Genomic DNA, 57,671 nt, shown 5'->3' with positions numbered 1-57,671 from the left:
CTGGTGATTTCGTTGTATCCGCTGCTGTTTGTAGAATCGTCGTTTTCCTAGTTCGATGAGTGCGGTACACGATGCAGCTGATTCCCTGGTCCCATGATTGCTCGGAAGGTTTCACGCTACGGGGTTGGCATTCCGAGCCGAGCGGCAAACCGTTGCTGCATTTTCTGCACGGCAACGGTTTCTGCTGCCTGGCATACGAGCCCATGCTGATGCGCCTGGGGGAACACTTCGACCTGTGGTTGTGCGACGTCCAGGGGCACGGCGACAGCGATCACGGCGGCGCCTTTCGTGGCTGGAACCGCACTGCGGAGTTGGTCCTGGAAGCATTCGAGGCGGGACGCCAGGTGTTTGGCGATGTGCCGCGCCATGCGCTCGGACACAGTTTTGGTGGGGTGCTGACCGGGCTGATCCTCGCCAGCAGGCCTGGGTTGTTCGAGCGTGCAGTACTGCTCGATCCGGTGTTGTTCAGCCGACGCATGATCGGGGTGATGGGCGCGGCGGCACTGGTGGGCCTGCACCGGCGTCATGCCCTGGCGCGCAAGGCCGCAACCCGGCGCAGCCATTGGCCGGACCGCGAGGCGGCGCTGGCGTCGCTGCAGGGGCGGGGGATCTTCAAGGGTTGGAGCGACGCGGCGCTGCACGCGTATATCGGGCATGCCATCGGCGATTGCGGCGAAGGCGTGGTGCTCAAGTGCCGACCCGGCCGTGAGGTTGAGATTTTCAGCACCTTCCCGGCGCGCATGTGGCCAAGTCTGCAGCGCATCACCACGCCGACGCTGATCCTGCATGGTGAAACCACCTACCCATTCGTGCCGCATTCGGTGCGGCGCCTGGTGGCGCTCAATGCCAATGTCAGCGAGCGACAGGTGGCGGGTGGTCATTGCTTCATGCAGGAAGATCCGGTGAGCGCCGCGCAGGCGGTCGAGGCGTTCCTGCGCGGTTGAGTCCGATGGCCTGCGCCGTCAGGCCAGTTCCAGCCAGATGGGGGCGTGGTCCGAGGGCTTCTCCATCGCCCGCAGTTCATAGTCGACGCCCGCCGCCTTCAGGCGTGGAAGCAGTGCCTGCGACGCCATGATCAGGTCGATGCGCAGGCCACGCTTGGGTTCGTCCTCGAAACCGCGGCTGCGGTAGTCGAACCAGCTGAAGCGGTCCGCTACCTCCGGGTGCAGGTGACGGAAGCTGTCCACCAGGCCCCAGCCTTTGAGGCGCTCCATCCATTCACGTTCTTCGGGCAGGAAGCTGCATTTGCCGGTCTTGAGCCAGCGCTTGGCGTTATCGGCACCGATGCCGATGTCGCAGTCCTGGGGCGAGATGTTCACATCGCCCATCACCACCAATGGCTGGTCATTGCGGAACTGACCTTCGAGCAGGGTCTGCAGGTCGCTGTAGAAGCGTTGCTTGGCCGGGAACTTGGTGGGGTGGTCGCGGCTTTCGCCCTGGGGGAAGTAGCCGTTCATGATGGTGATCGGGGTGCCGTCGGCATCGGCGAAGGTGCCCCAGATGAAGCGGCGTTGAGCGTCCTCTTCATCGGTGCTGAAGCCCTTGACCAGCGACAATGGCGCCTGGCGCGAGAGCAGGGCAACCCCGTAGTGGCCCTTCTGGCCATGGAAATGCACGTGATAGCCCAATGCTTGTACTTCGGCCAGCGGGAACTGATCGTCACTGACCTTGGTTTCCTGCAGGCCGATGACGTCTGGCTGGTGCTTCTCGATCAGCGCAGCCAGCTGGTGCGGGCGGGCGCGCAGGCCATTGATGTTGAACGAGACGATCTTCATGGAAAGACGATCCTGGTAAAAGCCTCGGATGCTAGCCGACATCGGCCGTCATCACCAGCGTGGCAGCGTCGCTGGGGCGCTGCTAACGTGCTGGAGGGGGAACGATGTGCGACACGACGCCTCCAAGGCTCTGCTACGTACATTCCAGGAGGATCATCGCAATGTCCGACGCCCCGGCGCATATCAGCCTGCTCGACGATGGCTACAGCCGCGAAGTGCGTTCGCTGCTCTACCATGCGTATCGCCACGAGCCGACCTTCGCCTATCTGTTCGATGCACAGCGGCGGGGTTATGAGCGGCGCCTGCGGGTGATGGTGCGCGAATGGGTGCGCCAGCACTTCTACCTGCAGTTGCCGGCAATCGGTGTGCTGGTCAACGACCGCCTGGTCGGTGCCGCGCTGATCGTGCCGCCGCAACGTCGCCTTGGCGTGGCCGACAGTTGGGCCTGGCGCCTGCGCATGCTGCTGGGGACAGGCCGGCGCTGCACGCGTCGATACCTCGAGTATCAAGCGGCACTGGCGGCGTGCCTGCCCAGTCAGCAAGTCCATGTGTTGCCTCTGCTGGGGGTGCACCCGCAGTTTCAGGGGCAACACTATGGTGAGCAATTGTTACAGGCGGTGCACGACTGGTGCGCCGACGATCCTGATACCCAAGGCGTGATCCTCGACACCGGCAATGCCCATTACCTGGCCTTCTACGAGCGCCAGGGCTATCAGGAGATTGGTGAGGTCGCGGTCGGGCCAATCCGAGAGAGAGTGTTCTTTCATCCGAATCCGCTGTCCTCCAACCCGGCAATTGCTTGATCGCAACCTCCTGCGGCTTACGCTGCCGCTTCGCTCTGGTAGCATGCCCCGCATGACGTATTCAGGAAGACTTGGTTGGGGCGTGCTGTTGCTCGCCGCCAGCTGCACAGCATGGGGCCAGAGCGAACTGTTGGTACGGGTCAAACCGTCCAACAAGACGTTGCAGGCCAATATCGAAGGCTACATCGGCAGCCTGGGTGATCGCGACGAGGAGGCCTTGCTGCGGTTCAGCCGCGGGGCTGAGGAGCAGGCGCGCAAGGCGGCCCAGGCGCTGGGCTACTACCAGGCGCAGATCGATACCGAGGTCAAAGCGCCGAGCAAGGCCGATCAACCCGTACAACTGATCATTCGGGTCGACCCGGGCGAGCCGGTGCGCCTGCGCAATGTGACCGTGCGCATCGAAGGCCCGGCGAGCGAGATGAAGGCCTTTCGCATTCCGGACAGCAAGGCATTGCGCCCAGGCGAGCAGCTCAATCATGGCGTCTACGAGGACGCCAAGCGGCTGATCCAGAACCAGGCTTCGCGCTATGGCTTCTTCGACGGGCGCTTTTCCCGTCAGCGCCTTGCGGTAGACCCGCAAGCAGGCGTTGCGGATATCGAACTGGTGTACCAGAGTGGCCCGCGTTATCGCCTGGGCAAGGTGACCTTCGGCGGCGACGCACCGCTGGACGACGACCTGCTGCAACGCATGGTCGGCTTCAAGCCGGGAACACCCTACGATTCCGAACTGGTGGCCGAACTCAATAACGACCTGCAGTCCAGTGGCTATTTCGAAGGAGTACGTGTCGATGCGGCGCCGACGGCGGCGGTCGATGACGTGGTGCCGGTGGACGTGCGCCTGGATACCCGTAAACCGCGAACGCTTGGGCTGGGCCTGGGGTTTTCGACCGACGTGGGGCCACGGGGCAAGGCCAACTGGACACGGCACTGGGTCAATCCCCAGGGCCACAGTTATGGCTGGGAGACCGAGCTCTCGGCGCCCCGGCAGAACGTCGGCCTGTGGTATGACATCCCGCTGGACCCTCCACTGACCGACAAGCTGCGCTTTGCCGGTGGTTACCAGAACGAAGAGATCGCCGGCACCGACACCCTCAGCAAGCTGCTGACTGTCGGCCCCGAATGGCACAGCAAACTGCCCAGCGGCTGGCAGCGGGTGATCTCGCTGAAGTACCAGCGCGAGGAATACCGCCTGGGCGACGACTCCGGGCTGAGCAACCTGCTGATGCCTGGGGTGAGCTTTTCCTATTTGCGCAGTGACAACCGCATCGACCCGCACAATGGCTATCGCCTGCAGTTCGACCTGCAGGCGGCCAAGGAAGGGCTGGGCTCCGACACCAACCTGGTGCATGGCAATGTCCTGCTCAAGGGCCTCACCACCCTGGGGCAGAACCATCGCTTCCTCGGGCGCGTGCAGTTCGGTGGCAGCGCTACCAACGGCTACCAGCAGAACGTCCCGCCCTCACTACGCTTCTTCGCCGGTGGCGACCAGAGCGTAAGGGGCTATGACTACCAGACGCTGTCGCCGAAGAACAACAAGGGCGACCGTATCGGTGGCCGCTACCTGGTGGCCGGCAGTGCCGAGTACCAATATTCGGTCACGGAGAAATGGCGCGTGGCGACCTTCATCGACCAGGGCAATTCGTTCAATTCGCTGGAACTGCCCAGCCTCAAGACCGGGGTCGGCATCGGCGTGCGCTGGGTCTCGCCAGTCGGGCCGCTGCGTCTGGACCTGGCGCGCGCGCTGGACGACGACGGTGGTATCCGGCTGCATTTCTCCATGGGGCCTGAACTGTGATGCGCCTGCTCAAACCTGTGTTGTCGATCGTATTGGGCTTGCTGGTGCTGGTGGGACTTTGCGCAACTTTGGTACTGGGAACGCAAGCGGGCAGCCGCTGGGCCCTGAGCCGGGTGCCGGGGCTTGAGGTCGAAGACTTCCAAGGCCATCTGGGAGGCCAATGGCAGGCCGCCCGTGTGGTCTGGGCCCAGGATGGCAGCCGGGTCGAGCTGCAGGCACCGCAACTGCAATGGTCACCATCGTGCCTGTTGCGCGCCACGCTGTGCGTGCAGCGGTTGCAAGCCGAGCGCATCGACATGGCGTTCGCTGCGAGTGAGTCGCAGCCAGAAACTGGGCCGTTGCAACTGCCCGAACTGCGTTTGCCGATCGCAATCGAGCTGGGTGAGGTCAAGATCGGTCAGTTACGCCTGGATGGCAGTGACCTGCTCGGCGACCTGCAACTGGCCGCCCACTGGACCACCGAGGGCCTCCGTATCGACGCCCTGCAATTGCAGCGTGACGACCTGCACCTGAGCCTGCAGGGCAATCTGCAGCCCCAGGGGGATTGGCCGCTTCAGGCCGATGCCACCCTACAACTGCCGGCAGTGGATGGGCAGGCCTGGCAATTGGTGCTCAATGCCAAGGGCGACCTGCAGAAGACCTTGGCCCTCGAGGGCACCAGCACGGGTTATCTCGAGGCGAAGCTCAAGGGTGAGCTGCAAGCGCTGGCCGATCACCTGCCCGCGACATTGCAGATCCGCGCCGAGACGTTCCGGCCCTCTGCCTCGTTACCCGACCCACTGCAACTGAATCAGCTCAACCTTCAGGCCAAGGGTGACTTGCTCAAGGGATACCTGCTCAAGGGTACGGCCAGCCTTCCGGCCGAGCAGGGGCCAGTGGCCCTGGCCCTGAATGGCAAGGTCGATGCCAAGGGAGCCCGGCTCGAGACACTGGACCTCAGCGCCAGTGAGACCCAGCGCCTCACGTTGCAGGCCAGTGCCGACTGGCAGCAAGGGCTGACGGCCGATGCCCGGATCGACTGGCTCGATTTTCCCTGGCTGCGTCTGTACCCGATGGACGAAGCACCGCAAGTCACGCTCAAACGCTTCAACGCCCAGGTGCACTATCGCGACGGTACCTACACCGGTGATTTCAAAGGAGACCTCGATGGCCCGGCCGGTGCGTTCAGCCTGGCCAGCCCGTTCGATGGCGACCTGACCCAGGTGCGCCTGCCACAGTTGGTACTCGTGGCCGGGCAGGGCAGCGCATCGGGTGCCGTGGCGCTGGGCTTTGCTGACGCGATTACCTGGGATGTCGATCTGCAACTGTCGGCGCTCGACCCCGCCTATTGGCTGGCGGAGCTGCCGGGCACCCTGGCAGGGCCGCTGCGCAGCAAGGGTGAATTGAAGAACGAGCGTCTGCAGCTCGATGCCCAACTTGACCTCAAAGGGCGCCTGCGTGGTCAGCCGGCGGTGCTCAAGGCGGATGCCAAGGGTGCAGGTGAGGCCTGGACGCTCGGTGCGCTGGCGATCCAGTTGGGTGACAACCGGATCAATGGCAGTGGCAGCCTTCAGCAGCGCCTTGCCGGTCGCCTCGATCTCGACTTGCCGCGCCTTGGCCAGCTCTGGCCGCGCTTGCAGGGGCAGGTCAAAGGTCGCCTCGATCTGGCTGGCACGCTAGCTGCGCCGCAGGGTGCCTTTAGTCTTCAGGGGCAACAGCTGGCCCAGGCCGACAACCGCATACAGCGCCTGGATCTCGACGCACGCCTGGACAGCGCCCAGCGTGGACTGATCACCCTCAAGGCCGGCAATATCCGCCTGGGCGAAACGGCCTTGGGCAATCTTGATGCCACGGGCAAAGGTGATATCCGTCAGCAGGCGCTGACAGTGGCGCTGAATGGCCCCCAGCTCAAGCTCGACCTTGCATTGGACGGCACGCTCGGCAAGGGTGATTGGCGTGGCCGCCTGGCCAGCGGGCGCATCCAGGCGGGCGGTCAGGACTGGCAATTGCAAGCCCCCGCCCGCCTGCAGCGCCTGGCCAACGGCCAGCTCGACTTCGGTGCACATTGCTGGCGCTCCGGCGCTGCCAGCCTGTGTGGCGAGGATCAGCGCCTGGCGCCGGATCCACGTTTGCGCTACCACCTCAAGCAGTTCCCCATCGACAGTCTGGCCCAGTGGCTGCCGAAGGATTTCGCCTGGCAAGGCATGCTCAATGCCGACATCAACCTGGATATGCCGGCCAGCGGCCCCAAAGGCACGGTGCGCATCGATGCCAGCGGCGGCACGCTGCGGGTCCGCGATAACGGGCGCTGGATCGACTTCCCCTACCAGACGCTCCGCCTGGACAGTACCTTGGCACCGCGGCGGGTAGACACGTCGCTGGCGTTTCGTGGCGACCGGTTGGGAGAGTTGAACCTGTCGACACGCATCGATCCCCTGGGCCGGGACAAACCGCTTTCCGGTGAATTTCGCCTTTCCGGGCTGGACCTGTCGATCGCCCGGCCTTTCGTGCCGATGGTCGAGCGCCTGGCCGGGCAGCTCAACGGCGACGGGCGTTTGTCGGGTACCTTGCTGACGCCCCGGGTCAACGGCAACCTGACGCTTAGCGGCGGGCATGTCAGTGGCGCCGAGTTGCCGGTCAGCCTGGAAGACTTGTCGTTGCGAGCGCTCGTCGCCGGGGAGCAGATCCGGATCAGCGGTGACTGGCGAAGTGGCGAGGCCGGTCGCGGGCAATTGGCCGGCGAGCTGGCTTGGGGGCAGGCGTTGGCTGTCGACTTGCGTTTGCAAGGCCAGCAGCTTCCAGTGAACGTCGAGCCCTATGCCGCGCTGGAGGTCGCGCCGGATCTCAATATCCGCCTGTCCGGCGACAAGCTGGCGGTGACGGGCAAAGTTCAGGTACCCAAGGGCAAGATCACCGTGCGCGAGCTGCCGCCTTCGACGGTGAAGGTCTCCGACGACACGGTGATTGTCGGCCACCAAACCGAAGAGGGTACGCCGCCGATGGCGGTCGCGATGGACATCGATGTCGAAGTCGGTCGTGACAAGTTGTCCTTCAGCGGCTTTGGCCTGACCGCCAATCTGCTGGGTCATGTGCACATAGGTGACAACCTGGACACGCGTGGTGAGTTGAGCCTGGCTGACGGTCGTTATCGAGCCTACGGCCAGCGCCTGACCATCCGTCGTGCGCGGCTGTTGTTCGCAGGCCCCCTCGACCAGCCATACCTGGATATCGAAGCGATCCGCAAGGTCGATGACGTGATTGCGGGTATTCGCCTGAGCGGCAGTGCCGAGCAGCCGACTACCCAAGTGTTCTCGGAGCCGGCCATGAGCCAGGAGCAGGCGTTGTCGTATCTCGTGTTGGGACGTCCCCTGGGCAATTCTGGCGAGGATAACAACATGCTGGCTGAAGCGGCCTTGGGCCTGGGCCTTGCCGGTAGCGCCGGGATTACCGGGAGCCTGGCCTCGAGCCTGGGAATCGATGATTTTCAGCTCGACACCGAAGGTTCGGGCAACAAGACCAACGTGGTGGCCAGCGGCAACCTGACCGAACGCCTCAGCCTGCGTTATGGGGTCGGTGTGTTCGAGCCAGCCAACACCATTGCCTTGCGCTACAAACTGAGCAAGAAGGTCTATCTGGAGGCCGCCAGCGGGCTGGCGAGCTCGCTGGACATCTTCTACAAACGCGACTTCTGATCTGATCGGCGGACAGTGGCGGCTTCGATGAACTCGTTGCCGTCTGCGCCTGGCTCCGGGGCGGGCATGGGCGGTGTGCGCACAGGCATGATCAGGTTGGTGTACTCCTCGATCAGCCGGTTGATCGCTTCGGGCGGCTCGCAGGCCTGGAACTGCATGCGGATCTGTACTTCGTCGGGGTCGCGTCCTTCGCCACGGCGCGTTTGGGCGCCGACGGTGACCTTGAAGTGCGAGCACGAGGTGGTGTCGTTGGCCTGCTGCAGCAAATCCTGTCGGGCCTGAGCGTTCTTCACGTGAACCGACAGGTCGACCTGCATGCGCTCCAGGGCCAGGCCCTTGGTGGACACCAGGGCAATCAGCGGGATGCGCAAGGTGTGCGTGTCGTCCATCGCCACTTCTACCATCTTGGCGCGCATCGGCATGCCGGGCTGCTCGGCGTCCACGTCGAAGAACTGATCGAAGAGTCTCAGGTATTGCTGGGCAATCAGGGTATTGGTTGCCGCGGCGGCTTCCTGGAGCCCGCGTGTGATGTCGCGCAGGTCGGTGGATGTCATGGGCGTTGGTTGAGCGTGTTCGCAGGGCTGATCCAATCAACGGTCTCCGGTGCGGATGCCGCAGGTGCCCGGGTGGAGACCTGCGGCAGGTGGGCGCGAGCTAGGCTATAGCGCATCAAGGTGTTGCTGTGGATTTTTCGGCGGCGGGCAGGGTGTCCTCATTCGAGATGCTGTCGCTGCTGCGCAGCTGTTCACTGGCGAGCACGGTAGGTTTGGTTGCGGCATCAGTGAGGAAATCCATCACGCGCATGAGGGCTTCCGGTGGTTGCTGACGGCGCACGGTAGTGTTGAAGGCGTAGCGCGCGCGGGTATCGGTCTTGCGGGTCTGTTCCGACTTGTGGCTTACACTGCCTTTCACATTCAGCTTGAAAGGTCCCCAGCCGAGCGAGGCCTCCATGCTGCCTTCCGCCTCCTTGGAGGATCGGTCCTCGGCCATCTGGTTGATGGTCATCTCGAACTCGATCTTGCCTTCGTCGATGGCAATGTTCGGGTGGGTGATGGCCGCCAGCAGTGGCACCTTCATGCTCTTGGCGACGATACCTTTGTATTCGCCATCCTCACCGACGATGGTCTCGTCGTAGTCGAACTGGATGGCGACTGCCTTGCCGTCCTGGATGCAGACATTCATGAGGAAGTCGGCGTACGACTTGCTCGCGGTGACCTGCGCCTGGACCATGGCCTGCAAGGGGCCGGCAATCATTCGGTCCATGGGTAGAGAGTTGATGACGGAACCGATCAGGCTGTTGTCAATGGACATGGGTGATACTCCTTCGGGGGCGGTGAAAGCTCAGGCCCGGTTTTCAGTGGGGGTGGTTGTCCTGGCGCCGGATGTTGCCGATCTGACGCAGGCTCAGTCCGTACTTGTCCGCGAGCAGGCTGCGCGACAGCCCGCTGGCACTTTCTTTCTGGATTTGCAGGTTGCGCAACTGGCGCTGGAAGTGGTCGGCCTTGGGAATCTCCAGGGCAATGCCGGCATAGCGCTTGATCAGTGCGTCCAGCGCGTCGGCTGGCAGAAGATCGGCCAGCCGTGTGCGGTCACGGTGTTTGGGGATGTACTTGGGGCGGCCGCCGTAGGCGCAGGTCAGCCGGTACGCATTTTCAAGGCCGATGCACTCGATCAGCGATTGCAGTGAATGAGGTAGCTGGGCGACATCGATTGCAGTCAGATCTGGCAGTTCCATATTCGATTTCCCTGTGTCTTAGAGGCCAGCACGATGGGTGCCCAGGGATTCTCAGTCACCTCTCCCGATCATTCCTAGGCGCCAAGTGGCCCATGCTCTGTAGTTCCTGTAGAGCGTTTGTTGCAGGCAGACGAGAGCTCTTGCGTAGGAAGTTGAACCGTGATTTTGCAGCAGGTCTTGTTCTTTATCGGTCGACTTCTTAGGTGTGTTCCAAGGGTGTCGGTACCCATTTCAATCGCAGGGGTAGGCTTTGCGCAGGCTTGCCAAGCCTAGGTAGCTTTGAGGGCTGGACACCGCTGCGGCGGGCAATGCGCGCCAGTCCACGTCCACGCACAGTGCTTCGAGCGCTTGGCTACCGCGATAGCCGATGACTTGCGGGCTGAATACCCGGCGGTAGCGCGCGTGGGTAATGGAGAAGGGTTCTACATGCTGCGCCTGTGCCAGGGTCAATCTGACCATGGCCGGCAGTTTCGAGGGGGGAGGGACGAAGCGCAACTGGCCTGGCTGGGCCTGTAACAAGCCGTTGCCACGAACCTGTTGCCACAACTGCTGCCATTGGTTGCTGCCGCTGGAGGCTTCGAGGCGGGTGCCGAGCTCGAGCAGTTGTTCGCGGGGCAGGGTGCTGGTATCGATGGCGTGGGCGCAGGTGAGCGGGAGAAACAGCAAGGTGCAAAGCACGAGGGGTTTTGGCATGGTCGCTCCGGGGCACGAGTCGGGCGTCCATGTTTTCAATCTTGAGCGGCGAAGCTCAGCAGGAAATGCATCGCGTGTGGATCTGGCCATGTATCATGTGGCCGGCTCGTGACGAGCTTCTTTTGTCCCTGATGCTCCAAGGAATTGCCGATGACACACATGCAGCGCTTCAAATATTCGATCCTCATCATCGTGGTGATGATGGGTGTGATGTTCGGCCTGAGCTACCTGCAGAAACAGGGCACGATCAGCGAGCAGACCTTCCAGTACCTGGCCATCGGTATCGCCGTGGTCGTCGTGGTGATCAACGGCATCCTGCGGCGCAAGGTCAAGTCCTGACGCAGGCCAGCCGGCCATCCTGGCCGGCCGGGGAATCAGCGCAGGGCGTTCTGCTCCAGTACGGCGCGGGCTGCGGGCTGAAGGCTGTAGCACTTGTCATCGCCCAGGCTGATGACGCCCTCGGTGCAGAGTCGCTTGAGCACTTCGCGCACGCTCAGGAATGACAGCGGGATGTCCAGTTGCTCCAGCTGCGCATGCACGCCGCGTACGCCGATGCTACGGCCACTGCGATCGGCCGAATGCAGCGCATCGATGACTTTCAGGCGAATCAGGCTGGTGCGCAGACCGTAGGCGCGCAACAGTTCGCGGATCTGTTCGTTGCCGATCCGTTCCTGCGCGCCAGTGCTGTCTTGCGGCGATGTGCGCTCAGCGGTGCGCTGGTGCTGCGCCTGCAGTTGCGGGTTGTACATGTGAATGCTCCTTTTCGTGGACTGTCCCGAAATCATGAGTGCCTAACTATTAGGACGAATGAGCGCGGGAAAACTGCAGTTCTGACTGAAAAAAAACTGCCACGTCCTTTTCAAGACGTTCCCGCGTAGCGCAATACGTAAAATTTTCATCCGGCCGCTCGTCTGATCGGGATGACCTCTCATACCCCAGGAGTGCCCGTGATCCCACTATCGCGACCCTTATCCTGCCTTGGCCTGGCCATCGTGCTTGCCACCGTTGCTGCCGGCGCGCAGGCGCTGGAAGCCGCCGGCGATGCTTCGGCGCAGATTCGCCGTACCAGCTTCGGTGTGCCGCACATCCTGGCCAGCAATGAGCGTGGCCTGGGCTATGGCATCGGCTACGCCTATGCCCAGGACAACCTGTGCCTGCTGGCTGACGAAGTGCTCACGGTCAATGGTGAGCGGTCGAAATATTTGGGTGCCGAAGGCAAGACGGTCGAGCAGCGCGACAACCTCGACAGCGATCTGTTCTTTACCTGGCTGAACGACAATGCGGCAGTCAACGGATTCCTCCAGGCGCAGTCGGCACCCATTCGCGATCGCCTGGAGGGCTACGCTGCCGGCTACAACCGAGCGCTTGCCGAACGCAAGGCCCAGGGGCTGCCGGTGGAGTGCGGGGCGGGCGACTGGGTCCGGCCAGTCACCAGCCTGGACCTGGTGAAGCTGACCCGCCGACTGCTGGCTGAAGGGGGCATCGGCCAGTTCGCCGAAGCGGTGGTCGCAGCGACGCCACCGGGGCTGGCCATGCACAGGCCAAAGGCCGACTACAGCGTGGCCCTGGCACGCCAGCAGGCGTTCGCCAGCGAGCGTGGCAGCAACGCCGTGGCCGTCGGTGCGCAGCGCTCGGCCAATGGGCGTGGTTTGTTGCTCGCCAACCCGCACTTCCCCTGGATTGGCGGTCTGCGGTTCTATCAGATGCAGTTGACCATTCCCGGGCAACTGGATGTGATGGGGGCGGCGCTGCCGGGGTTGCCAGTGATCAACATCGGTTTCAACCGTGATCTGGCCTGGACCCATACCGTCGACACCTCCAAGCACTTCACCCTGTACCGTCTGCAGCTCGACCCGAAGGATCCCACCCGTTACCTGCTGGATGGCCAGTCGCTGCCGCTCCAACAGCAGGCAATCACTGTTGCGGTGAAGGGGGCAGACGGAACGCTCAGCCAGGTGCAGCGCCAGATCCACGTCTCCAGGTTCGGCCCTGTGGTGCAGTGGCCGGGGCGTCTGGACTGGGATGGCAAATATGCCTACAGCCTGCGCGATGCCAATCTCGACAACACGCGAGTGCTTGAGCAGTGGTACGGGATCAATCGCGCCAAGGACATCGATGCTGTCAAGACCTCGGTGGCCAAGCTTCAGGGCATTCCTTGGGTCAACACCCTGGCGGTGGATGCCGGTGGCCGCGCGCTGTACCTGAATCAGTCGGTGGTGCCGTATGTCGACAAGGCCATGCTTGCCCAGTGCAGCGATCCATCGCTGGTCGGGCCGTTGGTCGTACTGGACGGTTCGCGCAGCGCCTGCCAGTGGAAGGTCGACCCCGACGCTGCGCAACCTGGAATCTTCCCCGCGCGCCTGCAGCCAAGCCTTGAGCGTGCGGACTTCGTGCAGAACTCCAATGACTCGGCCTGGCAGGTCAACCCGGCCCAGCCGCTGACAGGCTTCTCGCCGCTGATCAGCCGTGAAGACCAACCCTTGGGGATGCGTACCCGCTTTGCCTTGCAGCGCCTGCAAGGTCGCGCCAAGCTCGGCGTAGCTGAGCTGCAGCACATGGTGCTGGACGACGAGGTGTATCTGGCCAGCCAACTGCTGCCAGAGCTGCTGGACTGGTGCAAAGGCACCGAACGCGATCTGCAGGCTGTTTGCGCCAGCCTCGAGGCCTGGAACGGCAAGGCCGGCACCGACAGCGGCATGGGGCTTGTGCATTTTGCCAACATCATGGAAGCGCTGGGCGACCAGCCGCAAATCTGGCGTGTGGCGTTCGATCCGGCAGATCCGCAGCACACGCCGCGTGGTCTTGCAGTAGAGCAAGCAGCAGTACGCGCGCTGCTGCGTGAGGCGGCGCTGGCTTCTTTGGCGCAGGTGCAGGAAGGCGGCATGGCGCAAGAACAGCAGTGGGGGCAGGTACAGCAAGCGCTGGACGGCACGCCGGTGCCGGGTGGCCCGCAGGAGTTGGGGGTCTACAACGCCATGGTCAGTGTGCCCAATGGGGCAGGGAAGCGTCTGGTAGTCAGCGGTACCAGCTACCTGCAGTTGGTCAGCTTCACCGAGCAGGGGCCTCAGGCCAAGGGGTTGCTGGCGTTTTCACTGTCCAGCGAGTCGGCCTCGGTACACGCATTTGACCAGACGCGTGCCTTTGCGGTCGGACAATTGGCGCCCATTCCGTTTACCGAAGCGCAGATCACCTCCGATCCTCAGTATCGCCAGTATGTGGTGAGCGAGCGGGATAAGCAGCCACTGGTCAGCGCGGGGAAATAGTCGAAATCAGTGGCCCTGTGGTGGCACGAGCCACCTCAGGGCCTGCGCGTCAGGAAAATTCGAACGGCGCCAGGTGCATGCCCTGGTCGTCCACCTGCAGCGCCCAGCCTCGGCGATCCCAGTCCCCCAGTACGATGCGCCGAGCCGGCTGGCCCTCGACCACCAGCTTGTGCAGGGCAGGGCGGTGAGTATGGCCATGGATCAGCGTGCGCACACTGTGCTCGCTCATCACCTTGGGCACTTCGTCGGGGGTGACATCGACGATTTCAGTGTTCTTCATCCGCACCTGCGCCTGGCTTTCACTGCGCAGCTTGCGCGCCAGTTTCTGGCGCGTGGATCGCGGCAAGTGACGCAGAATCCAGAGGCTCAGCGGGTTGCGCAGGTAGCGGCGCAGCTTCATGTAGGCCACGTCGCGGGTGCACAGGGTGTCGCCATGCATCAGCAGTACCGGCTCGCCACCCAGCTCAACCACGCTAGGGTCGGTCAGCAGGGTGCAGCCAGCGGCCTTGCAGAAGTCCTGGCCGATGAGAAAGTCGCGGTTGCCGTGCATCAGGTAGATCGCCGTGCCGCTGTCGGACAGCGTGCGCAACGCCTGGCAGATCGATTGCTGGAACGGCGTCATGGCATCGTCGCCGATCCAGGCATCGAAGAAGTCGCCAAGAATGTACAGCGCCTTGGCGTGTCGCGCCCGCCCATCGAGCAGATCAAGAAACGCCCGGGTAATGTCCGGGCGTTCTTCTTGCAGGTGCAGATCGGAGATCAGCAGGATCACTCAATGATCTCGGCTTTCTCGATGATCACGTCGTCCTTCGGCACGTCCTGGTGGCCAGCCTTGGAACCGGTGGCGACTTTCTCGATGGCATCGACCACTTCACGGCCTTCGGTCACTTCGCCGAATACCGCGTAGCCCCAGCCCTGCACGTTCTTGCCGCTGTGGTTGAGGAAGTCGTTGTCGGAAGCGTTGATGAAGAACTGCGCCGAGGCGGAGTGCGGCTCCATGGTGCGGGCCATGGCGATGCTGTACTTGGTGTTCTTCAGGCCGTTGTCGGCTTCGTTCTGGATGCTGGCGCGGGTTTTCTTCTGGTTCATGCCAGGCTCGAAGCCGCCGCCCTGGATCATGAAGCCCTTGATCACACGGTGGAACACGGTGCCGTCGAAGTGGCCGTCCTTGACGTATTGAACGAAGTTCTCGACGGTTTGCGGGGCTTTTTCGGCGTTCAGTTGCAGAACGATGTCGCCGTGGTTGGTGCTCAGTTTGACTTTGGACATGCTGAAATTCGCTCTTTCAAGGCATTCGGAAATAGGGTGCACAGGTCGCGTACTGTACCTGACGCAGGATCTGGCGGCGGCGACACAAGGCGCGCGGCGGCCATTTTGCCAGCTGGCGACAAAACGCTGCGAGAAATCGCGCCAGTTTGTCGGTGCCCGGCTGTCAGCAGCTTGACTGCTTCGGCTATGATAGGCCCTTTGATTCAATCGGCCTACCCGGACCGGACATCTGCATTCAAGGATCCTATGAGCAAGCCCACCGACAACGCGACCAACGCCGCTGCCAAAGGCGCCCCCGCCGTCCCTGCGAACTTCCTGCGACCGATCGTCCAGGCTGACCTGGACTCGGGCAAGCACAGCAGTATCGTCACCCGCTTCCCGCCGGAACCGAACGGTTATCTGCACATCGGCCACGCCAAGTCGATCTGCGTCAACTTCGGTCTGGCCCAGGAGTTCGGTGGCGCCTGCCACTTGCGTTTCGACGACACCAACCCGGCCAAGGAGGACCAGGAGTACATCGACGCCATCCAGCGTGATGTCAAGTGGCTGGGCTTCGAGTGGACCGGTCCGGTGCGCTTTGCTTCCGATTATTTCGACCAGTTGCACGACTGGGCGGTCGAGCTGATCAAGCGCGGCAAGGCCTACGTCTGCGACCTGACCCCCGAGCAGGCCAAGGAGTATCGCGGCACCCTGACCCAGCCCGGCAAGAACAGCCCGTTCCGCGAGCGCAGCGTCGAGGAGAACCTCGACCTGTTCGCCCGCATGAAGGCTGGCGAGTTCAAGGACGGTGAGCGTGTGCTGCGTGCCAAGATCGACATGGCTTCGCCCAACATGAACCTGCGCGACCCCATTCTTTACCGCATCCGCCATGCCCACCACCACCAGACCGGTGACAAGTGGTGCATCTACCCCAACTACGACTTCACCCACGGCCAGTCGGACGCCATCGAGGGCATTACCCACTCGATCTGCACCCTGGAGTTCGAGGGCCATCGTCCACTGTACGACTGGTTCCTCGACAACCTGCCGGTCCCGGCGCATCCGCGCCAGTACGAGTTCAGCCGCCTGAACCTGAACTACACCATCACCTCCAAGCGCAAGCTCAAGCAGTTGGTGGACGAGCAGCACGTCGAGGGCTGGGACGATCCGCGCATGTCCACGCTCTCGGGCTACCGCCGTCGTGGCTACACCCCGGCCTCGATCCGCAACTTCTGCGACATGGTCGGCACCAACCGCTCCGATGGCGTGGTCGACATGTCGATGCTCGAGTTCAGCATTCGGGACGACCTCGACCGCACCGCGCCGCGCGCCATGTGCGTACTGCGTCCGCTGAAGGTGGTGATCACCAACTACCCTGAAGGCCAGGTCGAGCAGCTCGAACTGCCGCGCCACCCGAAGGAAGACATGGGCGTGCGCGTCCTGCCGTTCGCCCGTGAGCTGTACATCGACCGCGATGACTTCATGGAAGAGCCGCCCAAGGGATACAAGCGCCTGGAGCCAGCCGGTGAAGTGCGCCTGCGCGGCAGCTATGTAATTCGTGCCGACGAGGCGATCAAGGATGCCGAGGGCAATATCGTCGAGCTGCGCTGCTCGTACGATCCGGACACGCTGGGCAAGAACCCCGAGGGTCGCAAGGTCAAGGGCGTGATCCACTGGGTGCCGGCCGCCGCCAGCATCGAGTGCGAGGTGCGCCTGTACGACCGCCTGTTCCGCTCGCCCAATCCGGAGAAAACCGATGAGGGCGGCAGCTTCCTTGAAAATATCAATCCGCAATCGCTGCAGGTGCTGACGGGTTGTCGTGCCGAACCTTCGCTGGGCCAGGCCCAGCCAGAAGATCGCTTCCAGTTCGAGCGTGAAGGCTACTTCTGCGCCGACCTGAAAGACAGCCAGCCGGGTCGCCCGGTGTTCAACCGCACCGTGACCCTGCGCGATTCGTGGGGCAGCTAAGGAATCCTCGTGCTTAACATCTACAACACCCTGAGCAAGACCAAGGAAGTCTTCAAACCCCTGGATGGCAACAACGTGCGCATGTACGTCTGCGGCATGACCGTGTACGACTACTGCCACCTGGGCCATGGTCGCAGCATGGTGGCGTTCGACCTGATCACCCGTTGGCTGCGCAAGAGTGGCTACGCGCTCACGTACGTGCGCAACATCACCGACATCGACGACAAGATCATCAACCGCGCCAACGAAAACGGCGAGCGCTTCGATGAGCTGACTGCGCGCATGATCGATGCCATGCATGAGGATGAGCGTCGTCTCAACATCCTCAAGCCGGACCTGGAACCGCGCGCCACCGATCACATCCCCGGCATGCACGCGATGATCCAGACCCTGATCGACAAGGGCTATGCCTACGCGCCGGGCAATGGCGACGTGTACTACCGCGTCGGCAAGTTCGTCGGCTACGGCAAGCTGTCGCGACGCAAGATCGAAGACCTGCGTATCGGCGCGCGGATCGAGGTCGACGAGGCCAAGCAGGATCCGCTGGACTTCGTCCTGTGGAAGGGCGCCAAGCCGGGCGAGCCGAGCTGGGATTCGCCCTGGGGCCCAGGTCGTCCGGGCTGGCACATCGAGTGCTCGGTGATGTCCACCTGCTGCCTGGGCGAGAGCTTCGACATCCACGGTGGTGGCAGCGACCTCGAGTTCCCGCACCACGAGAACGAGATCGCCCAGAGCGAGGCAGCCACCGGCAAGCCTTATGCGGCGGCCTGGATGCACTGCGGCATGATCCGTATCAATGGCGAGAAGATGTCGAAGTCGCTGAACAACTTCTTCACCATTCGCGACGTGCTCGAGAAGTACCACCCGGAGGTGGTGCGTTATCTGCTGGTGGCCAGCCACTACCGCAGCGCCATCAATTACTCCGAAGACAGCTTGCGCGATGCCAAGGGCGCCCTGGAGCGTTTCTATCACGCACTGCGTGGCCTGCCGCGCGTCGCCGCCAAGGGTGGCGAGGCGTTCGTCGAACGGTTCAGCGTGGCGATGAACGACGACTTCGGCACCCCTGAAGCCTGCGCCGTGCTGTTCGACCTGGTCCGCGAGATCAACCGCCTGCGCGACAGCGACGCTGACGCAGCGGCAGGCCTTGCCGGTCGCCTGCGTGAGCTGGGTGATGTGCTGGGTGTGCTGCAGCTTGATGCCGACGACTTTTTGCGTGCCGGTGCTGAAGGCAAGGTCGATGCTGCCGAGGTCGAAGCCTTGATCCAGGCGCGCTTGCAGGCGCGTACGGACAAGAACTGGGCAGAGTCCGATCGCATTCGCGATCAACTGGCTGCCATGGGCGTGGTGCTTGAAGACAGCAAAGGCACCACCACCTGGCGTCTGGCTGACTGATACGACTCGAGGGCTGCCCAGCAGCCCTATTGCGGGACAAGTCGGGGTGCCGAACCGACTAGGCTCTGTCTGAAAAGCCTTGATACTCGGTGATGCTGCGTTGAAAACAGCCTCGGAATGCTCATTTACAAGCCGTAAACTCCGCTTCCTCGGCTGTTTTCGCCTTGCCTGACCTTCGTCTCAAGACTTTTCAGACAGAGCCTAGTCCCGTGATGCTTTTCAGGCCGTCGAGCAGTGCAGCACCAGCTTCGCTCCACCCAGCTCGCTACTGCCCACTTCCAGTCTGAACCCATGCAGGTCGACGATCGCTGCGACGATCGACAAGCCTAGCCCGAACCCTGGGTGACGATGTCCTTCCTCGCTGCGATAGAAGCGCTTGAGCACCGCAGCACGCTCCTGTTCAGGAATCCCCGGTCCGCTGTCCTCGATGGCGATATGCACGCCATCGTCGTCGTGCAGTGCCTGGATCCGTACCTGCCCACCCTCCGGGGTGAACTTGATGCCGTTGCCGACCAGGTTGGCCAAAGCCTCGAATAGCAGTTCGCGGTCGCCGTGCAGCGCGGGCAGCTGCGCAGGCTGCTCCAGTTGCAGGCGAATGCTGCCATCCTCTGCGAGCGGCAGGTAGAAGTCGTGCAACTCCACCAGCAAATTGTGCGGATCAAGCTCGACAAATCCTGCGCGGCGTTGGCGGTCTTCCAGCTCGCTGATGCGCAGCAGGCCGCGGAAACGTGCCATCAGGGTGTCGGTCTCGCTAATGGCTTGATCCAGCGCTTCGGCTTCCGGCGAGTTCGCTCCGCTCTGCTGGCGAATGCGGTAGAGCTGGGCGCGCAGGCGGGTCAGCGGTGTACGCAGGTCGTGGGCAATGTTGTCGCAGACACCCTTGACCTCGTGCATCAGCCGTTCGATGCGGTCGAGCATGGCGTTGACGATCGCGGCCAGCATGTCCAGCTCGTCTCGTCGTGCCGACAGCGGCAAGCGGTGGGTGAGATCGCCGGCAACGATCAGCTCGGCGCTCGCCTGTACGGCGCGGATACGCTTGAGCGGGCGCCTGCGTAGCAGGTACCAGCCGGCGAAACCGGGAATCAGCGTCAGCGAAATGCCCCAGAGCAGCGCGTGCAGAATGATTCGGGTCACCACGAACAGCGAGCCGTTGTCGCGCACCAGCACCAGCCAGCGCCCATCGGGGATGCGGATCGCCACCGCATCACAGCTGTCGCGCGGCAGGTGCGGATCGTCGGCATCCAGGCAACGCTTGAGTTCGTGAACCTTGCCGTCAAGGCCCAATTCCGACGGAATCGAGCGGATACGACCGCCGATAGGGTTGAGTTGCGGGTCGAACAGGCCGTAGGCGTCGAAGCTGCGTTCCTCGAAGGCTTGGCTGGCGATCAACGCATCATCCAGCTGCTTGCCGGTCATGTGCGCGAAGAGGTGCTGACGTTGCAGCATGGAGTGGCGGGTCAGCTTGTTGAGGTAGCTGGTGACCTCGAAGTACAGCACCCCCATGAGGATGCTGCTCCAGGCCACGAACAGGAAGCTGTACAGCGCCAGCAGGCGGCTGGTCGAGGAGCTCCAGCCCTTAGATGGGTTCAGCAATGGCATAACCGGAGCCCCGTACGGTTCGGATCAGCGGTGTCTGGCCGGGTGGGTCGATCTTCTTGCGCAGACGACCGATGTGGACGTCGATCAGGTTGGTGCCGGGATCGAAGTGATAACCCCACACTTCCTCGAAGATCATCATGCGAGTGATGACCTGCCCGGAGTGACGCATCAGGTATTCGAGCAGTTTGTATTCGGTTGGCAGCAGGTTCAGGCTGCTCTCGCCGCGTCGGGCCTCATGGCTGATCAAGTCCAGCTCCAGGTCGGCGACCTGGAGGCGGGTCTGGGTCATGGGCACGCTGTTGCGCCGCAGCAGCACCTCGACGCGGGCCGCCATCTCGTCGGAGGCGAAAGGCTTGGTGAGGTAGTCGTCGCCGCCTGCACGCAGACCGCGCACGCGCTCGTCGACATCCGACAGGGCACTGATCATCAGGATGGGCGTGGCGATCTTCAGACTGCGCAGGGTGGTGACGATGGTCAGGCCGTCGACTTCCGGGAGCATCCGGTCCACGGTGATCAGGTCGTAGCCGCCGGCAATGGCCTTGGCCAGGCCTTCGCGGCCATTGTCTGCCCAGTCGACCTCCAGCCCGTGGCTGGAAAGTTCGGCGACGATTTCCTGGGCGGTGACGGCGTCGTCTTCGATAGTCAGTACGCGGGGCATGCTAATACCTGGGCGGCGATTGGATGGCTGATTGTGCCAAAGAATAGACAAACGGCGATTTAAGAAAAATTCATCTATCAGAGGCAGGGTGCCAGTATCGGTGTTTTCACGCGTTTGGCGTTCAGCGCGACTCCGTTCGGGAGCAGGCTCGCCTGCAAAGAAACCGGCCCTGACAGCAATGAAAACGGGGCGTGCCATTGCTGGCACGCCCCGTTTTCATTGCAAGGCGATGCCTCAGGCGACCTTGATGATCCAGCCCGCCGGTGCTTCGACGTCACCGCTCTGGATGCCGGTCAGCTCGTTGTAGAGCTTCTGGGTGACCGGGCCGACCTTTTCCAGGTCGTGGAACACGTGCAGTTTGCCGTTGTACTCGATGCCGCCGATCGGGGTGATCACTGCGGCGGTACCGCAAGCGCCCGCTTCGATGAAGCGGTCAAGCTTGCTGATTTCGACGTCGCCTTCGATCACGGTCAGGCCCAGGCGCGATTGCGCCAGTTCCATCAGCGACAGGCGAGTGATACCGGGCAGGACCGAGGCCGATTTCGGCGTGACGAACTCGTTGTTGGCGGTAATACCGAAGAAGTTCGCCGACCCGACCTCCTCGATCTTGGTGTGGGTCAGCGGATCCAGGTAGATGGCGTCGGCGAAGTTGGCTTTCTTCGCTTCGGAACCCGGTTGCAGGCTGGCGGCATAGTTGCCCCCGACCTTGGCTGCACCGGTGCCCTGCGGGGCGGCGCGGTCGAAGCTGGAGATCTGGAAGTTGTGCGGCTTCATGCCGCCCTTGAAGTACGAGCCAACCGGGATAGCGAACACCGAGAAGATGAACTCTGGCGCGGTGCGCACGCCGATGTTGTCACCGGTGCCGATCACGAACGGACGCAGGTACAGGGCACCCTTGCCATGCGGCGGGACGAACTTCTCGTTGGCCTTGACCACCTGCTTGCACGCCTCGATGAACACATCGGTCGGCACGTGCGGCATCAGCAGGCGGGCGCAGCTGCGCTGCATGCGTGCGGCGTTCTGGTCCGGGCGGAACAGGTTGATCGAGCCGTCCTTGCAGCGATAGGCCTTCAGGCCCTCGAAGCATTGCTGGCCGTAGTGCAGGGCAGTCGAGCCTTCGCTGATGTGCAGCACGTTGTCGTCGGTCAGGGTGCCTTTGTCCCACTCGCCGTTGCGCCACACGGACAGGTAGCGCTTGTCGGTCTTGATGTAGTCGAAGCCCAGCTTGTCCCAGTTGATCTCGTTGCTCATGACACCCTCTATTGTCTTGCAGAGGCCCGATCGCTCGGGCTGCTTTTAAATGCGCACCTCGCCACGATAATACATCCGCAGAGGATGGGGAACGGCCAGTCATGAATTGGTTGACTGGCTGTCGGATGATCTGCAGTACAGTGCTGGTGGGGGCTCTGGTCGGGTGTGAGGTATTTTGCGTAGCCGTGTGGCCTGTCCGCAACGCTCGCTATGTGCCGCTGCGCTCCGAGCCCTTTCCCTGATCGGCATCGGAACAATGTTTCGTCTGATTGGCAAGCAAGTGGATTCCTGTGGCGGCCAGAAATATCGGCCATAGGAAATTTGGGGTGCCCAACAATGTTCCATGTCCAAGAAAGAAAAGACTTGCAATGGCACATGACATTAGCGCGATGCCCGTCCACTTGCGCATGTTTGGGTGACGAAGGATTCGGTCTGCTAAGAACGCAATCAGTGACAAGCAGGCGATGCTGGTCAGGTCGTTCATCATGCTGCTCGGCTGTTGATGATCAGGCTCTTGATGGTGCGCTCGTGATGACTGACGACTCGATATCTACTTGTAACCTGCAAGCGAAGTTCCTTATTGGTGTCGAATCCATTTCAGGTTCGCGCACAATGCAGAACTTTCGCTGCTGAGCCTATTCACTTGCTTCTAAGTAGTGTGTAGGAGATTTCAGTAATGCTATGCATCTCCTATCTGCTGACAAAACCGCAGCAAATTGCCGAACGGATCACGGATCTGCATTTGCAGCCCCCAGTCCACCCGCTCGGCTTCGGGGCGTGAATAACCGTACTTTTTGGCCTGCAGTTCGCTTTCGAGCGCCTTCAGATCTTCGACTCGGGCAAACACGGTAGAGCCTGGCGTGGCGTCGCCATAGTGTTCGGACAGGTGCAGGATCAGCCCGTCGCGGTGAATCTGCGCATACAGCGGCAGGTCCGGGGCGAAGCGGTGTTCCCAGTCGAGGCTGAAGCCCAGGAAGTCGAGGTAGAACTCCTTGGCCTTGTCGACCGAGAAGATGCGCAGCACGGGAATGGCGGGGGCGAATTGCATGGAGGCATCCTTACCGGGTGAGAGGTCGCCACTCTAGCGCATCGCGGTGGGCCATGGCGATTGGCTGGCTCACAGCCCCACGCTGGCGCGAACCATGGCATAGGCCTGGCGCACCAGCGGGTTGACCGTGTTGGCCCGCACCCACAGGTGGTAGGTGACGTCCGGCAGTGGCGGCAGGCCGTCGCTCTGGCCGAGCACGCGCATGTCCGGGCCGACCATCTCCTGGCTGCGCGCAGTGATGCCCAATCCTGCGCGGACTGCAGCCTTGATGCCGATCAGGTTGGACGCCAGGTAGGCCTGGCGCCACGGGATGCCGGCCTGTTCCAGGGCGTCCAGGGCCAGTCGGCGGTACAGGCTGGGTTCGTCCACCAGCACCAACGGTAGCGGTTCGCCGGGGATGTGCTGGTACTGCGCGGCACAGATCCACCACACCGGCGAGGTGCGCAAGGCGAAACCCTCCACGCCGGGGGCGGTGACGGTGGAAATGACCATGTCGACCTTGCCACGCTGCAGGTCGTCCATCAGGAACGGGCTGCGGCCGACGTTTATCTCCAGGCGCAGGTTCGGCGCCGAACGGGCGATATGGCCGAGCAGAGGTGGCAGGATGGTGTCGGCGATGTCATGCGGCGAACCGATCCGCAGCACGCCGCTCAGGCCGTCCTGACGCAGGCCGGCGAGGGCTTCGTCATTGAGTGCGAGCATCTGCCGGGCATGGCGCAACAACTGGCGTCCGGCATCGGTGAGGGCTTTGTGTCGGCCCTGCTTGCGCAGCAGCGCCACGCCCACCTGCTGTTCCAGCCGTTGCATGTGCTGGGTGACCGAGGCCTGGGTGCGGGCCAGGTGGCGACCGGCTTCGGCGAAGCTTGTGTGATCGACGATGGCGACGAAGGTGCGTAGCAGATCGAGGTCCAGGGCGGGTGCGGTCATCGGCGGGCCTGCGGTTGGAGTGGGGGAGGCGGATCGCCCGTTTTTACATTACTGTCAGTCAATAAACGATAAAGAAACATTATGTTTTGTTGGCCTGGATTTGCAACGCCTTGATGCAAAACCCATAGTTTACGCTGCTTATGCCAAATCAAGCTCCTACTCATTCGATCCAAGTTATAACGATAGTCAATATTTGCATTTCCCCTGATCCCACCAAGTTTCTAGGATGCGCCCTCATTGGCCGGGTGTTCCGGCTGCCGGGATGAGGAGCCCCACCATGTCGCTGTCCACCGTTGCCCGTCGCGGCCTGTTTGCCGCGTTGCTCGCCACCACCGGCCTTGCCGCCAGCGGCCTTGCCCAGGCCGATGCCACCCTGGACAAGATCCAGCAGCGCCACAAGCTGGCGGTGGGGGTGGTGCTTTCCGGCGGCCCCTTCGGTGCTATCGACCCGAACACCCGCGAGCCGATCGGTTTCAGCGTCGATCTGGCCCGCGACCTGGCGCGCCAGTTGGGTGTCGAGGTCGATCTGGTCGCGGTACAGCCGGCCAACCGCGTGCAGTTTTTGCAGCAAGGCAAGGTCGATCTGCTGATCGCCAACATGGAATGGACACCTGAGCGCGACAAGCTGCTGGGCCATGTGCCCACGCCGTTCTACCGGGTTGGCGGCACCGCCGCGCTGGCCAAGGACAGCCCGGTCAAGACCTGGGCCGACCTCAAGGGCCAGCCGGTGTGCACCTCCCAGGGCAGCAGCTACACCCAGGCACTGATCGACCTGGGCGCCGACCTCAAGGCCTTCAAGACCTCCGCCGAATCCCTGCTGGCCCTGCGCGGTAACAACTGCGTGGCCGCCGTGCATGACGCCACGCTGATCAATCCGCTGTTGGCCAAGGGGGGAGAGTGGAGCGGCTATCGTGCCCTGACCCCGGAGCTGAACCCCGCGCCCTCGGTGATCTGGACCCGCCTGGGCGAAACCGACACCCAGCAGCGCCTGGACCCCTTCGTCAAGCAATGGCACCGCAGTGGCTGGCTGATCGAACGTGAGCAGGCCAACCACATCACCCCGGCCTCGCCGGCGCTGGTGGAGTTGCGTGCCAAGCTGCAGGGCGAAGGCGCCTGATGAGCGACAGCCTGCACTGGCTGGTGGGGCAGCTTGCCCATCTCGGCCTGAACTATGCGTTCCTGCTCGACGCCTACGCCAGCGGCAAGCTGCTCGACGGTGCGCTGACCACGCTCGGTCTGTGCCTGTTCAGCATCCTCGGCAGCTTGCTGGTGGGTGTGCTGCTGGCTGCTGCGGTCACGTCCGGGCAGCGCTGGCTGGCCTGGCCGGCGCGGGCCTTCATCGAGGTGACGCGTAACACGCCGACCCTGGTGCAGCTGTACTGCGCCTTCCTGGTGTTGAACATGCTGATCAACCAGAGCCTGGGCAGTGCCAACCCCATGACCCCCTTCGCCTGGGTGGTGCTGGTGATCTCCCTGCACAAGGGCGCCTTTCACGCCGAAGCCCTGCGCGCAGGGATCGAGGCGGTGCCGGCAGTGACCCTCGAAGCGGCCAGCTCGCTGGCCTTCAGCCGTCGCCAGCAACTGCTGCAGGTGCAGTTGCCACTGGCCGTGCGCTTCGCCTTGCCGGCGCTGGTCAACAACCTGATCGACCTGGTGAAGATGACCGCCGTGGCCTCGGCCATCGCCGTCAACGACATTACCTATGCATCGATCATGATCTGGACCCAGGGCGACAACGTCATCGAACTGATGCTGCTGATCCTGGCCTTTTTCGGACTGCTCAGCTTTGCAGTCAACTGTATCGGCCGCGCCCTGGAAGCGCGCCTGAGGATGCCCGGTTATGGCCATTGAGCATTTCGCCACGCTCTGGCAGTGGTCGCCCACCCTGGGCGCGGGCCTGTTGCAGAACATCCAGATCAGCGTCGGAGCCATCGCCCTGGGTACGCTGCTGGGCCTGTTGGTGGGGATTCTGCTGCTGTCGCCGCTGCGCCCCCTGCGCGGCGTGGCGCGGTTGTGGGTGCAGGTGTTTCGTAATGCGCCCTGGTTGGTGCTGATCTACTTTACCTCCTATGTATTCCCGTTCGATGTGCAGATTGCCGGTACCTGGGTGGCCTTTCCCGACTGGCTCAAGGTCACTGTGGGCCTTGCACTGCCAGCCAGCGCCAACGTTGCCGAGATCTTCCGCGGCGCGGTCGCTTCGATTCCGGCGACTCAGTGGGAGGCTGCGCGTTCGCTGGCCTTCAGCCGTGGTCAGATTTTCTGCTCGATCATTCTGCCGCAGTGCCTGCGGCGCATGTTGCCGCCGTGGATGAACCTGTACGCGGTGGTGACCATGGGCACCGCACTGGCTTCGCTGGTGGGCGTGCACGACCTGATCGACAGCGCGCAAATCGCTGCCAACACCGTCAACCGTAGCGGTTTCACGGTGCTGGTGTATTTCAGTGTGCTGGCGCTGTTCTTCGTCTACTGCTACCCGATTGCCCGCCTGACCCAACGCCTGGAGCGTCGCTATGCCTTCTGAACCTTTGATCCAGCTTCGCGATGTGCACCTGGCCTTTGGCGACAATCCGGTGCTGCGCGGTATCGACCTGGACGTGCAGGCCGGGCAGGCGGTGTCGATCATCGGCCCGTCCGGCTCAGGCAAATCGACCATCCTGCGTTGCATGACCGGGCTGTTGCGCCCGCAGCGCGGCAGCATCCGCATAGGCGATACCGCGGTGGAGCAACTGCAGGGCGAAGCCGGGCTGATCGCCCTGCGCAAGCAGGTCGGTTTCGTCTTCCAGCAGTACAACCTGTTTCCCCACCTGAGTGTGCTCGACAACCTGCTGATCGCCCCGACCAAGGTCCTTGGCCGCCCGCGTCAGGAGGTCCGTGACGAGGCCCTGGCACTGCTCGACAAGGTTCGCCTGGGCCACAAGGCCACGGCATTTCCCGGTGAGCTCTCCGGCGGCCAGCAGCAGCGCGTGGCGATTGCCCGAGCCCTGGCCATGCGGCCCAAGCTGATCCTGTTCGATGAGGTGACCTCGGCGCTCGACCCCGAGATGGTCGGCGAGGTGCTGGCGGTGATCCGCGAGTTGACCGAGGAGGGCATGACCTGCGTGCTGGTCACCCACGAGATGCGCTTTGCCGAAGAGATCAGCGACCAGGTGTACTTCACCGAGCATGGCCGCATCGTCGAGCACGGCAGCGCCGAGCAGGTGTTCCGTGCCCCGACCCATGCACGCACCCAGGCCTTCCTCCAGCACGCGCTGGGCGAGGGCAGTCAGCGCCCGAGCCGCCCGGCGCCCGATGTATTGACCAACCTGGGGCGCTACAGCCTCAGCGTGTGATTTCAGCCTCCAGCCAAGAGAGACCGACCATGTCCCGTGATTCCGTGATCCAGCCGTTCCTTGCGCAAGTGCGCGCCATCCATGCGCGCGGCGTCGACCGTGCAGCTCTGCAGCAGATCGTCAAGCTGCTCGAGGGCCTGGCCGAGCGCCGCGAATTGTTCAACTTCGAGCGTTTTCCGGCCCCGGATGCCGCCACCGGCGAAACCCAGTTTCGCTATCGCCTGAATGACGACGGCGAGTCGCCGACCCTGTACGTCAATTCGCTGTTGCCGGGCAAGGCGACCCTGCCGCACAACCATGAGACCTGGGCGATCATCGTCGCCGTCGAGGGCCAGGAGCTCAACCGCGTGTACCGCCGCGAAGACGACGGCAGCGATCCGGCCCGTGCCACCCTGGCGCTGGAGCGCGAGATCGTGGTGCAGCCGGGAACCTCGGTGGCCTTCCTGGGCGAGGACCTGCATGGCATCCGCGTCGAGGGCGATAGCCCGACGCTGCACTTCCACCTCTATGGCCGCCCGCTGGAGTCTCTGGAACACCGCTACGGCGTCAAGGATGACGGCAGCGTGGTGAACTACAACAAATCACAGATGGCGCCTTCGATCGAGGCTTACGGGCTTTGAGATCGGTGTCGCGCTTTTCGCGGGCAAGCCCGCTCCTACATCCTGAATGCCCAGTAAGGCACCTGTAGGAGCGGGCTTGCCCGCAAACAGCGCGACACGATCTGCCAGCCCTGCACCCCACCAACGACCACGGACTGCGTCCCATGATCCCCAGCATCACCCCCGAGCTCCTGCACACCTGGCTGTTCGACGGCCAGGAAATCGCCCTGTTCGACCTGCGCGAGCACGGTCAATACGGCGAGGCCCACCTGTTCTACGCCGTCAATCTGCCCTACAGCCGCCTTGAGCTCGAAGCGCAGCGCCTGGCGCCCAATCCTGCGGTACGCGTGGTGGTCTACGACGAGGACGGCGGTGCGTTGGCCCAACGCGGGGCCCAGCGTCTGCAAGCGTTGGGCTACACCTGCGTGCAGTGCCTGGAGGGCGGCAGCCTGGGCTGGCAGCGCGCCGGTTTCGAGCTGTTCGCCGGTGTGCACTTGCCCTCGAAGGCCTTCGGCGAGCTGGTCGAGCATGCCTGCCACACCCCGCGCATCAGTGCCCAGGAGCTGGCCGAGTGGCAGCGCCAAGGCAAGCCGTTGGTGCTGCTCGATGGTCGCCCGCTGGAGGAGTTCGCCAAGATGAGCATCCCCGGCGCCACCTGCTGCCCGAATGGCGAGCTGGGCTATCGTCTGGAAGACCTGGTGAGCGACCCGCACACCCCCGTGGTGATCAATTGCGCCGGCCGCACCCGCAGCATCATCGGTGCGCAGACGCTGATCAACCTGGGCATAGACAACCCGGTCTATGCCTTGGAGAACGGCACCCAAGGCTGGTACCTGGTGGACCTGCCGCTGGATCACGGCAGCCAGCGCGGGTATCCCGAACACAGCGGCGCCGCACTGGCCAGACAGCGTGCGCGAGCGCGGCAGCTGGCCCAGCAGGCGGGGGTTGCCTGGGTGGACGCACAGCAGGTCCGGCAGTGGGCCGCCGACGCCGGGCGCAGCCTGTTTCTCTGCGACGTGCGCACCCCTGAAGAATTCGCCGCCGGCAGCCTGCCGGGCGCACAGCATTGCCCAGGCGGCCAGCTGATTCAGGGTACCGACCTGTATATCGGTGTGCGCAAGGCCCGCGTGGTGCTGTTCGACACCGATGGCGTGCGTGCGCCGGTGGTCGCCAGTTGGCTGCGCCAGATGGGCCACGAGGCCCATGTGCTCGAAGGCGGCCTGGACAGCGGCCTGGCTCTGGACGTTGCTGCGCCATTGCCGGTGACCCTCGCCGAAGCCCGCGCCGATGAGCTTGCAGAGGCGTTGCTGATCGACCTGCGCTCGAGCACCGCCTACCGCAAGCGCCACCTGCAAGGCGCCCGGTGGTCGATCCGTCCGCAGTTGGCGCAGCAGGTGGGCGGGGCTGGGCAGCGCCTGGTGTTCATCGCCGACGATCCGCGCGTGGCACAGTTGGCGCTCGCCGAGCTGACACCTGCCCAGCAACAGGCTGCGCGGCTGTTCCCCCGTGCATCGCTGGACGACTGGCCGCAGGTGGACAACGACCTGTCGTTGCCGGATGCGGACTGTATCGATTTCCTGTTCTTCGTCCATGACCGGCACAGCGGCAACAAGGACGCGGCGCGCCAGTACCTGGCCTGGGAAACCGGCCTGATTGCCCAGATGAACGAGGCCGAAACCCGCAGCTTCAGCCCATTGACCGCTGTCGACCCGGTGGCCACGCGCCTGGTGCACGGTGGGCGAGGCGAGCAGGGCGTGGGTGCCCATGGCGTCAATCCGCCGGTCAGTCGCCTGAGCACGGTGTTGTTCGACAGCGTCGCCGACATGCGCCAGGCCCGCAGCCGTCGCGACCAGGAGCGTGTGCTCAGCTACGGTGCCCGTGGCAACCCCACGGCCTTTGCCCTGGAAGACCTGGTCAGCGAGCTGGAAGGTGGGTATCGCACCCGGCTGTTTGCCACCGGCCTGCAGGCAATCGCCCAGACGTTCCTGGCCTACTTGCGTCCGGGAGATCATCTGCTGATCAGCGATGGTGTCTACGATCCGGTGCGGCGCCTGGCGCGTGAGCTGCTCGAACCCTTCGGCGTGCAGGTGCAGTACTTCGCCGCCGACGGTCGTGACCTGGAGCAGGCGCTGCGCGCCGAAACACGCATGGTCTACAGCGAAAGCCCCAGCTCGTTGCTCTACGAGCTCAACGACCTGCCGGCCATGGCTGCCCTGTGCAAGGCCCGCGGCGTGCTGCTGGCCGTTGATAACACCTGGGGCTCGGGCTACCTGCACCGGCCGCTGACCTTGGGCGCCGACATTTCGGTCATGGCCTTGACCAAGTATCTGGGCGGACACAGCGACGTGATGATGGGCAGTGTCTGCACCACTCGCGAAGCCTTTGCCGCGCTCTCGCGCATGAGCGACAACTGCGGCTGCACCGTAAGCCCCGACGATGCCTGGCTGGTGTTGCGTGGTGCGCGCAGCCTGGCCAGCCGCATGGCCGTGCACGAGCGTCAGGGGTTGGACATCGCGCGCTGGTTGCAACAGCGCGAGGACGTGGCGCAGGTGTTCCATCCAGCCTTGCCGGAGCACCCTGGGCACGCCTTGTGGCAGCGCGATTTCAGCGGTAGCAATGGCTTGCTCAGTTTCACCCTGGCGAATCCATCGCTGGCGAGTGCCGAGGCCTTTGTCAATGGCCTGCGCCTGTTCGGGATCGGTGCATCCTGGGGCGGCTACGAAAGCCTGGTGACCTTGGCCGGCACACGCGAGCGCCAGTTTGCGCCGACCCTGGGCGGGCCCCTGGTGCGCCTGCACGTGGGGCTGGAGGACGTGCGTTCGTTGCAACGCGATCTGGACCAGGCCCTGCGCCAGGCGTATTGAGTCAGAGCGTCGGCGGTCCCTCACGCCGACGCTGCGCCCACAGGCATGCCGCAGCACACAACCCGCCGCCGCAGGCGGCGGTGACCATCAGCGCGATGAACATGCTGCCGGGCATGCCTGTTCCCAGCAGGTAGCCGCACAGTACCGGGCTCAGTGCGCCGCCGACTGCCGCCAGGTTCTGGAATCCGTAGTAACTGCCCTTGAGGTGTTCAGGGGCAATGCTGTCGATGAACAGGAATTCGCTGGGCAGCAGGATCATCTCGCCCAGGGTGAAGACGAACATTGCCAGGCACCAGCTGATCAGGTTGTCGGCATACAGGAACCCCGCCAGCCCGCCGATGAACAGCACCGCACCGATGCTCATCCAGCGCCCCAGGTTGTCACGGCTGAGCAATCGGCCGAACTGGAATTGCAGCACGATCACCACCAGGGCGTTGCAGGCCAGCAGCGCCGAGAGGGTGGTCATGGCCTGCGCGGGTGGGTATTTCACCAGCAGGTATTGCGACAGGTAGATGGTGAAGCGCCCGTGCACCAGTGCGTTGAGCAAGCTGCCCGCGGTAAACAGCAACAGGATGCGGTCGGTGCGCACAGCCGCCAGTACCGCCATGAAGCGGGTTGGCGGCTGCGCGGACGGGGCGCTGCTCGCCGTGCTCGCGGGAACCGCGCTCATCACCCACAGGCTCAGCAGTGCCACCGCACTGGCGGTCCAGAAGGGCGCCAGCGGGTGCACCCCGACCAGCACCACGCCGAGCATCGGGCCGGTCGCATAGCCGATGTTGGTGAGGGTGTAGCGCAAGGAGAAGGCCTTGGCGCGCTGCTCGACGGCCAGGTACTCGCCGAGCATGGCTTTGGAACCGATAACGAACAGCGCCGAGGCCGATTCGGTCAGCACCAGGGTCAGCACGGCCTGCCAGGCGTCCTGGGCGAAGGTCAGCAGGAGGAAACCGATCGCGGTCGAAAGCATCGCCAGGCCCAGCAGGCGACGCTTGTCGAAGCGGTCGATCACGTAGCCGCCGTAGAGGCCGAACACCGTGCCCGACAGTGCGGCGACACTGATCAGCAAGCCGACGTCATGCTGGGCCATGCCCAGTTGTGTCGTGAGGAACAAGGCCAACAGGGGGCTGGTGAGCGAGCGGCTGATCACCAGGGTCAGCGAGCTCAGCATCAGGCGGCGGATGACGGGGGAGTAGGTGGCCACAGTCCATTCTCGGGCATTGGGAAATGTCGGTATGGGCCTTTTCGCGGTTTCACCCGCGAAAAGTACGCCGCAATTTCAACCGGTCGAATCACTTCCCGCCGTTGATGGTGATCGGGTTCAGCACGCCATCGGCTGCGCCCCATTTCTCCAGGATCTTGCGGTAGCTGCCATCGTCGACCATCGCCTGCAGCTCGCTGCGAATCGCAGCCGACAGCGCAGCGTTATCCTTGGCCACGCCCAGCCCGGTGAGCTGGGTGGTCAGCGGCGTGCCAAGGCTCTTGAAGGTACCTTTCTCCAGGTCCTGGATATACGGCAGCGTTTCGCTGCCTTGCACGGCGGCATCAAGGCGCCCTTGGCGCAGTTGCGCACGCGCGTCGGCACTGCCTTCGGAGCCGAGCACGATCACTGCCGGCTTGCCGTTGGCCTCGCAGTTGGCCTTGCTCCAGGTAGCGACATCGTTGGGCCAGGTGGTGCGGCGGCTGGTGCCGACTTTCTTGCCGCACAGGTCGGTCATCTCGTTGATCTCGCCGCGGCTTTGCAGGGTGTAGAACTGCGGGCCGCTGGTGAAGTAGTCGACGAAGGTCACCACTTGCTGGCGTTCCTTGGTGTCGGTCATGCCCGAAAGGATGATGTCGACGCGCTTGGTGACCAGGGCGCTGATCATCTGCTCGAAGGCGGTCTCCTGCCACTTGATCTTCACCCCCAGGCGTTCGGCCAGGGCGTTGCCCAGGTCGACATCGACGCCGGTCAGCTGGTTGGTGGCCGGGTCCTTGAAATCCATCGGTGGGTAGTTGGGGACGATTGCCGCGACGATTTCGCCCTTGGCCTTGATCGAGGCCGGAAGTTCCGTGGCGGCCTGGGCGTTGAAGGCCAGGGCGGTCAGTACGCTGCACGCAAGAAGGGTTTTTTTCATGCCTAGGGTTCTCTTTATGGTTGTGGGCGGCAGTCAGGTACGAACCGCGGAAATGAAGTTCTGGGTCCGCGGGTTCTGGGGGGCCAGGAGCACCTCTTCGGGGCTTCCTGCTTCTACGATCTGTCCGGCGTCCATGAATACCACTCGATTGGACACCTCGCGGGCAAAGCCCAGCTCATGGGTGACCACGACCATGGTCATGCCGGACTTGGCCAGGTCACGCATGACCGACAGCACCTCGCCGACCAGCTCGGGGTCCAGCGCGGAGGTGGGTTCGTCGAACAGCATCAGTTTTGGGCGCATGGCCAGGGCGCGGGCGATGGCCACACGCTGTTGCTGGCCACCGGAAAGCTGGATCGGGTAATGGTCGCGCTTGTCGCTCAGGCCGACCCTGGCCAGCAGTTCGAGGGCATCCTCGGTGGCTTCCTTGGGCGAGCGGCGCAGCACCTGGCAGGGGCCTTCGATGATGTTCTGCAGCACCGTCAGGTGCGGGAACAGGTTGAAACGCTGGAACACCATGCCGGTGGCCAGGCGCTGGCGGGCGATCTGCGACTCGGTCAGTTCGTGCAGCTTGTTGCCGGCCATGCGGTAGCCGACCAGCTCGCCGTCAACCCACAGGCCGCCGCCATCGACTTTTTCCAGCTGGTTGATGCAGCGCAGGAAGGTGCTCTTGCCGGAGCCCGAAGGGCCGATCACGCAGAGCACTTCGCCTTGCTCGATTTCCAGGTTGATGTCGTTCAGCGCGTGGTAGTCGCCGTAGTATTTCTGCAGGCCGACGGCCTTGACGATGCTTCTCATGGGCATGTTCTCTCTATGGCCGATCAGGAGCGCTTGCCAGCGCCCTTGGCGAAGTGACGTTCCAGGCGGCTCTGGCCGAACGACAGCAGGGTGACCACTGCCAGGTACCAGATGCCGGCAACGATCAGCAGCTCCATCACTCGGGCGTTGGCGTAGTAGATGTTCTGCGCGTTGTGCAGCAGCTCCGAATACTGGATGACGCTGGCCAGGCTGGTCATCTTGACCATGCCGATGAACTCGTTGCCCACCGGCGGGATGATGATGCGCATGGCCTGGGGCAGGATGATCCGGCGCAGCGCCTGCAGGCGCGGCATGCCGATCGACTTGGCCGCTTCGTACTGGCCAGTGTCCACCGACAGCAAACCGGCACGCACCACTTCGGCGGTATAGGCGCCCTGGTTGATGCTCAGGCCCAGCAGCGCGGCAACGAAGGGGGTCATCAGCGTCACGGTGTCGAACTGGAACAGGCCGGGAATGCCGATGGTGGGGAAGATCAGCGCCAGGTTGAACCACAGCAACAGTTGCAGGATCAGCGGCGTACCCCGGAACAGCCAGGTGTAGGCCAGCGCCACGTACTGCAGGATCGGGTTCTGCGACATGCGCATCACCGCCGTGATGACGCCGAAGACGATGCCCAGGGCCATGGCGATCACCGACATGACGATGGTATTGCCCAGGCCCCAGAGGATCGCCTCGGAGGTCAGGAACTGGCCGACGAAGGCCCATTCGATCTTGCCATTGGCAAAGGCATTGGCCAGCCCCAGCAACAGCACGACGATCAGCGTGGCGAAGAACATGCGCCCGTAATAACGGCGCGGGACATGCTCGTAGCGGCTGATGTCGAACTCGTTTTCCTGTTGCCTGCGCTCATCGGCGAGGCGTTTGGCGTGTATCTGACTCATGGTGTGGCTCCGCAGTCGGCGCAGGGCGCCTGGGCGTGTCGATCGGTGGCGGGCAGCAGGTCCTTGCGAAACCGCAGCCCACAGGTCTTCAGGTGCGCGGCCCTTGGTAATGGGCAGCCCAGGCCTGCTGTGCTTCAAGGGCGACTTTCAGGCGCGCGATCTGCTCACGCACGCGTTGTGGGGCAGTACCTCCGTGGCCGCTGCGCATGGCGATGGCAGCTTCCAGGGTGAGGCTCTCGCGCACCTCGGGTGTCAGGCGCGGGTCGATGTCGGCGAGCATCGCCGGGCTCGCCTGCCACAGCTCCATGTCCTGCGCTTCACACGCGCGCACCAAGGCCCCGGTGATCTCGTGGGCTTCCTTGAACGGTACGCCGCGCATGGCCAGCCAGTCGGCGACCTCGGTGGCCAGGGTGAAGCCCAGCGGCGCCTGGCGGCGCAGTTCGTCCACGCGCACCTGCATGGTCCGCACCATGCCGGCCATGGCCGGGAGCACCAGGCCCAGCGTGTCGAGCGTGTCCATCACCTCGCTCTTGTCCTCGGCCAGGTCGCGGTTGTACGACAGCGGCAGGGCCTTGAGGGTGGACAGCAGGCCGGTCAGGTTGCCGATCAGGCGCCCGGCCTTGCCGCGAGTGAGCTCGGCGATGTCCGGGTTCTTCTTCTGCGGCATGATCGAACTGCCGGTGGCATAGGCATCGTCCAGCTCGACCCAGCGGAACTGGCGCGACGACCACAGGCAGAATTCCTCGGACAGGCGCGACAGGTTGATGCCGAGCATGCTGGCGATGAACAGGAACTCGGCGACATGGTCGCGGCTGGCCACGGCGTCGATGGAGTTCTCGCACGGGCCGCTGTAGCCCATCTCCAGCGCCGACTGCTGTGGCTGGCGGGCGATGGCCGAGCCCGCCATGGCCGCGGCGCCCAAGGGCGACAGGGCCGTGCGTGCATCCCAGTCGACCAGGCGTTGCACGTCACGCAGCATGGCTTGCGCATGGGCCAGCAACTGGTGGGCGAAGCTGATCGGCTGCGCCTGTTGCAGGTGGGTGAAGCCTGGGCACAGTGTGTCGACGTGCTGTTCGGCCTGGCTCACCAGGGCGTCCTGCAGGGCCAGCACCTGCTCGGCGAGCTTGCGTGCGTGATCGCGCAGGAACAGGCGCAGGTCGTTGGCCGCCTGGTCATTGCGCGAGCGCCCGGCGCGCAGCTTGCCGCCCAGCGCGCCAAGACGCTCGGTCAGCACGCGCTCGAGGAAGGTGTGCACGTCCTCGTCGTCCTCGATCGGCTGCACGCGGCCGGCACGAAAGTCGGCGTCGAGGGTGTCGATGGCGGCCAGCATGCGCGTGGTCTCGTCGCTGTCCAGCAGCCCTGCGCGCTGCAGCTCACGGGTATGGGCACGGGAGCCTGCGAGGTCGTACGGTGCCATCTGGAAATAGCGTTGCGGCGAGCGCGACAGGGCGGCGAGGGCGGCTGCAGGGCCTGAGGCGAAGCGGGCGCCCCAGAGGCGATCGGTGGGCTGAGTCATTGTTGTCGTTCCTCGAAGGAGAATCTTCTGTCAGCAGGTTCGGGCCGTCATGAGGCCTGCGAAAGCAGGTTTCACATAGCTTGGGGCAGGGTATAAAAATGAATTAAATCAATCGCTTGCGACTGAAATAGGGATTTCGGAGAGTCTTGCAATATGCCGTTGCATAAGGTCATGATGGCGAGGCCGGCTGATTTCTTGTTGTGCTATCCAGCCTGTTGAAAGCCGAGCGCGAGGTAAATACTTACAATGGAAACCTCACTTTCCACTGCGGGAAACCTGCCGGAAAAAACCCGCATTCGTGCGCCACTGGCCTTGAGTGGCCAGGACTTCAAACTGCTCAAGGTGTTCAAGGCAGTGGTCGAGGCAGGAGGCTTCAGCGCGGCGCAGAACGAATTGAACGTGGGCCTGGCAGCCATCAGCAAGCAGATTTCCGATTTGGAAATCCGTATCGGCATGCGGTTGTGCAGCCGCGGACGCGAAGGTTTCAGCCTGACCGAAGAAGGGCAGGTGGTGTACCAGGCTTCGATCGAGCTGTTCAACTCGGTCGACAACTTCCGCGACCGCATCAGCAGTGCCCAGAACGAGCTGATTGGCGAACTGGGCGTAGGCGCCATCGACAACACCCTGTCCGATCGCGGCTCGCCGCTGATCGCTGCGATCCGGCAAATTTCCAGCGATCACCCGAAGGTGCGTGTCCGCCTGAACGTGGCACAGCTGGACGAGGTGGAGCGCGGCGTCATCGAAGGTCGGTTCATCGCCGGCATTGTCCCGCTGTACCAGCGCCGGGAAGAGTTCGACTACTTCGAGATGTACCAGGAAGCCTCGGCGTTGTATTGCGGCGAAGGCCATCCATTGTTCGCCCGAAGCGATGCGGACATCCCCCTCGACAGCCTGCGCGAACACAACTTCGTGCACCATCGCTATGCCATGCACACGGCCAAATGGCAGTTCTTCGACCAGGAGAACAACCAGACGTCGGCCACCCAGGTCGAGGCGGTGGCCATGCTGCTGCTCACGGGCAACTTCATCGGTTTTCTGCCCTGTCACTTTGCGCAATCGCTGGTCAGCCAGGGCCGCTTGCGTGCGATCCATCCCGAGATGGTGCGTTTCCATACACCGTTCTGCCTGATCCTGCGGCACAACACCCCACGCAGCCCACTGGTGAAAACCTTCGCCCAGGCCATGGGAGTGGACCTGCGTTTGCCCGGCACTTGAGACATAGCTACCACGTGCGCTTCTGCACTCGCTGGCTTCATGCGCGTTTTCAATGCGATGGAGCAGTATCATGTCGACCCAACCCCTTCCCTATGAAACGATCGATACACTGATCGCCAGCCGTCTGCCCGATTGGTTGAGCGCAGCCAAGCCCGAACAACTGGATGGACTGCATCGGGCGTTGCGCGCCCAGCAACGTACGCAGCATGAGGTGCGCGCCTTGCTTGGGCAGATCCAGCCGCTGGACGAATTCGCCGCGCCCCTGCTGAGCGAAGCGTTGGACAAACGGGTGCAACCCTCGCTGGATGTGCGTCGCAGCATGCTGCGGCGCGAAGTCCAGATCCGCTTCCCGTCAGGCGTCGGCTGGGTCCCGGATGGCATCGTCACTCGCAGTTTCGAAAACAGCCTGCTGGCCTCGGCACTGCATAATTTCGACCGTGCCGAAACATCGAAGGTCGCCTGGCAGGCAGCGTCGGCAGTGGTCGATGCGCAAGGCAACACGCTTGCCCTACAGCCCCGGGCCTTTGCGGGCCTGTGTCGCTCCCTGGATCTGGGGGGGCTTTACCAGCAGCATCTCAAGGCCGTGCTGTTTGGCAACGATGCTCTACGCCGAAACAATGAAGCCTTGCTTGAGCGGGGCTGGCGAGAGGGGCTGGAGGCTGCAGCGTGGCTGGCGAGGCTCAAGGGCGATATCGACGAGCACATGCTGGCGGAGCTGCAAAAGGTCTGCGCTGCGACGCCCCAGCCAGCCTCGTTGACGGCACTGGACATGCGCCTGCTGGGCCGCAAGATCCAGGGGGTGGTGGTGTTCCAGGTGCCCGCAAAAGAGGGCGCAGATGCTCAGCTTGCGCAGTTGATTGCCTGGATACCGGATGATCCGCAGGGCGTACTGAGTGTCCACCGCTCCTGGTCCGAGCTGTTCAAAGCGTTGGGCAAGCGTTTTCGTAAGGCTGATTACTGGTCGTTCTTCCAGCGCTTCGTCAGCGTAAAGGACCGCGTGCATTTTGCTCAGGTGCTGAAACGGTTGCTGGCCGAAGGCGGCCCGCTGGATACCATCGAGCTGGATGGTCGGTGGCAGTCTGTCGGCGGCGCGCTGTTCGCCCACCTGCGCCAGGTGCAGGTCGATACCCTGCTGGACGATGCAAAGGTGTTGGCCGTACCGACCAGCCTGGTCGACAGCGTCGAGCGTGATCGTCGCCTGCACTGGCTCAAGGGCCTGGGTCTCGACATTCTGGGCATTGCCAGCTTCTTCGTTCCAGAACTTGGCTTGCCACTGCTGGCGATCACCGCTGAGCAGCTGACCGAAGAAGTGTATGAGGGCTACCGTGACTGGGCGCTCGGTGATCGCGAGGCTGCGCTTGGCCATCTGGTGGCCGTGGCGCAGAACGTCGCGATGCTCGGCCTCACGGTCGGCGCCAGCAAGGTGCTTGAGCGCGTAGCGCAGGTCGACGAGCTGGCACCCATACAGCGTGCCGATGGTGAACTGCGCCTGGCGCGTGCCGATCTTCCGGGTTATGCCACGCAAGAGTTGGCGCTGGCGCCCGGTGAGCGTGCAATCCACGAAGGACACGCGTATCAAGGGGTCGAGGAGATGACCTACCGGTTGGGCGACGACCCGGATGTAGCCGCAGTGGCGCATCCGAACCGGCCCGAGGCGCCGACCATCGCACTTGAGGACAACGGCGCCGGTGGCGTGCGCCATGCCCTGGAGTCTGCCCGACAATGGCAGGGGGAAGGCATGCTGATACGCCGCCTGGGCAGAGGGTTGCGTCAGGTGAGTGACGACATCGCCGGCCCGCTGCTGCGCAGCATTGGCATGGATGAGTCGCAGCTACGGCGCCTGCACCTTGAAAATGCACCTGCGCCAGCGCGCCTGTACGATGCGGCGCAGCGTTATCAGCTGCACGCCAGCTTCCCCAAATTGCGTGGCGCCGCCTTCGAAGCTCACGTCCAGGAGCAGCAGGCCACACCCGTCCCGGCGGCGCAGCCCTTGCACCGTGATTTTCCCTCCCTCACGACGCGTGCAGGCCAGGAGCTGCTGGACCAGGCCAATGCTGACCAGCTCCAGCAACTGCTGGAGCAAGGGCGGGTGCCACTGGGGGTGGCCGAGCGTGCGCGATGGCAGTTGCGTGACGCCCGTCTTGATCGGGCCTGTGCAGGTTTCGAGCAGGCCGCCGCGGTGGTTCAGGATACCGAACAACTGGCGTTGGGACTGTTGCAGGCTTGGTCGCCCTGGGACAGCTCTGTACGTATCGAGGTGCGTGACGGACAGTTCGACGGCCAGGTGCTGGCACAGGTAGGCGATTCGCTTGCCAGCCAGACGCGTCGAATGATCAAGACCGCGAAAGGCTATCTGGCAGTCGATGCTCAAGGGACGCCCATGCCGGGTGCCTACGCCACGGACGATCTGTTCCAGGCCCTGCTATGGCATCTGGATGCCCCACAACGGTTGCAGCTGGGCGAGGCGACCCGTTCTGCCCGGCACCTGGCCAGTGCCCTGGCCGAGCGCGCCTTTGCCCAGCGCGAGCAAGCGGCCCGCCTCATTGGCATGGCGCCGATCGGTACAGGGCTGCGCCCTCCACAACGGTTGGGCGACGGACGCATCGGTTACCCGTTGAGCGGCCGGCCCGAAGGGTCACGTCTTGCGCTGCTGCGGGGCTACCAGCAAGTCTTTCCGACCCTGTCGGACGTCGAGGTGGAAGCCTACCTGGAGACTGTGCGTCAACGCGGCGAGGGCCTGTGGGATCACCTGCGCAACCTGCAACAGCTAATGACTCGCCTCAACCAAAGCCTGGGCACCTGGCGTCGCGAGGCAACCCGCGTGCCCATGCTCGAGCGGCGTCGCCTGGTAGCCCGGCGCATCCGCCATTGCTGGCGGCGCAAGCGTGCCGAGCAGGATGGCCAATACCGGCTGATCATCGACAGCGAACGGCTCGACAGCCTGCCCATACTCCCCGAGGGCGTGACGTTCGAGCATGTCACCCAACTGACGTTGCGCCGCTTGAACCTGGCGACAATCGGCGCAGATTTTCTCTCGCGCTTTGCCAACCTGCGCAGCCTCGATCTGCGTGACAACCTGATCAACAGTATTCCTGACGGGCTGCAGGTGCTGACGCAGCTCACCGAACTGCGCCTGGCCGGCAACCAGATCGTCATCGACGAAGCCGGCATGGCCAGGCTGAGCGTGTTGACGCAGCTGCGTACCCTGGACCTTGCGCACAATCCCATCGGTCGACTGCCGCCGCTTGGCCCCCTGGAGAACCTGCAGCGTCTGTCATTGCGTGGTACTGGTCTGGCCGAGCTGCCTGTCGAGGTGTACATGCATCCGCAGCTCGAGGATATCGACCTGCGCGACAACAATATCAACGAAATGAGCCCGTCCCTTGCCCGTTCGCGTCGTCGCCTGGCAGGCCTGAGCCTGCATGACAATCCGTTGCCGGAAGCAACGCAGGCCGCACTGCGTACCACGATGGGAGAGGATGCTGCGGTGGCCTTGCCCCTGCGTCGACATGTCCCGGGAGGGCAGGAGTCGCTCGAACTCTGGCTGGCAGGCTCCACCGATGTGGAGAGAACGGTACGAGAGGTCCAATGGACTGGACTGGTGCATGAACCGGGCAGCAGTGACCTGATGCGCTTTCTTCATGATCTTGGCCGTTCCCGTGACTACGCACTGCAAGGATTGGACCTGCGGCGCAGGGTCTGGCAGGTGATCGACGCCTGCGTACAGAACAGCGAGGTTCGCGAGGCGATCTTCCAGCAGGCTTCCGGGCCACGAACCTGCTCGGACCAGATGCTGCTGATTCTCAGCCTGCTGGAAGTCCGCGCGCTGGTCGCCACACGCACTGCCGGGCTGGCCCCCGCTGCGGTCGGCCCCGCATTGACGCAATTGGGCCGCGAGCTGTATCGGCTGGACGAGGTCGACAGAATCGCCGCCCAGCACATTCAACAGGCGCGTGCCACCAACCCCTATGGTTTGCTCGATGAGGTAGAGGTGCATCTCGCATACCGGGCCGGGCTGGTCAGGCCGCTCGGGCTGCCGGCCCAGTCACGCTACATGTACCACCGGATGTTCTCGGATGTAGGGGACACGCAACTGCGTGCGGCGAGCACGGCGATCCTGCAGGCGGAAACGGATGCCCGCATTGCCGCATCGTTGATACAGCGCAGCTTCTGGCAGGACTATCTGCGCAACACGCAGCCCGACGCATTCGAAACGCTCAACCAGCCCTACCATGATCGCCTCGAAGCACTGATGGCCGAGGTCGAGTCCGCGCCAGAGCAGAGTGTGCTGGATGATATCGAGGCGTTGGCCGAGGAGCGCAGTGCTGCCGAGCACGAGTTGGTCCTGGCGTTCACCCTGAGCATGCTGGACGCGCATCCGTGGGTTGGAGGCTAAAGGTTCAATGCGCCATGAGCTGCTCGAGCAGCCGCTGTTTCAGGATCTGCAGGGCAGGATGGGTGCGCTCGCGTGGATGTGCCAGGTCGATAGGCAGGTCTTCGCGAATGCGCCCCGGGTGGGCATCCATCACGATCACGCGGTCACCCAGGTACAGCGCTTCTTCGATGTCATGGGTGACCATCACCACGGTGCAGCGCTCGCGCTCGCGGATGCGCTGCAGCTCCTGCTGCAGGCGTACCCGGGTCAAGGCATCGAGCGCGCCCAGGGGTTCGTCGAGCAGCAGCACCTTGGGTTTGTTCACCAACGCCCGGGCAATCGCCGCACGCTGGGCCATGCCGCCGGACAACTGGTGTGGATAGGCCTGCTCGAAACCGTGCAGGCCAACCAGCTCGATATGCTCGGCAACCAGGCGCTGCTTTTCATCGGCAGGCAGCGCGTGGTTCTTCAGGGCCAGGGCGATGTTTTGCTGCAGGGTCATCCAGGGAAACAGGCGGTGGTCCTGGAACACGATGCCGCGCTCAAGGCCCGGGCCGCGTACCGGTTGGCCGTCGAGCACGATCGTGCCCTGGTGATCGGTGTCCAGGCCGACGATCAGCCGCAGCAGGGTCGATTTGCCGCAGCCGCTGGCACCGAGGATGCTGATGAACTCGCCGGGGCGAATGTCCAGGTCGATGTCCTGCAGTACCTGGAGGGTCTGGCCCTTGAGCCGATAGGCCTTGCTCAGGCGGCGGATCTGCAGGGCGCCAGCCTGCACGGCAGGCGGGTGGGGATGGGCGATGGCATTCATGGTCGCGGCCTTCAATCAGTGGTGCGCCAGCGCAGCAGGCGCCGGCAGAAACGGGTGCACAGCCAGGTCATCAGGTAGCCGCACAGGCCGATGCACAGTACACAGACGATGATCACTTCCATCCGTGCGCCGGCTTCGGCGTTCATCATCAGGTTGCCAAGGCCGGCGCCAGAGGCGAGGAACAGCTCGCTGCCAACGGCCGTGACCCAGGCGAAGGCCAGGGCCTGCAGCACGCCAGTGGCGATGCTTGGCAAGGCACCGGGCAGCAGGATCAGGCGCAGTTGCTGCCAGCGATCGAGCATCAGCACCTGGCCGACCTCACGCTGGCGGACGTCGACCTGGCGCAGGCCTTCGTAGGTGTTGAGCACCATCGGATAGAACGCCGCCACACTCACGATCAGCAACTTGGCCGGCTCGCCATTGCCGAACCACAGGGCGATCAGCGGAATCCAGCCGAGCATCGGGACCTGGCGCAGGGCATGGAACAGCGGTGCAGTCAGGCGGTTGGCCAGCGGCGACAAGGCCATCAGTGCGCCGAGGCCGATGCCGGCCAGCATGCCCAGGGCGAGGCCGCTGCTGGTGCGCGCCAGGCTCGCCAGCAGGTTGATCAGCAGCTCGCCGTTGCCAAGCAGCTCGAGCAGTGCCGAGCCGACCTTGGACAAGGACACGAAGGCATAGGCGCCGGCTGCATCCTGGCGCGAGGCATACTCCCAGGCCGCGAGCAGCAGCAGCGGCAGTAACAGGCCACGCAAGTGTCGGACAGTCATCATTCGCTCCTCAACTGCGCTGCCAGGCAGACAGGCGCCGCTCCACACGTCGCAGCGAACAGTCCAGGGTGAAACCGATCACCCCGGTGATCACCACGCCGACCATCACCACATCGATGCGCAACATCTGGCGCCCCATTTCGATCATCTGCCCCAGGCCGCTGTCGGCGGCGAGCAGTTCGCAGGCCACCAGCACCACCCAGGCGCGGGTCAGCGCCACGCGTACGCCGGTGACGATGGCCGGTACGGCGGCGGGCAGGGCGATGCGTGCGACCAGGGTCGGCCAACCCAGGCGATAGACCGCCGCCACCTCGAAATGGCTGCGCGGGATGGCACGGATACCGTCGCCGGTGGCCAGGGCCACGGGGAAGAACGCGGTCTTGGCGACGATGACGATCTTGAAGGTCTCGTCGATACCGAACAGCAACACGAACATCGGGATCAAGGCGATGCTGGGGACCTGGCGCAGGGTATGGAACAGCGGTGCGCAATAGGCCTCGACAGTTTTCGACAGGGCCATGGCCGTGCCCAGGGCCAGGCCCGACAGAGCGCCGAAGGCAAAGCCAAGCCCCAGCCGCGAGAGGCTGCCGGCCAGGTGCTCCTGAAGCTCCCCGGTGTCCAGCAGCTCCTGGAAGCTGCGCCAGACCTCCAGCGGCGATACCAGCAGGTTGGCCGGAAACACCCCGGCAGCGGCCACCGAGGCCCACAACGCGAGCAGGGCCAGGGGCGAGGTCAACCAGGAAAGAGGAACGAGCAGGGCGCGCATGGAAGGCCTTGAGTGATCGGTGATACGGGGATATCGCAAGACCTGTGCCAGTGTGCCGAGCCCCGTGTTTTCGGGGCTCGGCCATGGGCGCTGATGATGACGCAGCAGTACGCTGCTGCTGGGGCAGCAGTCGATCAGCAGTGGGGCGCGCGCCGATTCAGAAGTCGTAACTCAGGCTGGTGTAGTAGAACGCCCCCTGTGCGCCCTCGGGGCTGGTGATCGAATACTTCGGCACACCATACAGCTGCGCGCCTTCGAGCTTGTCCGGGTGGCTGTCGAACAGATTGATCGCACCGACCGACAGGGTCAGCCCCAGGTCAAGGCGGTACGACACGTCCAGGTCGGTCACCCACTGCGGGCTGAACGTCTGGTCCAGCGTCGGGTTGCTGGCGTTCAGGCTCTTCCATTCACCATAGCGACGCTGGGCCAGGGTGATGCTCCAGCCGTCGTACAGCCAGTTGGCGCTCAGGGTCAGCTTGTCCTTGGGCGTGCCGTCTTCGATCAGGCCCTGGGTGTTGCGACCGATGATCTGGTTGCCGGGAATGCCGCCGACACTGTCCAGCCCGGTGATGCGGGTATTGTTGCGCGCATAGCCACCGTTGAGGTTGACCCGGCCCCAGGCACCCAGGTCCAGGTCGTAGTGCCCGGCCAGCTCGATGCCATCGGTGCGGGTGTCGGCGATGTTGCTGTAGAACGCAGCGCTCTGGATATTGGCGTAGGGCGTACCGGCGAAGATCGGCGAGACCACCGAGGCCGGCAACTGGTCCGACAGGGTGATGCGGTTGTCGATGTCGATGCGGTAGGCATCGAGGGTCAGCGAGGCGTTGGGCAGCGGGCGCCAGACCAGCCCCACGGAGAAGTTGGTCGACTCCTCGGGCTTGAGCGCCTTGCCCCCGAGCAGCTGTGCCTCGGGGCTGTCGGCACGCAGGGTGCGTTGCTGCACCTCGACCCAGTTGCCGCTGCCAGGCGGCTGTTCGACGACTTGTACGCTGAACGACGACAGCCCGCTCTGCACCAGGGACGGTGCTCGATAACCGGTGCTGGCGCTGGCCCGCGCGGCGATCTGCGGCGTGAAGTCATAGCGTAGCGACAGCTTGCCGTTGGTGGTGTCACCGAAGTCCGAATAATGCTCGCTGCGCACGGCCAGTCCGGCCTGGAATTTCTCGGTGATCTGCCCTTCGAGGTCGAAGTAGGCGCCGATCACCCGACGATCCAGCGAAGCGGCATCGACCTGGGTGATCCCCGAGTAGTAGCCCGGCAGGCGGCGGCCGGTGATCGGGTCGAGGGTGTTGAACAGCGGGCCGTTGGACCAGCCGGCGGCGTCGCCTGCAGTGAGCTCGTAGTTCTCCTTGCGCCAGGCCAGGCCTGCAGAGACCGTCAGCGGCTTGAACAGCAGGTCCGTGGCGAAATCGCGGGTCCAGTCCAGGGTCAGGTTGGTCTGGTCGGCTTCACGTCGGCCGGTATAGATGGTCGACGGGCTGGCCGCGCCCCAGCTGGGGTTGATGGCGTCGCGGTCGGTGGAGTCGAGGCGGTTGTTGCCGTAGTTCAAGGCCAGGTCGAAGTTGCCCAGGGTGGCGTCTTCGAAGCGCAGGCCACCGGTGGCCGCGTAGTCCTCCAGGCCGTAGCGAGTGATCGGCAGGCGACCATCGGGGTAGCGGGCCAGGGCTGTGCTGCCGTAGTTGTTGCGCAAAGTGGTGGGCGGGTCGAAGAAACCCTCGGCATCGGTGTTCTTGTGCGCGTAGCTGGCAAAGCCGTAGGCCGTCAGCCCGGCGCCGAGGCCGGTCTCGGCGTTGGCCGTGAAATTGTACTGATCGGACACATTGCCTGAGCCCCAACGCCAGTTACGGTAGCGGTTGTTCTGCTCGCGCGGCGTGTTGATGCTGGTGTCGCCGGGGTAGAAGATCCGGTTGTCATCGCGGGTGTCGCTGGCCGGGTCCTGGCTGCCGGCATCGAAGGCCAGGGTGAGGAAACCATCGTTGGGCAGGGCAAAGCCTTTCCAGCCGCTGAGCTTGCGCTGCAGGCCGTCGCCCTTGTCGTAACCGCCGAAGCGATAGCCGATGTTGCCGCCGTCGTCGCGTTCCTTGAGCACGATGTTGATCACCCCGGCGATGGCGTCCGAGCCGTACTGGGCGGCGGCGCCATCGCGCAGGATCTCGACCCGCTCGATAGCGCTCAGCGGGATCAGGCTCAGGTCCACGGCGGCGGCGCCACGGCCATTGACCAGGCCCTGGCGGGTGACGTTGGCGCTGGTATGGCGGCGTTTGCCGTTGACCAGCACCAGCACCTGGTCGGAGGCCAGCCCGCGCAGCGAGGCGCCTTGGGCGATGGAGCCGGCGAAGGCACCCTGGGGCGATTGCGGGAAGCTGAACGACGGCGACAACGCGGTCAGCGCGCCAGACAGGTCGCTGGCGCCGGTCTCGCGCAGTTTCTCGCCGCTGAGCACGTCGACCGGGGCGGCGCTTTGCAGGGCGGTCACATCGCTTCTATGGGTGCCGACCACGACCACGGTGTCGAGTCGGTCGTTGGGTTCGGCAGCGAAAGCGGGCACGGCGAAGCCGGCGATGGCCACGGCGATGGCGCGTGCCAAGGGGGTGTGGTGGGGCATCTGGGGTTCCTGCTGGAAGTGTGTGTTGGTTGTGCTGACCCTATCGCTTGTGGGAGCGGGCTTGCCCGCGATAGGGCCCGCAAGAGCGACCTAGAACCGGCTGGTGACACTAAGCCCAACGGTGCGCGGATCGCCGTAGGTGATCACGTACTGCCCGGCGGTGCCGTTGGGCCGGCCGTGCACCTGGTAGCGGCGGTCGGTGAGGTTGTTGACGAAGCCGGTGACGCTGAGCTTGTCGTCGGCGCTGAACCAGCTCAGGCGCGCGTTGGCCAGGGTGTAGTGGGGCTGGCTGAGGGTTTCGTCGGCGCCGCTGCTCTGGCGGTCGGCCAGGAAATATTCCTTGTCGCGAAAGCTCACGTCGCCGCCGGCCACCACGCGCCCTGGCACATCCAGGGGCAGGGTGTAATCGGCGCCCAGCGAGACCACGTTGCGTGGCGAACGCACGAAGCTGTTGCCGCTGTAGTCGGCGGTCACCGCGCCAGTGGCGGGGTTGACGTTCTTGAAGTCGGTGTACTCGGTGTCCAGGAACGACAGCGCTGCGCGCAGGTGCAGGCGTTCGGTGGGCTGGCCCTCGATCTCCAGCTCCGCACCCTTGACCTTGCCCTTGGCGCCGTTGGTCAAGGCGGTGGTCAGCACGCCGTTGTTGACCGTCAGCAGGTTCACCTGGATATCCGAGTAGTCGTAGTAAAAGACGTTGGCGTTGACCGTCAGGCGCCGGTCGAACCACTCGGATTTCAGGCCCAGCTCGTAGGCGTCGAGCTCCTCCGGATCCACCGTGGTCAACTGCGCCAGGCTGGTGGACAGCCCGGTGTTGAAGCCACCAGAGCGGAAGCCATGGGCATAGCGGAAGAACACCCGCAGGTTGTCGTTGATGCGGTACTCGGGCGTGAGGTCGTAGGTCCAGGCTTCCCAGGTCTTGTCCTGCTGGCGATTGCCATTGCTGCCAGCGCCGGCGATGGGGATCAGCGGGCCATTGGCGGTGGCGCGGGTCAGTTGCACCAGGTCCAGGTCGATATCCTTTTTCTCCTGGGTCCAGCGCAGGCCGCCGGTCAGGCTGAAGGCATCGGTGAAGTCATAGGTGACGTTGCCGAACAGCGCATAGCTGTCGGTGCGGTGGTCGAAGTCCTGGTTGCGATAGGCGGTGCTGCCGACCTGGTTGGAGCCGGTGCCGTTGGGCGTCGGGCCAGGCGCGACGATACGCTGGGCCGAGCTGTCGAGGTTCTCGTGGAAATAATGCGCGCCGGCCAGCCAGTGCAGGGGACGGTCCTGCGGCGAGGCCAGGCGCAGCTCCTGCGACCACTGGCGATAGGCGTTGTCGGTGATCGAGGCACCGTTGACTTCATAGGGGGTGTAGTCGGCGTCGGTGGTGGAGCGGTTGCGGATGTAGTCGTAGGCGCTGATCGAGGTCAGGGTGTAGTCGCCCAGGTACCAGTTGAAGGTCAGCGAGGCGCCATCGTGGTCGAGGCGATAGTCCTCGTTGACGTTGAGCGAAATGTCGCGGCCATTGGGGCGCTGGTAGCCGACGTTGTAGTAACGGCCCACTGGCAGCGAGCCGTTGCTGCCATCGCCCTTGAACTGGCGACTGTGCAGCTTCAGCAGGGCATCCAGATCGGGGTTGAGCTGGGCGAGGAACTGCAGGCGAATGGCCTTCTTGTTCACGTCGCCATAGGTATTGCCATCGAAGTCGTTCTTCTGGAAGCCGTCGCGCTCCTCGGAATACAGCGACACCCGGCCGGCGAGCTTTTCATCCACCAGGGTGCCGCCCAGTGCACCGTTGAGGATGCGCTCGTTCTTGCTGCCGAAACCGACGGTGCCGTAGCCGTCGGTGTCGAAGGTCGGCTTCTTGGAAATGACGTTCACGGCGCCGGCCGTGGTGTTCTTGCCGTACAGCGTGCCCTGTGGCCCGCGCAGGATCTCGATGCGTTCCAGGTCGAACAGCGGCCCGCCGCCAGCAATGGGCGCGTTGAGGTAGACGTCGTCGGCATAGATGCCCACTGGATAGACCGTCGCCGCACCGGTGTCGCCGGTGCCCAGGCCACGGATGTACCAGCGTGGGCGGCCGTCGCCATCGGGGTTCTTGGCCGAGGCGTTGGGCACGAAGGTGGTGATGTCGCCCATCGAGCGAACGCCGTCGGCGGTGAGCTGGGTGCCCTTGATCGCCGAGACCGCGACGGGCACTTCCTGCAGCGTCTGTTCGCGGTGCTGGGCAGTGACGGTGACGGTTTCGAGGGCGGGTTCGGTTTTCTTTTCTTCGCTGGTTTCGGTGGCGGCGTAGGCCTGGTTGCCGGCACCGGCCAGCAGCAGGGCCAGGCCTATCTGGCGGGCCAGAGGATTGAGCTGGTGCATGTGGTTCTCCCCGTGTTTCAAGTGTTGTTGGGGAGGGGTAGAGCAGGGACTGTGCCAGTATCTGCAAGTGATTGTTTTATATTGATTTTCTTTGATTGAAAGAACGCTTTTCGGCGCGGTTGCGGGCGGGGCAGCAAGGGGCTGTTTGCGGGGTGCTGCTGGGGCAGCAATGGGGCGGGGGGATGTTGCTTGGGCAGCAGGTCGGCGTGGCCCTGGTAGGAGCGGGCTTGTCCCGCGAACACGGGCGTAGCCCGTGCCAGGCAGCGCGGTGTCTTTTTCGCGGGCAAGCCCGCTCCCACAGAGGGTGGGCTGGCCTTTAGATTTTGAACAAGACAGGCACAGCCCCCGGTGCTCAGGGCCGTTACGCCCTATGTGGACCTACGCTCAGACCGCCAGCCGCGACGTCGAGCCGATCACCTTCTCCAGCACACTGAAATCGATCCACTCGCGCACGTCGAAGCGCTGCGGGATGAACCCCCAGCGGTGGAGGAATTCGGTGAAGTCCTGCAGCGCCTCGATCGAGCGATTGTCCAGGGTGGTGCGCAATCGCCGGTGGGCATCCTCGCCATAGGCGGCTGCCACCCAGTACTCGCTGGTGTTCAGCTCACGGGCCAGAAAACGCCGGGTCTCCTCGGGGTTGGCCCAGGCCCATTGCTCGGTGCGCAGCACCGTATCGACCAGGGTCACGCTGGCGTCGAAATGCTCGTGCAGCAAGTGCGTATCGACCGTCAGGGTCCGCGCCGTGCCGTTGTTGCTGCGAATCAGCGGATCGGGATGGCTGCCAGTATCGACCACCACGCGCAGGCCGAACTCGTGGGCCAGGCTGACCGCGTGCGCACCCTTGAGGAAGATGGCGTCGATATCGCCGCGCAGCAGGCCGATCAGTTCGTTGTTGCGCCGACTGAAGCGGCTGGTGCCCAGGCTGACGGCGGAGCCGTGCAGGTGGTGTTTGGGGTCGTCGCTGTAGGTGCCGCCGTAGGGATAGTCGACCAGCTCGACATCGGCCACCGACAGGCCTTCGAGCTTGAGTGCGTTTTCCAGGCCGCGCAGGGCCTGGGCGCGGGTGAAGTCGATCTGCACGTTGGCCCATTTCGGCAGGCCGAAGCGGCGATTCTTCAGGTCGCGGATTGTGCGCACGCTGCTTTCTTCGGTGGTGAGAATCAGCTGGACCTCGTCGATCCACGACAGCCCCAACACCCGGGTCTGGACGCCGCTGGCATAGGCCCAGATCGCCGGGATGCTACCGCCGTGGCGCACCGAGTTCTGCAGGTGATGGTCGTAGTGGGCTTCGCGCACCTCCCGTTCGCTGGACTCGCGCAGTGATTGGATATTGGTGCCGAACGGTTGAAACGCCTGGGCCAGGCGTCCGGACTGCACGGCGATGCCGAGCCCGGTGGGCACCGGGCTGTGGGTGTACCAGAGGGTTTCCAGTGGCTTGCTCATAGGGCGACGGAGGTCCTTTCCATGGCAGGGGTGTTGGCCAGCAACGCGTCCAGTGGGCCGCGGTCGATCCAGTCGCTGACCGTGAAACTGGCGGGGATGAAGCGCCAGCGCTTGAGGAAGTGGACGAAGTCCTGCAGGGCGGCGAGGGCCTGCTCGTCCAGGGCTGTACGCAGGCGCAGGTGGGCATCGTTGCCATAGGCGACGCTGACCCAGTACTCGCTGCTGTTGGTTTCGCGGGCCAGGTAGCGGCGGGTTTCGTCAGGGTGTCGCTGGGCCCAGTCTTCGGCGCGCAACACGGCGGCGAGGATCGTACGGGCGACCTGCGGATGCTGGGCGAGCAGGTGGCTGTCCACCGCCAGGGTGCGCGGGGTGCCGTTATTGCTGCGCACCAGCGGGTCGGGATGGGCACCGGTGTCGATCACCGTGTGCAGGCCAAAGGCATGGGCCAACTGTACGGCGCTGGCACCCTTGAGGAAGATCGCGTCGACCTCGCCACGCAGTAGCCCGGCCAACTCCAGATTGCGTCCGGCCGTCTGGGTGGTGGAGACCGGCGTGCCGGCCACGTTACGCACCGGGCGGTCGCTGAAGGTGCCGTCGTAGCGGTAGTTGACCAACTGCACATCCCCCACCTGCAGGCCCTCGAGGCGCAAGGCGTTTTCCAGCCCGCGCAGGGCCTGGGCGCGGGTGAAGTCGATCTGTGCCGCGGCCCAGTCGGGCAGGCCGAAGCGCCGCCCGGCAAGGTCCTTGACCGTGCGGATGCCACTGCCCGGAAGGCTCAGGATCAACTGCGCCTCGTCTGCCCACGACAGGCCGATCACGCGGGTTTCGCGACCTTGGGCGCGGGCCCAGATCGCTGGGATGCTGCCGCCATGGCGCACCGAGTTGCGCAGGCTGTGGTCGAAGTGCGATTCGCGCACGGCCTGGTCGTCGGCTTCGCGCAGCGACTGGACCTGGGTGCCGAGGGCAGACAGGTCGGCCTGCAGCCAGCCTTGCTGGACGGCGATGCCAAGCCCGGTGGGAACCGGACAGCGGGTGTACCAGAGGGTGTCGAGGGGATGGCTCATGGTGGGGTCTCTGCAAGGATTCAGGCGCGGGCCTTGAAAGGGGTGGAGGCCGGTTGCTGCACCAGCGGCAGCACTTCCTGGCCGATGCGCAGCGCCTCTTCAAGGTGCGGGTTGGCGGCCAGGATGAAGGTGGAGAAACCGGCATCGCGGTATTCGGCCAGGCGTTCTGCAATGTTCTGGTGGCTGCCGACCAGGCCTACGGTCGGGCCGGGCTTGGCCTTGGCGAAACCGGCCCAGAGGTTGCGGGCCAGGATCAACTCGTCGAAGCCTTCCAGGTGCTGGTGATAAGCGGCCTGGCGTGCGCCGCCGACAGAATCGGAGCCGGTGATGAAGCGTTTCGCCGTGCTGCTGGCCGTGCCCTCCAGGCGCTCGAACTGCTGGCGCAGCTCGCGCCAGGCCTGGTCTTCGGTCTCGCGGGCGAACAGGTCGACACGCAGGCCGAAGCGCACACTGCGCCCTTGCTTGTCGGCCAGTTCGCGAACCCGCTCAAGGTGCGGCTTGAGCTTGTCGATCGGCTCGGCCCAGTTCAGGTACACGTCGGCGTGACGCGCGGCGACCTCCAGTGCCGCGTCGGAGAACCCGGAGAAATACACCCCCGGCTTGCGCTCGTGCTGCAGGCCCGGTGGCAGGCTGCCGTGCTCCAGGCGGTAGATGTCACCCTGGTAGGAGAAGCTGTCGTTGGCCCACAGGCCCTGGATCACGTCGAGGAATTCGCCAGTGCGCTTGTAGCGCAGGTCGTGCTCGAGGAAGTCGCCATTGGCGCGCTGGCTGGCGGGATTGCCGCCGGTGATGATGTTCCAGTCCAGCCGCCCACCGCTGAGGTTCTGCAGGATCGCAGCCTGTTGCGCAGCGTAGGCGGGCAGGGTCCAGGTGGCCTGGAAGGCGATCAGGAAGCGAATGCGTCGGGTCTCGCGCGCCAATGCCGCCGCCGCGATCCACGGCTCCGGCCCCGTGGGCAGCAGCGCCCCTTCGAAACCGGCCAGTTCGGCGGCCTTGGCCACCTGGGCGATGTAGTCGATGTAGCTGAAACCGTCGGCCTCGCCACTGTGCAGGCGCCCCGGCGCGATGTTGCCGGGGCGGTGCCGGGGGGCGCCACGGTTGTGGCGGTCGGTGGACAACTGCGGGCCGTCGGTGCCCAGCGGCAGGCGCCAGAAGAATTCGGTGGACATGGGGGCTCCTGTGAGCAATGAGCGAATGGATGCAGCGGTGCAACGGCTGTGCCATTGCCGCGGCGCACCCCGGGGGGCGCGGGCTCTGGCGATGCGAGGGGCGCGGGGTGCGTCTGTGGCAACACCCCGCCAGCAATGGTTGCTGGGGGAGCAGCAGGGCGCTGCGGTGCGCCGTTGCCATCCCCCGAGGGTCCTGCACGTGCGACTTCAGGGTTGCGAGGTTGTTTCGAGCGCTGCGGCGCTGCGCATGTAGGCGTCATGCAGCGCTGTATAAGCGCCATCCAGGGCCAGCAACTGCCCGTGCGATCCGTGCTCCACAACCCGTCCATGGCGCACCACGGCAATCCGGTCGGCATCGCGGATGGTCGCCAGGCGGTGGGCGATGACGATCGCCGTACGCCCTTCGCACAGGCGTCGTAGCGCTCGCTGGATGCGCCGCTCGGTATGTACATCCACCGCCGAAGTGGCTTCGTCCAGCACCAGTACTGCTGGGTCCGCCAGGTAGGCCCGCACCAGGCACACCAGTTGGCGCTGGCCATGGCTCAGGTGTGAGCCCAATGCGCCGACTTCGGTGTGGTATTGCTGCGCCAGGCGCTCCAGCACCTCGTCAGCGCCCAGCTCGCGCGCCGCAGCAATCAGCTGGGCGTCATCAGCCTGCGGTGCGGCCAGGCGCAGGTTGTCGAGAATGCTGCCGCTGAACAGTACGTTGTCCTGCAGCACCACCCCGACATTGCGCCGCAGGTCGTGCTGCGACAGGTGGCGCAGGTCGATGCCGTCCAGCTTCACCGCGCCAGCGTGCACGTCGTAGAAGCGCGTCAGCAACTGCACCAGGGTGCTCTTGCCATGCCCGGAGGGGCCGACGATGGCCAGCACCTGGCCTGCGGGCACGTGCAGGTCCAGGCGGTCGATCACCGGCCTTGTGGCCTGGGGGTGATAGGCGAATTCGACCTGCTCGAAATCCACTTGCCCGCGCGCGCGGCCCAGCGCCCGAGGGCGCTGCGGGTCGAGCAGTTGCGGGCGGGTGTCGAGCAGCAGAAAGATTCGCTGGGCCGAGGCGGAGCCTGTGGCGTAGCGTTCGAACAGATCCGACAGCTCCTGCAGCGGGCCGAGGAACAGGAACACATAGAACAGACTCTCGGCGACCTGGCCGACGCTGACCGTGCCTTGCGCCAGGCCATGGGCGCCGACCAGCAACAGCACGGCCATGCCGGCGGTGCTGAGCAGCGCGGTGAAGGGGGCGAACCAGCCTGCGCGCAAACTGCCGCGGATCAGCGCCTGGTTGAAGTCCTCCAGCAGGCGCCGGTAACGCTGTGCATTGGCCGTTTCCTGGCCGCACTGCTGGATCAGCCGCACGCCGTTGACGCTCTCGACCAGGTGCGCCGTGAAGCGGCTTCGTTGCTCGGCAACCCTTGCCCAGTTGCGCTGGGAGATGCGCTTGAAGCGCCAGGTCGCCAGCACCAGCAACGGCACCGTACCTGCCAGGCTGAAGAAGAAGCTTGGCTCGATGCGCCACAGCATCACCGAGGCCAGGCCGCAGCGCAGCAGGGCGCCGAGCAGCTCCGGCGGACCTTGTACCAGCAACGGTTCCAGGGCATCCACGTCACGGTCGGCGCGGGAGATGATGCGCCCGGCGCGGGTCTGGTCGAAGTAGCTCACCGACAGTGCCTGGACATGGCTGAACACCTTCACCCGCAGATCGTTCAGCACGCGGATCGCCGCGGAGCCTGCGATGAACTGCGACACCCCCGCGAGCAGGAAACGCACCAGCCAGCTGGCCGCCAGGGCCAGGCCCAGCCACAGCACCAGGCGTTCGTCCAGCAGCCAGTGGTCGCCGTCGTGGATCAGCCCACGGTCGAGCAGCTCGCGCACGAACCATGGCCGCAGAAACACGGTGAACACCAGCAGCAGCTCGATACCGATCACGGTCAGGATCGCGCTGCGGATCGGCCGCATCAGCGGCAGCAGGCGGTGCAGCATGCCGCGGTCCAGGGCCTGGCGGGCGAGGGTCTGTTCGATCTCGAGGTCGCTCGGGGTCTTGCGTGGCTCAGTCATGCTCGATCCCCAGCAGGTCGCGGTAATGGGCGTTGTGCGCGCTGAGTTCGGCGTGGCTGCCGCTGGCGGCGATACGGCCGTTGTCCAGCACCAGCACGCGGTCGGCGAGCAGCAGGGTGGAGAGGCGGCTGGTGATCAGCAGCAGGGTGGGGGCGTGGCCCTGATCGCCGCGCAGGCGGCGGATGTTGTCCAGTACCCGGCGCTCGGCGTGGGCGTCGAGGGCGCTGGTGGCGTCGTCCAGGCACAGGATATCCGGGGTGCCGAGCAGCGAGCGGGCCAGGCACAGGCGCTGGCGCTGGCCGCCGGAGAGCGTTACACCACGGTCGCCCAGCGGTGTATCCAGGCCATGGGGCAGACGCTCCAGGATGTCCTCTGCCGCAGCCAGTCGCAGGCCCTCGCGCAGTTGCTGGTCGCTGGCGTGGGGGGCTGCCAGTCGCAGGTTGGCCGCCAGGCTGTCGGAGAACAGGAAGCTTTCCTGGGGCAGCACCTGCACGCGACGACGCAGTTCTGCCAGGTCCAACCCACGCACATCCTGCCAGCCGTGGTGCTCGGAGCCGATCAGCACGGCACCGCCCTGAACATCGGCCAGGCGTGGCAACAGGCTCGCCAGCAGGCTTTTGCCGGTGCCGGTGGCGCCCACCAGCGCGACCACTTCGCCGGGCTGAAGGGTGAGCGAGCAGTCGTGCAGGATGTCACGTCCGCCGTTCGGCGCGCCGACCCGTACCTTCTCGAACTTCAGGCCCAACGGCCCTCGGGGCAAGGCCTGAGGGCCGCTGCTGATCGCTGGCGGTTCGTCGAGCAGTTGCCAGATGCGCTCGGCGCTGGCACGGGCGTCGGCAAAGGTCTGCATGACCCGGCCGATGCCCTCGATGCGAAATACCAAGGTCGTGGCCAGCAGCAGCGAGGTCACCAGCTCGCCGATTCCCAGCCGCCCGTTCGCCACCAGGTGAGCGCCATGGATTAACACCCAGGCGTGCCCCAGCGCCACCACCGCCTGCGGCAGGGGAATGCGCGAGGCGGCGTAGGCGAGGGCGGCACGGGCATGCCCGGAGAACACCGCCACCTGCGCGGCAAAGCGTTCGATGCGTGTCTGTTCCAGGCCGAAGGCCTTGATCACCCGCACGCCGCCGATACCTTCGGCGAGGTCCTGGCTGACCTGGTCATAGGCGGCACCTACGGCGCGGTCGAGGGTGACCAGGCGCTCGGTCTGTACCACGAACAACCACAGGCCGACACCGGTCAGCAGCAGCGGTACCAGGCCCAGCAGCGGGTCATACCAGGCCAGCAGGCCGACCACCGCCAGCACCACCAGGGGTGTTTCGACGATCTGCCGCCAGAAGGTGATCAGCGCATCGCGGACCTTGTCGGCATCGCGGGTGGTACGGGTCACCAGTTCGCCCATGCCGTGCTGCCAGTGGTAGCCCAGGTGCAGGGCCTGTACCTGTTCGAGGATGCGTTCGCGCAGGCGAGTGAGCAGCGCCTGGCTGAGCACCAGCGACAGTACGGCAGCCGCGTACTGCAGCAGGCCACGGCCGAGGGCGATGGCCAGCAACAGGCATAGCCAGTACCAGGCGACACTGGCGTCGAGGCTGCCGTCGGCCTGGCGAACCACGGCCTGACCGGCGCTGACGTCGTTGACGGCATGGCCGATCAGCCATTGCTGCCAGACCAGGCCGAGGTTGCCGGCGATGTAGAGCAGGGCGACCAGAAGAAAGCGCCAGGGCATCTCGCGGTAGATGGCCAGGGCGCGCAGCAGAGGGTGGGGCATACAGGTGTCCGAAGGGAGTGGATGTGCCGGCCACGGCACGGGCTTGCCCAGCGACGTGGCCGCTGCGGATTCAGCGGCGCGTCGCGCCCTGGGCCTCCTTGGCATTGAGAATGGCGGTGTACTCGCCGGGATCCGTGCCATTGAGGTAGTAATTGCCGACGTTGTGCAGGCGCCAGCGGATCGGATCGTGAGTGGTGTGCACCCGCGCGTTGCGCCAGAAGCGATCGAGGTTCCACTTGCTCAGGCTGGCGCTGGCACCCAGCAGCGAGAACAGGTCGCTGGCGATTTTCAGCGAGGCGCTGTCGGCATGGGCGCGGGCGGTGGCCACCGAGAGGATCAGTTCGTCCTGCAACGCCTTGTTCTCCGGGTCGCGCTCGTGTTCGTCGAACACTCGTGCAGCATCGCGCAGCACCGACTCTGCCCCGCGCAGGGCCACGGCGTATTCGCCAATCTGGCGGATCACATGGGGCTCGTCACTGGCCCGTTCGACGCCGCTTTCAACCCAGGCCCGGGCATGCTCGCGCAGGTAGGCGGTGGCCGCCTGCAGGGCGCCGGCGGCGATGCCGGTGTCGATGGCCGCGTGGAGGATCTGCGGGAAGGTCAGGCCGGTGCGCTTCATCGGCCCGTTACGGCGCGAGAGATAGCGCTCGTCGAGGACGATGTCTTCGAAGTTGACGGTGCCGCTGACCGAGTTCTGCTGACCGAAGGCGTCCCAATCGTCGATCAGTGTCAGGCCTGGCGTATCGCGCTGCAGCAGCACGCCGACGCCGCCGTCGTCGCTGGCGGCGGTCAGCGAGATCCACTCGGCCAGGTAGGCGCCGGTGGAGTAGAACTTGCTGCCGTTGAGCACCAGCTTGCCGTCCGCGCGGCGCTCGACGCGGGTCTTGAGGGCGAACTTGTTCTTGCCGCCGACCTCGGCCAGGGCATTGCCCAGGCGCTTTCCAGCCAGCAGGTCGGCGACCAGGCGATCGCGTACTTCATCCGGATAGCCACTGACGACGCCGCGCAGCATGACGTTGTGAATCTGCAGCAATTGGCCCACGCCACCGTCGGCGACCGAGATCAGGCGTACGGTTTCGACAAGGGTGGCGACGGAGGCACCGAGCCCGCCGAGTGCCGCAGGCACGCCGATGGCGGTGAGGCCGCTGCTGGACAGCAGCTCAGCCTGGCGGCGAGGGAGTTGGCCGTTGTTGCGTGGGTCGGCAGCGATGGCGGCGATTTCCTCGGCGACCTGGCGGGCGACTTCGATGGCCTCGGTTTCGCTGGTGAGGCGGCGGTGGGTGGGCGTTGTCATGGGGTTTCCTCGATGGGGGTCTGGGGGCCGCTGCGCAGCCCATCGCGGGAC

At 64.4% G+C, this 57,671-nt stretch carries 46 protein-coding genes (1 of these 46 running past the window's edge); 17 read left to right on the top strand and 29 right to left on the bottom strand.

Annotated features, from left to right (window positions below):
* Positions 1-51: the 3' portion of a LysE family translocator gene (locus tag F6X62_RS03725; protein WP_054891533.1), read on the top strand. Its footprint begins 570 nt before the window's first position; only the last 51 of its 621 coding nucleotides appear in the window; the start codon falls outside the window, past its left edge; the stop codon is at positions 49-51.
* Positions 52-71: 20 nt separating this feature from the next.
* A complete protein-coding gene (locus F6X62_RS03720; RefSeq protein WP_153772722.1) occupies positions 72-944 on the top strand; it encodes an alpha/beta fold hydrolase in 873 nt (290 codons plus the stop codon).
* A gap of 18 nt (positions 945-962) precedes the next feature.
* Here F6X62_RS03720 and xthA read toward each other — a convergent pair whose 3' ends face one another.
* Positions 963-1,775, bottom strand: coding sequence for an exodeoxyribonuclease III (gene xthA, locus F6X62_RS03715; RefSeq protein WP_054891531.1), 813 nt, complete (start codon positions 1,773-1,775; stop codon positions 963-965).
* Positions 1,776-1,936: 161 nt separating this feature from the next.
* On the opposite strand from xthA, the gene F6X62_RS03710 reads away from it, so the two are divergent.
* From F6X62_RS03710 to F6X62_RS03700, 3 genes are read left to right on the top strand one after another with little or no spacing between them, the layout of a single operon-like run.
* Positions 1,937-2,578, top strand: coding sequence for an N-acetyltransferase (locus F6X62_RS03710; RefSeq protein ID WP_153772721.1), 642 nt, complete (start codon positions 1,937-1,939; stop codon positions 2,576-2,578).
* 52 nt (positions 2,579-2,630) lie between these two features.
* Positions 2,631-4,373 (top strand): autotransporter assembly complex family protein, encoded by a 1,743-nt coding sequence (locus tag F6X62_RS03705; protein WP_153772720.1) that lies wholly within the window; start codon positions 2,631-2,633, stop codon positions 4,371-4,373.
* A complete protein-coding gene (locus F6X62_RS03700) occupies positions 4,373-8,044 on the top strand; it encodes a translocation/assembly module TamB domain-containing protein (protein WP_153772719.1) in 3,672 nt (1,223 codons plus the stop codon). The genes F6X62_RS03705 and F6X62_RS03700 overlap by 1 nt, the downstream gene beginning before the upstream one ends.
* Here F6X62_RS03700 and F6X62_RS03695 read toward each other — a convergent pair.
* The 4 genes from F6X62_RS03695 to F6X62_RS03680 form a co-directional block, all read right to left on the bottom strand.
* Entirely contained in the window at positions 8,026-8,598 is a 573-nt protein-coding gene (locus F6X62_RS03695) for a DUF2589 domain-containing protein (protein WP_151924919.1), read from the bottom strand. The genes F6X62_RS03700 and F6X62_RS03695 overlap by 19 nt on opposite strands.
* Before the next feature lie 115 nt (positions 8,599-8,713).
* Positions 8,714-9,355 (bottom strand): DUF2589 domain-containing protein, encoded by a 642-nt coding sequence (locus F6X62_RS03690; RefSeq protein WP_153772718.1) that lies wholly within the window; start codon positions 9,353-9,355, stop codon positions 8,714-8,716.
* Between the two features lie 43 nt (positions 9,356-9,398).
* Positions 9,399-9,779 (bottom strand): Mor transcription activator family protein, encoded by a 381-nt coding sequence (locus F6X62_RS03685; RefSeq protein WP_054891525.1) that lies wholly within the window; start codon positions 9,777-9,779, stop codon positions 9,399-9,401.
* Between the two features lie 231 nt (positions 9,780-10,010).
* Positions 10,011-10,472 carry a hypothetical protein gene (locus F6X62_RS03680; RefSeq protein WP_153772717.1) on the bottom strand — a complete coding sequence of 154 codons (462 nt, stop codon included), beginning with the start codon at positions 10,470-10,472 and terminating at the stop codon, positions 10,011-10,013.
* A 150-nt stretch (positions 10,473-10,622) separates the two neighbouring features.
* On the opposite strand from F6X62_RS03680, the gene F6X62_RS03675 reads away from it, so the two are divergent.
* Positions 10,623-10,811 carry a hypothetical protein gene (locus F6X62_RS03675; RefSeq protein WP_054891523.1) on the top strand — a complete coding sequence of 63 codons (189 nt, stop codon included), beginning with the start codon at positions 10,623-10,625 and terminating at the stop codon, positions 10,809-10,811.
* Between the two features lie 35 nt (positions 10,812-10,846).
* Here F6X62_RS03675 and F6X62_RS03670 read toward each other — a convergent pair whose 3' ends face one another.
* On the bottom strand, positions 10,847-11,221 hold the full coding sequence (locus F6X62_RS03670; protein ID WP_063545229.1) for a hypothetical protein: 375 nt from the start codon (positions 11,219-11,221) through the stop codon (positions 10,847-10,849).
* Between the two features lie 198 nt (positions 11,222-11,419).
* Between F6X62_RS03670 and F6X62_RS03665 the strand changes: the two genes are divergently transcribed.
* Positions 11,420-13,735, top strand: a complete 2,316-nt coding sequence (locus F6X62_RS03665) for an acylase (protein ID WP_153772716.1) — start codon at positions 11,420-11,422, stop codon at positions 13,733-13,735.
* Positions 13,736-13,784: 49 nt separating this feature from the next.
* On the opposite strand, the gene F6X62_RS03660 is transcribed toward F6X62_RS03665, so the two are convergent.
* Positions 13,785-14,507, bottom strand: coding sequence for a UDP-2,3-diacylglucosamine diphosphatase (locus tag F6X62_RS03660; RefSeq protein ID WP_054891520.1), 723 nt, complete (start codon positions 14,505-14,507; stop codon positions 13,785-13,787).
* Entirely contained in the window at positions 14,504-15,004 is a 501-nt protein-coding gene (locus F6X62_RS03655; protein ID WP_063545226.1) for a peptidylprolyl isomerase, read from the bottom strand. The genes F6X62_RS03660 and F6X62_RS03655 overlap by 4 nt, the downstream gene beginning before the upstream one ends.
* Positions 15,005-15,250: 246 nt before the next feature.
* On the opposite strand from F6X62_RS03655, the gene F6X62_RS03650 reads away from it, so the two are divergent.
* Together F6X62_RS03650 and cysS are read left to right on the top strand one after the other, a co-directional pair.
* Positions 15,251-16,951: a glutamine--tRNA ligase/YqeY domain fusion protein gene (locus F6X62_RS03650; protein ID WP_054891518.1), complete on the top strand. Its 1,701-nt coding sequence runs from the start codon at positions 15,251-15,253 to the stop codon at positions 16,949-16,951.
* Between the two features lie 9 nt (positions 16,952-16,960).
* Positions 16,961-18,343, top strand: coding sequence for a cysteine--tRNA ligase (gene cysS, locus F6X62_RS03645; RefSeq protein WP_153772715.1), 1,383 nt, complete (start codon positions 16,961-16,963; stop codon positions 18,341-18,343).
* Positions 18,344-18,562: 219 nt separating this feature from the next.
* Here the strand turns inward: cysS and F6X62_RS03640 are convergent, their stop codons facing one another.
* The 5 genes from F6X62_RS03640 to F6X62_RS03620 form a co-directional block, all read right to left on the bottom strand.
* Positions 18,563-19,942 (bottom strand): HAMP domain-containing sensor histidine kinase, encoded by a 1,380-nt coding sequence (locus F6X62_RS03640; RefSeq protein ID WP_054891516.1) that lies wholly within the window; start codon positions 19,940-19,942, stop codon positions 18,563-18,565.
* Positions 19,920-20,600 carry a response regulator transcription factor gene (locus F6X62_RS03635; RefSeq protein ID WP_054891589.1) on the bottom strand — a complete coding sequence of 227 codons (681 nt, stop codon included), beginning with the start codon at positions 20,598-20,600 and terminating at the stop codon, positions 19,920-19,922. Before F6X62_RS03635 ends, F6X62_RS03640 begins: the two co-directional genes overlap by 23 nt.
* Before the next feature lie 234 nt (positions 20,601-20,834).
* Entirely contained in the window at positions 20,835-21,851 is a 1,017-nt protein-coding gene (locus F6X62_RS03630) for a branched-chain amino acid aminotransferase (RefSeq protein WP_054891515.1), read from the bottom strand.
* A gap of 679 nt (positions 21,852-22,530) precedes the next feature.
* Entirely contained in the window at positions 22,531-22,899 is a 369-nt protein-coding gene (locus tag F6X62_RS03625) for a glyoxalase superfamily protein (protein WP_153772714.1), read from the bottom strand.
* 69 nt (positions 22,900-22,968) lie between these two features.
* Positions 22,969-23,826, bottom strand: a complete 858-nt coding sequence (locus tag F6X62_RS03620; protein WP_054891512.1) for a LysR substrate-binding domain-containing protein — start codon at positions 23,824-23,826, stop codon at positions 22,969-22,971.
* A gap of 277 nt (positions 23,827-24,103) precedes the next feature.
* Here F6X62_RS03620 and F6X62_RS03615 point away from each other — a divergent pair, with 277 nt between their 5' ends.
* The 6 genes from F6X62_RS03615 (at position 24,104) to metC (ending at position 30,618) form a co-directional block, all read left to right on the top strand.
* Positions 24,104-24,943, top strand: coding sequence for a transporter substrate-binding domain-containing protein (locus F6X62_RS03615; protein WP_125929664.1), 840 nt, complete (start codon positions 24,104-24,106; stop codon positions 24,941-24,943).
* Positions 24,943-25,677, top strand: coding sequence for an amino acid ABC transporter permease (locus tag F6X62_RS03610; RefSeq protein WP_063545220.1), 735 nt, complete (start codon positions 24,943-24,945; stop codon positions 25,675-25,677). Before F6X62_RS03615 ends, F6X62_RS03610 begins: the two co-directional genes overlap by 1 nt.
* Positions 25,667-26,347 carry an amino acid ABC transporter permease gene (locus tag F6X62_RS03605; protein WP_125929665.1) on the top strand — a complete coding sequence of 227 codons (681 nt, stop codon included), beginning with the start codon at positions 25,667-25,669 and terminating at the stop codon, positions 26,345-26,347. The genes F6X62_RS03610 and F6X62_RS03605 overlap by 11 nt, the downstream gene beginning before the upstream one ends.
* Positions 26,337-27,155, top strand: a complete 819-nt coding sequence (locus F6X62_RS03600) for an amino acid ABC transporter ATP-binding protein (protein WP_054891508.1) — start codon at positions 26,337-26,339, stop codon at positions 27,153-27,155. Before F6X62_RS03605 ends, F6X62_RS03600 begins: the two co-directional genes overlap by 11 nt.
* Before the next feature lie 29 nt (positions 27,156-27,184).
* On the top strand, positions 27,185-27,775 hold the full coding sequence (locus F6X62_RS03595) for a cysteine dioxygenase family protein (protein ID WP_063545217.1): 591 nt from the start codon (positions 27,185-27,187) through the stop codon (positions 27,773-27,775).
* Between the two features lie 143 nt (positions 27,776-27,918).
* On the top strand, positions 27,919-30,618 hold the full coding sequence (gene metC / locus F6X62_RS03590; protein ID WP_153772713.1) for a cystathionine beta-lyase: 2,700 nt from the start codon (positions 27,919-27,921) through the stop codon (positions 30,616-30,618).
* A gap of 1 nt (position 30,619) precedes the next feature.
* On the opposite strand, the gene F6X62_RS03585 is transcribed toward metC, so the two are convergent.
* The 5 genes from F6X62_RS03585 to argH all read right to left on the bottom strand — a co-directional run bounded on the left by F6X62_RS03585 (position 30,620) and on the right by argH (position 35,945).
* Positions 30,620-31,816 (bottom strand): MFS transporter, encoded by a 1,197-nt coding sequence (locus F6X62_RS03585; RefSeq protein WP_063545215.1) that lies wholly within the window; start codon positions 31,814-31,816, stop codon positions 30,620-30,622.
* An 88-nt stretch (positions 31,817-31,904) separates the two neighbouring features.
* Positions 31,905-32,729, bottom strand: a complete 825-nt coding sequence (locus F6X62_RS03580) for an ABC transporter substrate-binding protein (RefSeq protein WP_151924907.1) — start codon at positions 32,727-32,729, stop codon at positions 31,905-31,907.
* 33 nt (positions 32,730-32,762) lie between these two features.
* On the bottom strand, positions 32,763-33,527 hold the full coding sequence (locus tag F6X62_RS03575; RefSeq protein WP_054891503.1) for an amino acid ABC transporter ATP-binding protein: 765 nt from the start codon (positions 33,525-33,527) through the stop codon (positions 32,763-32,765).
* 23 nt (positions 33,528-33,550) lie between these two features.
* The gene (locus F6X62_RS03570; protein WP_054891502.1) at positions 33,551-34,429 is read right to left on the bottom strand and encodes an amino acid ABC transporter permease; all 879 of its coding nucleotides are present in this window, start codon (positions 34,427-34,429) and stop codon (positions 33,551-33,553) included.
* An 88-nt stretch (positions 34,430-34,517) separates the two neighbouring features.
* The gene (gene argH, locus F6X62_RS03565; protein WP_063545213.1) at positions 34,518-35,945 is read right to left on the bottom strand and encodes an argininosuccinate lyase; all 1,428 of its coding nucleotides are present in this window, start codon (positions 35,943-35,945) and stop codon (positions 34,518-34,520) included.
* 246 nt (positions 35,946-36,191) lie between these two features.
* Between argH and F6X62_RS03560 the strand changes: the two genes are divergently transcribed.
* Positions 36,192-37,160, top strand: a complete 969-nt coding sequence (locus F6X62_RS03560; protein ID WP_153772712.1) for a LysR family transcriptional regulator — start codon at positions 36,192-36,194, stop codon at positions 37,158-37,160.
* A gap of 70 nt (positions 37,161-37,230) precedes the next feature.
* Positions 37,231-41,556 carry an NEL-type E3 ubiquitin ligase domain-containing protein gene (locus tag F6X62_RS03555; RefSeq protein ID WP_178117517.1) on the top strand — a complete coding sequence of 1,442 codons (4,326 nt, stop codon included), beginning with the start codon at positions 37,231-37,233 and terminating at the stop codon, positions 41,554-41,556.
* A gap of 4 nt (positions 41,557-41,560) precedes the next feature.
* Here the strand turns inward: F6X62_RS03555 and F6X62_RS03550 are convergent, their stop codons facing one another.
* The 11 genes from F6X62_RS03550 to F6X62_RS03500 all read right to left on the bottom strand — a co-directional run bounded on the left by F6X62_RS03550 (position 41,561) and on the right by F6X62_RS03500 (position 57,620).
* The gene (locus F6X62_RS03550) at positions 41,561-42,346 is read right to left on the bottom strand and encodes an ABC transporter ATP-binding protein (RefSeq protein WP_153772710.1); all 786 of its coding nucleotides are present in this window, start codon (positions 42,344-42,346) and stop codon (positions 41,561-41,563) included.
* A gap of 11 nt (positions 42,347-42,357) precedes the next feature.
* Entirely contained in the window at positions 42,358-43,113 is a 756-nt protein-coding gene (locus F6X62_RS03545) for an ABC transporter permease (RefSeq protein WP_153772709.1), read from the bottom strand.
* A gap of 10 nt (positions 43,114-43,123) precedes the next feature.
* A complete protein-coding gene (locus tag F6X62_RS03540) occupies positions 43,124-43,879 on the bottom strand; it encodes an ABC transporter permease (RefSeq protein ID WP_153772708.1) in 756 nt (251 codons plus the stop codon).
* A gap of 157 nt (positions 43,880-44,036) precedes the next feature.
* Positions 44,037-46,484, bottom strand: a complete 2,448-nt coding sequence (locus F6X62_RS03535; protein WP_153772707.1) for a TonB-dependent siderophore receptor — start codon at positions 46,482-46,484, stop codon at positions 44,037-44,039.
* Between the two features lie 90 nt (positions 46,485-46,574).
* Positions 46,575-48,830, bottom strand: coding sequence for a TonB-dependent receptor (locus F6X62_RS03530; protein WP_063545207.1), 2,256 nt, complete (start codon positions 48,828-48,830; stop codon positions 46,575-46,577).
* Between the two features lie 384 nt (positions 48,831-49,214).
* Positions 49,215-50,273 (bottom strand): ABC transporter substrate-binding protein, encoded by a 1,059-nt coding sequence (locus tag F6X62_RS03525; protein WP_054891493.1) that lies wholly within the window; start codon positions 50,271-50,273, stop codon positions 49,215-49,217.
* Positions 50,270-51,337, bottom strand: coding sequence for an ABC transporter substrate-binding protein (locus tag F6X62_RS03520; RefSeq protein WP_063545205.1), 1,068 nt, complete (start codon positions 51,335-51,337; stop codon positions 50,270-50,272). Before F6X62_RS03520 ends, F6X62_RS03525 begins: the two co-directional genes overlap by 4 nt.
* Positions 51,338-51,357: 20 nt before the next feature.
* The gene (locus F6X62_RS03515; RefSeq protein WP_153772706.1) at positions 51,358-52,506 is read right to left on the bottom strand and encodes an LLM class flavin-dependent oxidoreductase; all 1,149 of its coding nucleotides are present in this window, start codon (positions 52,504-52,506) and stop codon (positions 51,358-51,360) included.
* Between the two features lie 207 nt (positions 52,507-52,713).
* A complete protein-coding gene (locus F6X62_RS03510) occupies positions 52,714-54,558 on the bottom strand; it encodes an ABC transporter ATP-binding protein (protein WP_153772705.1) in 1,845 nt (614 codons plus the stop codon).
* Complete coding sequence (locus tag F6X62_RS03505; protein ID WP_153772704.1) at positions 54,551-56,326, bottom strand: ABC transporter ATP-binding protein; 1,776 nt, start codon at positions 56,324-56,326, stop codon at positions 54,551-54,553. Before F6X62_RS03505 ends, F6X62_RS03510 begins: the two co-directional genes overlap by 8 nt.
* Positions 56,327-56,396: 70 nt before the next feature.
* Entirely contained in the window at positions 56,397-57,620 is a 1,224-nt protein-coding gene (locus tag F6X62_RS03500; protein WP_153772703.1) for an acyl-CoA dehydrogenase family protein, read from the bottom strand.
* Positions 57,621-57,671 lie beyond the last annotated feature (51 nt).

Source organism: Pseudomonas sp. MNR3A (assembly GCF_009650575.1).
Lineage (GTDB): Bacteria > Pseudomonadota > Gammaproteobacteria > Pseudomonadales > Pseudomonadaceae > Aquipseudomonas > Aquipseudomonas machongensis.
The sequence above is the reverse complement of the archived record's forward strand: the minus strand, read 5'-3'. Positions and strand labels throughout refer to the sequence as shown.

Excerpts from the sequence above, each read along its gene's own strand:
- F6X62_RS03550 (WP_153772710.1), bottom strand. The coding sequence starts at position 42,346 with ATGAATGCCATCGCCCATCCCCACCCGCCTGCCGTGCAGGCTGGCGCC.
- F6X62_RS03560 (WP_153772712.1), top strand. The coding sequence starts at position 36,192 with ATGGAAACCTCACTTTCCACTGCGGGAAACCTGCCGGAAAAAACCCGC.
- F6X62_RS03685 (WP_054891525.1), bottom strand. The coding sequence starts at position 9,779 with ATGGAACTGCCAGATCTGACTGCAATCGATGTCGCCCAGCTACCTCAT.
- F6X62_RS03500 (WP_153772703.1), bottom strand. The coding sequence starts at position 57,620 with ATGACAACGCCCACCCACCGCCGCCTCACCAGCGAAACCGAGGCCATC.
- F6X62_RS03625 (WP_153772714.1), bottom strand. The coding sequence starts at position 22,899 with ATGCAATTCGCCCCCGCCATTCCCGTGCTGCGCATCTTCTCGGTCGAC.
- F6X62_RS03555 (WP_178117517.1), top strand. The coding sequence starts at position 37,231 with ATGTCGACCCAACCCCTTCCCTATGAAACGATCGATACACTGATCGCC.
- F6X62_RS03670 (WP_063545229.1), bottom strand. The coding sequence starts at position 11,221 with ATGTACAACCCGCAACTGCAGGCGCAGCACCAGCGCACCGCTGAGCGC.
- F6X62_RS03615 (WP_125929664.1), top strand. The coding sequence starts at position 24,104 with ATGTCGCTGTCCACCGTTGCCCGTCGCGGCCTGTTTGCCGCGTTGCTC.
- F6X62_RS03580 (WP_151924907.1), bottom strand. The coding sequence starts at position 32,729 with ATGAAAAAAACCCTTCTTGCGTGCAGCGTACTGACCGCCCTGGCCTTC.
- F6X62_RS03695 (WP_151924919.1), bottom strand. The coding sequence starts at position 8,598 with ATGACATCCACCGACCTGCGCGACATCACACGCGGGCTCCAGGAAGCC.
- F6X62_RS03600 (WP_054891508.1), top strand. The coding sequence starts at position 26,337 with ATGCCTTCTGAACCTTTGATCCAGCTTCGCGATGTGCACCTGGCCTTT.
- F6X62_RS03655 (WP_063545226.1), bottom strand. The coding sequence starts at position 15,004 with ATGTCCAAAGTCAAACTGAGCACCAACCACGGCGACATCGTTCTGCAA.
- F6X62_RS03680 (WP_153772717.1), bottom strand. The coding sequence starts at position 10,472 with ATGCCAAAACCCCTCGTGCTTTGCACCTTGCTGTTTCTCCCGCTCACC.
- F6X62_RS03535 (WP_153772707.1), bottom strand. The coding sequence starts at position 46,484 with ATGCCCCACCACACCCCCTTGGCACGCGCCATCGCCGTGGCCATCGCC.
- F6X62_RS03620 (WP_054891512.1), bottom strand. The coding sequence starts at position 23,826 with ATGACCGCACCCGCCCTGGACCTCGATCTGCTACGCACCTTCGTCGCC.
- F6X62_RS03570 (WP_054891502.1), bottom strand. The coding sequence starts at position 34,429 with ATGAGTCAGATACACGCCAAACGCCTCGCCGATGAGCGCAGGCAACAG.
- F6X62_RS03630 (WP_054891515.1), bottom strand. The coding sequence starts at position 21,851 with ATGAGCAACGAGATCAACTGGGACAAGCTGGGCTTCGACTACATCAAG.
- F6X62_RS03530 (WP_063545207.1), bottom strand. The coding sequence starts at position 48,830 with ATGCACCAGCTCAATCCTCTGGCCCGCCAGATAGGCCTGGCCCTGCTG.
- argH (WP_063545213.1), bottom strand. The coding sequence starts at position 35,945 with ATGACTCAGCCCACCGATCGCCTCTGGGGCGCCCGCTTCGCCTCAGGC.
- xthA (WP_054891531.1), bottom strand. The coding sequence starts at position 1,775 with ATGAAGATCGTCTCGTTCAACATCAATGGCCTGCGCGCCCGCCCGCAC.
- F6X62_RS03690 (WP_153772718.1), bottom strand. The coding sequence starts at position 9,355 with ATGTCCATTGACAACAGCCTGATCGGTTCCGTCATCAACTCTCTACCC.
- F6X62_RS03515 (WP_153772706.1), bottom strand. The coding sequence starts at position 52,506 with ATGTCCACCGAATTCTTCTGGCGCCTGCCGCTGGGCACCGACGGCCCG.
- F6X62_RS03675 (WP_054891523.1), top strand. The coding sequence starts at position 10,623 with ATGACACACATGCAGCGCTTCAAATATTCGATCCTCATCATCGTGGTG.
- F6X62_RS03595 (WP_063545217.1), top strand. The coding sequence starts at position 27,185 with ATGTCCCGTGATTCCGTGATCCAGCCGTTCCTTGCGCAAGTGCGCGCC.
- F6X62_RS03605 (WP_125929665.1), top strand. The coding sequence starts at position 25,667 with ATGGCCATTGAGCATTTCGCCACGCTCTGGCAGTGGTCGCCCACCCTG.
- F6X62_RS03505 (WP_153772704.1), bottom strand. The coding sequence starts at position 56,326 with ATGCCCCACCCTCTGCTGCGCGCCCTGGCCATCTACCGCGAGATGCCC.
- F6X62_RS03525 (WP_054891493.1), bottom strand. The coding sequence starts at position 50,273 with ATGAGCAAGCCACTGGAAACCCTCTGGTACACCCACAGCCCGGTGCCC.
- F6X62_RS03710 (WP_153772721.1), top strand. The coding sequence starts at position 1,937 with ATGTCCGACGCCCCGGCGCATATCAGCCTGCTCGACGATGGCTACAGC.
- metC (WP_153772713.1), top strand. The coding sequence starts at position 27,919 with ATGATCCCCAGCATCACCCCCGAGCTCCTGCACACCTGGCTGTTCGAC.
- F6X62_RS03520 (WP_063545205.1), bottom strand. The coding sequence starts at position 51,337 with ATGAGCCATCCCCTCGACACCCTCTGGTACACCCGCTGTCCGGTTCCC.
- F6X62_RS03635 (WP_054891589.1), bottom strand. The coding sequence starts at position 20,600 with ATGCCCCGCGTACTGACTATCGAAGACGACGCCGTCACCGCCCAGGAA.
- F6X62_RS03650 (WP_054891518.1), top strand. The coding sequence starts at position 15,251 with ATGAGCAAGCCCACCGACAACGCGACCAACGCCGCTGCCAAAGGCGCC.
- F6X62_RS03510 (WP_153772705.1), bottom strand. The coding sequence starts at position 54,558 with ATGACTGAGCCACGCAAGACCCCGAGCGACCTCGAGATCGAACAGACC.
- F6X62_RS03700 (WP_153772719.1), top strand. The coding sequence starts at position 4,373 with ATGCGCCTGCTCAAACCTGTGTTGTCGATCGTATTGGGCTTGCTGGTG.
- F6X62_RS03720 (WP_153772722.1), top strand. The coding sequence starts at position 72 with ATGCAGCTGATTCCCTGGTCCCATGATTGCTCGGAAGGTTTCACGCTA.
- F6X62_RS03705 (WP_153772720.1), top strand. The coding sequence starts at position 2,631 with ATGACGTATTCAGGAAGACTTGGTTGGGGCGTGCTGTTGCTCGCCGCC.
- F6X62_RS03545 (WP_153772709.1), bottom strand. The coding sequence starts at position 43,113 with ATGACTGTCCGACACTTGCGTGGCCTGTTACTGCCGCTGCTGCTGCTC.
- F6X62_RS03540 (WP_153772708.1), bottom strand. The coding sequence starts at position 43,879 with ATGCGCGCCCTGCTCGTTCCTCTTTCCTGGTTGACCTCGCCCCTGGCC.
- F6X62_RS03575 (WP_054891503.1), bottom strand. The coding sequence starts at position 33,527 with ATGAGAAGCATCGTCAAGGCCGTCGGCCTGCAGAAATACTACGGCGAC.
- F6X62_RS03640 (WP_054891516.1), bottom strand. The coding sequence starts at position 19,942 with ATGCCATTGCTGAACCCATCTAAGGGCTGGAGCTCCTCGACCAGCCGC.
- F6X62_RS03610 (WP_063545220.1), top strand. The coding sequence starts at position 24,943 with ATGAGCGACAGCCTGCACTGGCTGGTGGGGCAGCTTGCCCATCTCGGC.